We start from the raw sequence: 56,557 nt of genomic DNA, 5'->3' as shown, positions 1-56,557 counted from the left end.
TTCCCGCCGATGCCCCCGATACCAGCACCGCCCGCACAGCCGAAGCCTTCCGCATGCCGGGCTATTTCAAGCCGTTTCATTTCCTGAAATCGCTCGAATACGTCTCGACCGATGCCTATCAGGATCAGGTGTTCCAGCGTTACCTTCAGGATGTGTTCCAGCAGATGGACGAGAAGGGCGAAACGCCTGACGTGTGGTGATCGAAAATTCCAGCCAAATGCACGCATCATGATATGAATATTATTGAGTGCGTCAGGTTAACACGTTACGCTTTTTGCATGCGTTGGATTCGACACATTACGACCTGCTTTGCCGTCTTGGCTGTCACAGCGACACCGAGTTTCGCCAACGAGATCGGGGATGCCGACAAGGGCGAGGCCGTGTTTCGCGAATGCTCAAGTTGCCATTCCGTGGGACAAGGGGCGAAAAACCGGGTCGGGCCGCATCTGAACAGTCTTTTCGGCCGTCGCGCGGCCGCGATTGAGGGGTTCAACTACTCCAACGGGCTGACGCGCATGGGCAAAGACGGGCTGGTCTGGGACTTTGATCTGCTGGATCGCTATGTCGAAAACCCCAAAGCCTTCGCGTCGGACACGCGGATGGCGTATAAGGGGTTGAAAGACGCGCAGCAACGCGCTGATTTGCTTGCATTTTTGCGCAGGTATTCCGATGATCCAAGCAACATTCCGGAAGCCGCGCCGACGGCTGCGGGCACCGATCATTCGGTCGACGCCGCCATCCTCGCCATTCAGGGCGACCCGGAATATGGCGAATACCTGTCGTCGGAATGTGTGTCGTGCCATCAGCTGGATGGTGATTATGACGGTATTCCGGGCATTATCGGCTGGCCGGTCGAAGATTTCGTGGTCGCCATGCACGCCTACAAGGACAAGTTCCGGCCCCATCCCGTGATGCAGATGATGGCAGGCCGACTGTCCAATGAAGAGATTGCCGCCCTGGCCGCCTATTTCGAGGCCGCAGGATCATAGCGATCACAGCAGGGCAATAATGGGGCTGGCCGGGACGGGTCGGTCAAACGCGAACGGTGCGCGCGGACCTCGCACCAAACCGGGAGGAATTCGTATGAAACTGAACAGACGTCTATTCATGGGTGGGGCTGCGGCGGGGGCGGCTGTCGCGACGTTGTCGGCACCAATGGCGCATGCCTCGACCAACGGCAAACCTAGGGTGGTTGTTATCGGCGGCGGGGCTGGCGGGGCAACCGCCGCGCGTTACATCGCCAAGGACAGCAACGGCGAGATCGATGTGACACTGGTTGAGCCGACGCGCAGCTATTACACCTGTTTCTTCTCGAACCTCTACATGGCGGGCTTCCGCGAGCTTGGGTCGATTGCGCACAGCTATGGCAAGCTGGCGTCCGAGTTCGGGGTCAACGTGGTGCATGACTGGGCGGTCGGGATTGACCGCGAGGCGCGCACGGTCACGCTGGCCGGTGGGGCGACGTTGCCCTATGACCGCCTGATCCTGTCGCCCGGCATTGATTTCGTCGATGGCGCGGTCGAGGGCTGGGACGTTACCCAGCAAAACAAGATGCCCCACGCCTATAAGGCCGGGTCGCAATCCGAGCTTTTGAAGGCACAGATCGAGGCGATGCCCGAAGGCGGCACGTTTGCAATGGTCGCCCCACCCAACCCGTTCCGCTGCCCGCCGGGGCCGTATGAGCGGATCTCGATGGTGGCGCATATTCTGAAGGAAAAGAACCCGACCGCGAAGATCATCATCGCCGACCCGAAAGAGAAGTTTTCGAAAATGGCTTTGTTTCAGGAAGGTTGGGGTCGGCACTATGACGGCATGATTGACTGGATCGGGCCGGATTTCGGGGGCGGCAACGTCTCGGTCAATCCGGACACGATGACGCTGACCATTGATGGCGAGGAAACCAAGGTCGATGTCTGCAACGTGATCCCCGCCATGAAGGCCGGGCGCATTTGCGAGATTGCAGGCATCACCGATGGCAATTGGGCACCCGTGAACCCGCACACCATGCAAAGCCGTGTGGATGAAAACATCCATGTGCTGGGCGACGCCAGCCATCAGGGCGACATGCCCAAGTCCGGCTTTGCCGCCAACAGTCAGGCCAAGGTGGCCGCGATGGCGGTGCGGTCCGCACTGACGGGGTCGAAGCTGTTCCCGGCCAAGTTCACCAACACCTGCTGGTCGCTGATCGACGCAGACGATGGCGTCAAGGTGGGGGCGAGCTATGAAGCCACGGACGAAAAGATCGCCAAGGTCGACGGGTTCATCAGCCAGACCGGCGAAGACAGCGCGCTGCGCAAAGCCACCTATGAGGAAAGCATCGGCTGGTATGCTGGTATTACCTCGGACATGTTCGGCTGACCCTGTTGATTACATTCAGCAGTAAGAATATGTTTTAACACAGCCGGGGGCGGTTGAACGGCCCCCGACGCAATCAATGGACAGGGCAGGGGCCTTGCCCGCAACGTCAAGGAGAGCCTCTTATGAAAAAATTGCTGACCCTCACCCTGTCCGCCGCCCTTTTGGCCGCACCGGCGATGGCCGACAACCACGCCATGCAGGAAACCGACCATGCCGTCACCTATGCGTTTGACGGGGATTTCGATGATGCGACATTCTCGGTCGAAACGGCCATTGTCGGCAAGGGGCTGGTCATCGACTATGTCAGCCATACCGGCGATATGCTGGAACGCACAAAGGGCGATGTCGGATCGGATGTGACCATCTTTGATGCGGCAGATATCTTTCTGTTCTGCTCGGCCCAAACAAGCCGCGAAGTGATGGAGACCGACCCGATGAACATCGCCTTTTGTCCCTATGGTATTTTTGTCACCGACAAAGAGGGCGAAGTCCGCATCGGCTATCGCAAGTATCCCGACGGCGACATGCAAAAGGTGCAGGCGCTGCTGGACGGGATCGTCAAGGATGCGATGGGCGAATAACGCACCCTTCGGCAAGACTTGAAAAACATGCCCCCGCGTGTCCCAATGACGCGCGGGGGCATGACGTTGCGGTAGGTTTGAATAAAACATTCAAAAAAACGAATGTAAGTCTTGCCTGCAAGCAGCACTGACCCTAAATTTAACATGCGAATAGAACAACTGGTGAGGCAGGACATGATCGAAACGGAATTCACACCGCTCGCATCCGCGCTGGGGGGCGCATTGATCGGGCTGGCATCGGTGCTTTTGATGTATGTGCGCGGCAATGTGCTGGGGGCTACGGGTATTCTGGCGGGGTTCTTGCAACCCAGCAGCTCGACCGACTGGTCCTGGCGCGCGACCATCCTTGCGGGGATGCTGACTGGTCCGCTGATCTTTCTGGCGGCAACAGGCGGCTTTCCGGCGATCGAGGTGCCGGTGTCTACCCTGTCGATGATCGTCGGCGGGTTGATCGTCGGCGTCGGCGTCACCTATGGCTCGGGCTGCACGTCGGGGCACGGCGTGTGCGGTATGGCGCGGTTTTCGCCGCGGTCAGTCGTCGCCACGCTGACCTTCATGGCAGGCACGGCGGTGATGGTCTTTCTGACCCGTCACGTTATCGGGTTGTGAAGGGGGCGTAAGATGAAACTTTTTCTGACATATCTGGCAGGCGTCGTCTTTGGGCTTGGGATTGCAATCTCGGGCATGGCAAATCCGGCCAAGGTGCTGAACTTCTTTGATGTGTTCGGGGCATGGGACCCCAGCCTTGCCTTTGTCATGGGGGCGGCCCTTCTGGTGACCGCACCGGGCTACATGCTGGTGTTCAAACGCCCCAAACCCGCCTTCGCCGAAAGCTTCAAACTGCCCGGCACCCGGTTGATCGACCGAAAACTGGTGCTGGGATCGTTCACCTTTGGTCTTGGCTGGGGGCTGGCGGGGTTCTGCCCCGGTGCCGCGTTGCCCGTGATTTCGACCGGGAACCCCTCGGTTTTGATCTTCACGGTTTCAATGGTTGCGGGTTTGTTTCTGGCCCGCTGGATGATCACAAACACCGCGCGCCGCCGCGATGCCGCGCAGGCAAACTAATCATTGGGCGCCGATCGCGCCCGCGCAGACTGGAAAGGACAGATCATGAGCGACTATCCCGTCAACACATCCCTCAAACCCGAGGTGAAAGCCTTTTTTGAGGAAGATTCCAATACCATTTCCTATGTGGTCAAAGACCCGGCGTCGAACGCCTGTGCGGTGATCGACAGCGTGATGGACATTGACTATGCCGCTGGCCGTATCACCCATGACCATGCCGACGTGATCATTGACTATATCAAGTCCGAAGGGCTGACGCTTGACTGGGTGATCGAAACCCATGTCCATGCCGACCACTTGTCCGCCGCGCCTTATATTCAAGAGCAATTGGGCGGCAAGATCGGTATCGGCAGCCAGATCACCGTTGTGCAGGAAGTGTTCGGCAAGGTCTTCAACGAAGGCACCGAGTTTCAGCGCGACGGCAGCCAGTTTGACCGGCTGTTTGAAGATGGCGACACCTACCAGATCGGCACGATGGACGCGTTCGTGATGCACACGCCCGGCCACACCCCCGCTTGCATGGTGCATGTGATCGGCAATGCAGCCTTCGTGGGCGATACGCTGTTCATGCCCGATGGTGGATCAGCGCGGGCCGACTTCCCCGGCGGGGACGCGGGCGAGCTTTATGACTCGATCCAGAAGGTGCTGGCACTGCCCGATGAAACGCGGCTATTCATGTGCCACGATTACGGCCCCAACGGGCGCGCCATTCAGTGGGAAACCACGGTGGCAGATGAGAAAGCGCACAACATCCATGTGGGTGGTGGCAAAACGAAAGAGGAATTCGTGAAATTCCGCACCGAACGTGATGCGCAACTGGACATGCCGCGGCTGATCATTCCGTCGCTTCAGGTTAACATGCGCGCAGGCGAGATGCCGCCAACAGATGAGGAAGGAAGAACCTTCCTGAAAGTGCCCGTGAACACGCTTTGAAAGGCAGTTTGATGCAGATGAAGAAACTGGATGACCAGGTCACGGTTGCCCCTCAGATCACCGTTGCGGATATTCCCGCGATCAAGGCGGCGGGCTTCACTGTTGTGATGTGCAACCGACCCGATGGCGAAGATCCGGGCCAGCCCGCCTGGTCCGAAATCGAGGCCGCAGCCAAGGCGGCGGGTCTGGACACCTCGTTCCTGCCGATGTCCAACCGCGAAGACGCCTTTGCCGTCAAAGACGCCTTCCAGCGCGTCTTGGCGCAAGCCTCAGGCCCGGTCTTTGCCTATTGCCGGTCGGGCACACGCTGCGAGATCCTTTGGATGACCGCACAGACCTAAACGGATGGCGGTCTGGTCTTTCTGACCCGCCGCGTCCGGAAAACTTGGAATACGCGAATGAGTGATACGTCGAAATCCGTGGCGCGCGCCGCCGCCCTCAGACGCTATGTGCCGATCCTCGACTGGGGTGCGCGCTATGATAACACGGCGCTGACCTCGGATCTGGTGGCGGCGGTGATTGTGACGATCATGCTGATCCCGCAATCGCTGGCCTATGCGCTGCTGGCGGGTTTGCCGGCCGAGATGGGGCTTTACGCCTCGATCCTGCCGCTGGTGGCCTATGCGATCTTCGGCACCTCACGCGCCTTGGCGGTGGGGCCGGTGGCGGTGGTCAGCCTGATGACGGCGGCCGCTGTGGGCAATCTTGGGTTGGACAACCCTGCCGAATACGCCGCTGCCGCGATCACGCTGGCCTTCCTGTCAGGCCTGATCCTTCTGGTCATGGGTGTGTTTCGTCTGGGCTTTCTGGCAAATTTCCTGAGCCATCCTGTGATCGCAGGCTTCATCACGGCCTCGGGGCTTTTGATTGCAACCAGCCAGTTGAAACATATCCTTGGCATCGAGGCGCACGGGCATTCCCTGTTTGAGCTTCTCGGCTCGCTTCTGTCGCATGTCAGCCAAACCAACCTCATTACATTGGCCATCGGGGCCGCGTCCGTCGCGTTTCTGTTTTGGGTGCGCAAAGGGTTGAAACCATTGCTGCTGTCGCTGGGCCTTGGCCCGCGACTGGCGGAAGTTCTGGCAAAGGCCGGACCTGTCGGTGCAGTGGCCGTGACGACGCTGATCAGTTGGGGGTTTGACCTGCAATCAAAGGGGGTGGCCATTGTGGGCGACGTGCCACAAGGCCTGCCGCCGCTGACATTCCCCAGCTTTGATGCCGACCTGTGGACCAGCTTGTTTGGCTCGGCGCTGCTGATCTCGATCATCGGGTTTGTCGAAAGCATCTCGGTCGCGCAGACGCTGGCTGCCAAGAAGCGTCAGCGCATCGTGCCGGATCAGGAACTCGTGGGGCTGGGGGCGTCGAACATCGCAGCGGCCATGTCGGGCGGCTATCCCGTGACAGGCGGGTTTGCGCGGTCGGTCGTCAATTTCGACGCAGGCGCGGAAACCCCGGCGGCAGGTGCGTTCACCGCGATCGGCATCGCCGGGGCTGCACTGTTCCTGACGCCGCTCCTGTTCTTCCTGCCCAAGGCCACGCTGGCCGCGACCATCATTGTCGCCGTGCTGAGCCTTGTGGATTTCCACATCCTGCGCGCCACATGGGCCTATCACCGCGCGGATTTCACCGCCGTTCTGGCAACCATCCTGCTGACCCTCAGCTTCGGGGTGGAAATCGGCGTGTCGGCAGGCGTGATCCTGTCCATCGTGCTGTATCTTTACAAAACCTCGCGGCCTCATATTGCCGAGGTCGGGCTGGTCCCCGGCACCCAGCATTTCCGTAACATCAACCGCCACAAAGTTCTGACCCACCCGGAACTGGTGACGCTGCGGCTGGACGAGAACCTCTATTTCGCCAACGCGCGGTTTATCGAGGATTACCTGCTGGCCCGCGTCGCGAAGGGCGGCATCAAGCATGTGGTGCTGATGTGTTCGGCAGTGAACGAGATCGACCTGTCCGCGCTGGAAACGCTGGAAGAGCTGAACCGGCAGTTGGGCGACGCTGGCATCACGCTCAGCCTGTCCGAGGTCAAAGGCCCGGTGATGGATCGTTTGAAACGCATAGATTTCCTCGAGCATTTGACCGGTTGCGTGTATCTGACCCAGTTTGCCGCCATGCAGGCGTTGGGGCCAGTGAACGGGGCTGTGCCGATCTGTGCAGGGCAGGATCGAACGGAGCAGGGCGACGCTGCGTAACATAGGGGCACCTTCCGGAGTTTATTGAACGCTTGTGCAATTCTTGCTATGTCGCAGCAGACCATAAGCGGAGGGCTTGCCATGCACATCACTGAAAACACCGTTGCCGTCGTCACCGGGGGCGCGTCCGGGTTGGGCGGCGCTGTGGCACAGGCATTGGCGGCTGCCGGGGCGAAAGTTGGCATCTTTGACCTGAACGAAGGCGCCGGGCAGGCGATGGCCGACAAGATTGGCGGCACCTTTGCGAAAGTGGACGTGTCCGACCCTGCGTCGGTCGCCGAAGGGTTCAAAACCCTGCGCGCGGCCCATGGTCAGGAGCATGTCTTGGTCAATTGTGCAGGTATCGCACCCGCCTCGAAAACGCAGTCCAAGGGCGAACCCCACGACCCTGCCATCTTTGCAAAGACCATCGGCGTGAACCTGATCGGCACCTTTAACTGCGCCAGCCAAGCGGCGGCGGGCATGTCGCAAACCGACCCGGTGACCGATGACGGCGAACGTGGCGTGATCGTCAACACAGCCTCAATCGCGGCGTTTGATGGGCAAGTTGGCCAGCTGGCTTATGCAGCGTCAAAAGGTGGCGTGGTGGGCATGACACTGCCCATGGCGCGCGACCTGATGCGCGACGGCATCCGCGTGATGACCATCGCGCCGGGCATCTTCAAAACCCCGATGGTCGCGGGACTGCCGCAAGAGGTGCAGGACAGCCTTGGCGCACAAGTCCCGTTCCCGTCCCGCCTTGGCGATCCGGCAGAATACGCCGCCACCGTGCGCCATATCGTCGAGAACTCCATGCTGAACGGTGAGGTCATCCGGCTGGACGGTGCGATCCGCATGGCGCCGCGTTAAGAATGCCGCCGCTGCGCCCCGGCGTCTAACCGCTGGCATTGTGCCGGGCATTCCCCTATGTAGCCCGCGATGAGCTACAACGTCGACATACGCAAAGCCGCGCGCCTGTCTGTCGCACCGATGATGGATTGGACCGACCGGCATTGCCGGGTGCTACACCGGCTGATGTCGCGTGAGGCGTTGCTCTATACCGAGATGGTGACCGCGCCCGCTTTGGTGCGGGGCGGGGCAACGTATCTTTTGGACCATGACGCGGCAGAGCATCCTTTGGCCGTGCAATTGGGGGGGGCTGACCCCAAAGAGCTCGCGGCAGCCACCAAGCTTTGCGTTGCTGCCGGATATGACGAGGTCAACCTGAACGTCGGATGTCCGTCAGATCGTGTGCAATCGGGAACTTTCGGCGCGGTGTTGATGCGCGATCCTCGGCGGGTTGCGGATTGTGTGTCGGCGATGAAGGATGCGGCGCAAGGCATTGAAGTGACAGTAAAATGCCGCATTGGCGTTGACGACCAACTGGCCGAAGAAACGCTGCCCGCCTTTTTGGACACCGTGTCCGCGGCAGGTGTGACCCGCTTCACGATCCATGCCCGCAAGGCGTGGTTGCAAGGGCTCAGCCCAAAAGAAAATCGTGATATTCCCCCGCTGGACTATCCGCTGGTGCATCGGATGAAAGCCGCGTTTCCACATCTGCATTTGTCGATCAATGGCGGCATCGCGTCGCTGGATGACGCTCAGGAGCAGTTGCAGGTCATGGATGGCGTCATGGTCGGGCGGGTGGCCTATCACGACCCGGCGAAGATCCTAATTGGGGCTGATCAGGCGATTTTTGGGGCCACGACAGAGCCCCCGACGGCTCACGATGTGGTCGAGGCGATGCTGCCCTATATCGAACGCCAATTGGCGAACGGCCTTCGGTTGCACACGATCACCCGCCATATGTTGGGGATCTTCAACGGCCGTCCGGGCGCGCGCAAATGGCGGCGCGTGCTGTCCGAAGGGGCCACCCGCAACGGCGCCGGGGTTGCGCTTGTGCGTGAAGCGATGTCACATGTGCCAGACCGTATTCCAGATCAAGATCCAGACCACATCCCAGCCGATTGAAAGACCCGATGCCTGACCTGATCAATCTACTGCCCATGGCGGCATTGCTTTTGGTGATCGGCGGTTTTGCCGGCGTCTTGGCTGGCTTGTTGGGGGTCGGAGGCGGGATCGTTCTGGTGCCTGCGTTTTACTATGCGTTCGCGGGGTTGGGGTATGGGTCGGATCAGCTGATGCAGATCTGTCTGGCGACCTCGTTGGCAACGATTGTCGTGACCTCCATCCGGTCGGTTCTGGCGCATAATCGCAAGGGCGCGGTTGACTGGGAAATCCTGAAGACATGGGCGCCGGGGATCGCGGTGGGGGCCGTTTTGGGGGTGCTGGTTGCCTCGGGTCTGCGATCGACGGTGCTGCAGGCGATCTTTGGTGTTCTGGGCCTCTGTATCGGGGCCTATTTGGGGCTGGGACGGGCCGAGTGGCGCCTTGCGCAGGACATGCCCAAGGGGCTGCGTCGCGCCATTCTGTCGCCGATGCTTGGCTTCCTGTCGGTGCTGATGGGGATTGGTGGGGGCAGCTTCGGCGTGCCGCTGATGACCTTGCACAGCCGTCCCATTCACCGCGCCGTGGCGACGGCGGCGGGCTTTGGTCTGTTGATCGCTGTGCCGTCGGTGCTGGGGTTCTTGTTGCTGCCCATAGCCCCCGAACATCGCCCGCCATTCACCATCGGCGCGGTCAATCTGCCCGCGTTTGGGCTGGTTATCGCCATGACCCTGATCACCACGCCTTATGGCGTGAAAATCGCGCATGCCATGGACCCAAAGCCGTTGAAGCGGGTGTTTGCGGTGTTCCTGACATTGGTCGCCCTGAACATGCTGCGAAAAGCGCTGCTTGGCTAAGCGCCGCCAGCCCGCCTGATCCACCTGAGCGCACGGCGCCAGACCGCCCGGTCGCGCGCGGCGCGCAGGCGCTCGATCTCGACCGCCTGATCGGCGATGATCCGTGCGATGTCATCCAGCGTGTCCTTGCGCCGGAACAAGGCAGGGCGGTTGGGCGGCTCAAGGGCCGCGAAGTCCAGACCGAACCTGTCTTTCAGACGCGCGCGTTCAGCCTCAACCAAGGGGGCGACACGGTCAATGTCGCGGCGCGGTGGCACGAAGGGCGTGCCTGAAATTGACGTCAGAAGGCGGGGCAGGGATTTGGCCCGCGCCGGATTCCAAAGCCCGTTTTTCTTAGCCGGAACACGCCGGTTGATCGCGCGTGCAATGGCAAATGCCTCGCAGGACAAGCTTTCATTTTCGCGCGTGGATTTCCTGAAATCAGCCGGCAGGGCAGCAAATCCCAGTGCGGCGGCGAAATCGTCGATCACATCGCCATTGATCAGGGTTTCACGGTCAAACTTGCGCAGGATCATGTTCGACGGTCCCACAAGGCTTTCTATCATTTCAAGCGTTTGACTGTCATGCAGACCGGTCTCGAGCCGCTTTGATCTGCGGCCCGGCAAACCGCCGTTTTTGACCCGTTCCTGATAGACACCCGCCCATCTGTGATAAGGGTGTCGGCAATAGCAGATGATCACAATCCGTCGCGCCTTGCGCCGCAACCGGTCGATGATTTCACGCAGCACAGGCTCGGGGGCGGCGAACAGGGGCTCAAAGGAGAAGATCAGCTGTTTGACGCCAAGCGCGCTCAGCCGCTTGGTTTCGCGACGGAACCATGTTTCGCAATCGGACCTGAAGGTCGCAATGGGCTGACCGTCGTCCGCGCCGGGCCCAAAGACGCGCTTGTTGGAGCCTGCCAGCCCCATCAGCTGGTAATGCAAGCGGTCGCTTGGATAACCCCATCCGGCACGCTCCAGCACATCGCGGTTGGCGTCGAAGCTGCCTTGAATGCTGGTTGTCCCCGTTTTGGGGCTGCCGACATGCAGGTAGATCGTGTCAAACATTCAACGGCTCCGGACGCGGGGCAGGCCATGGATCGGTGGGGCGCAGATGGACTGCGTTCGCCCTTATCTATCTGACATTGTGTTAGAAAGAAAGCCGTGCCCGATGACGTTCGTCAGCCTTGTGTCGCGCCGTCGCGGTCGATGAATGTCTGGGCGACGGCCGTGCTGAGCGGGCGTTTGGTTTTGCCATCCTGCTCAAGGCACACGATCACGCTTTCGCCACTGCACCGCAGGTCTCCGTCGACCCAGCAGCCATATTCCATCACGAAAGAACTTGAGCGGAAGCTGATGGTGCGCCCGGTGATGACATAGCTTTCGCCAAGATGCATCGGCTTGAAATAGCGCGCGCTGTTGGTGGCCAGAACCACTTGCGGATCGTCCTCGGACGCATAAGTGGTGATGCCGTAGGCCTGGAAATAGGGGATGCGCAGGCTTTCGAACCACCGCAGATAGGCCACGTTGTTGACGTGGTTCAAGGCGTCCAGTTCATGAAACCGAACCCGGTCTGCCAGTCCGAAATTCCAACCAGCCGGCACGCCGACACTTTGCAGGGTCGCCCCATCCAGCGGCGTGACGAGTTGAATATTCGCAAATGGGTCAGACATGGTCAGATCCTTCGGCAAGGGGCGAGTGGCGCGGGAAAATGGAGCGGGTGAAGGGAATCGAACCCTCGTCGTCAGCTTGGGAAGCTGCTGCTCTACCATTGAGCTACACCCGCGTTGGGGTTTGAATTAGGCCACCCGGATAGGGGCGTCAAGGGGGGCAAGCGCGCGGACGGTCACCGCCGCAGCAGGGTCCGCAGTTTGCGCAATCCGGCTTGCCAGCCGTCAGGTTTGCTCAGCGGCGACAACAGCGGACGGTGACGATCCTTTCGAAGCGCGCTGATCTCCAGGCTCATGTCGTTGATCAGGTGGGCCAGATCGCGAAAGGCGCTTTCGTCCCATGTTCGGGCGGCCTCTAGGTCGAACTTGGCGACCGAGATGGGTTCGGCGCGCTCTGGGAAGGTGATGCCAAGCGTGTCGCGAAAAAGAGCAAGCTCGTCTTCGATGTTGGGTCGTGCCGCTTCGATCGACGCTGTCAACGGGTGAAACGGGCGGCCGCGCACTTTGACAAAGCTCATCTGTGGCATCGGCGCGCGCGCCGGGTTGCGCTTTCCGTTCACCAGATAGGGAAGGTCCTGCGTTAACAGGTCCGACAGATACAGCGCCTCAAGCGATGGGCTGGGGTTGTTGTCTTGCAGGCCTGTGGCCAGCGGCGCCAAATCGGACAACCCAAGCACCGACAGGCAATCGCAAACCACGTCCCCGCCGACAAGTTGATCACGGTCAAACACCCGAAAGACGAACCGATCGCGCCCCAACCGGTCCACCAGCTTTGCCAGTTTGCGCGCGGGGCTGACATTGATCAAATCCGGCTGGGCTTGCAGTGCGGCAAAGGTCGTGCGCCCGGTCTTGATCCGCTGGCGATAGACGCTTTCAAACATCGCCCATGGGTGGCGCACGTAGCACAGGTAAGTGACCTCGGTGGCAAGGCCGCGAAGCTCTGCATCAAGGGCTGCGAAATCGATGGGGCGGCTGCGCGGCAGGGCTTCAGACGAAAAAATGGCCGTGTGGAGCTTCGCGCGACGGCACGCGGCAATCTGGTCATCGAACCACTGGCGTGACTGCGCGCGGGCGTCTTCGGGTGTGGCACCTTCGAAGCTATAATCCGTGCGGAGGCGTCCGCGTTTGTCGTGAAGGTGGGCCAGATCGAAATGGTTCGGCTTGTCGGGATAGAAGATACCGCGCTGGTGCAGCGCGTCACGCTGGGCCAGAAGGAAATTCTGGATCGAGGTCGTTCCGGTCTTCATGTAACCGATGTGAACGATGATCTTCTTCAGCATGGCCGCAGGCCCCGTTCGCACGCTTTTCTTCTTGCGACCTAGCAAATCAGGGGGGCGCAGACAAGCGACATGCCAGTGTGGCCGCGCGCTTAGTCGCGCCGTCTGCGCCGCCTGCGACCACCTGCGCCATCACCGTCCCCGCCACCGGTATTGAAATGCGGGTCGGGCAGGGCAACGATGCTGCGCAGGATCGGGAACGGCTCGACCGCGTTGGGCATCGCCGAGGCATTGACGAAATGCTCCTGAAAGCGCGGCTCGACGGCGGTTTCGATCTTTTGGATCTTGCGCACAGTGTCTTCGATCTCGGCGCGGGCTGCACGGTTCAGAAGGGCGATGCGCGCGCCAGTGCCCGCAGCGTTGCCGGCCGATGTCACCCTGTCCAGCGGGCAATCCGGGATCATGCCCAGCACCATCGCGTGCTTGGCTGAGATATGCGCCCCAAAGGCCCCCGCCAGCACGACCCGGTCCACCTTGTCCACCGCGCGCTTGTCCATCAGCAACCGCGCACCGGAATAGAGCGCCGCCTTGGCCATCTGGATGGCGCGAATATCGCCATTGGTCACGGCAATCGGGCCGTGATCTTCGTCGCCATCCCACAGCCGGAAAGAGTTCGTGCGCCCATCGGCGAAGCAGCGGTCGGTGCCTGTCTGGTCGGCCGACCCGATCAACCCGCCTGCGTCCACAAGGCCTGCCATGCGCATTTCAGCGATCACTTCGATGATGCCGGACCCGCATATGCCGGTGATGCCGGTGGTGGCGACGGCAGCGTCAAACCCATCGTCGGTGGACCACAGGTCAGACCCGATCACTTTGAAGCGCGGCTCTTTGGTGACGGGATCAATCTCGACCCGTTCGATGGCACCGGGGGCGGCGCGTTGGCCGGCGCTGATCTGCGCGCCTTCGAAGGCGGGGCCGGTGGGGGATGAACACGCCATCACGCCGGTTTTGTCGCCCAGCAGAATTTCGGCATTGGTGCCCACATCCACCACCAGCACAAGGTCGTCGGACTTGTCTGGCGCTTCCGACAGGGCCACGGCAGCCGCATCCGCCCCCACATGGCCCGCGATACAGGGCAGCAGATAAACCCGTGCGGAGTGGTGGATTGAAAGACTCAAATCATCGGCCCGCAGACGAAGGGCATTGGACGTCGCAAGCGCGAACGGGGCCTGGCCAAGTTCGAACGGATCAATCCCCAAAAGCAGGTGGTGCATGACCGGATTGCAGACCACGACCACATCCATGATCAGGCCCTTGTCGATCTCGGCGTCCGAGGCGATTTGGGTGAACAGCGCGTTCAGCCCCTCGCGCACCGCATCCGTCATTTCCTGCGCGCCCGAGGGGTTCATCATCGAATAGCTCACCCGGCTCATCAGGTCTTCGCCGAACCGGATTTGCGGGTTCATCAAACCGGATGAGGCGACAACTTCACCCGTCGCCAGATCGCACAAATGTGCGGCGATGGTGGTCGATCCAAGGTCTATTGCGACCCCATAGATTGCGCCGTCGAAATAGCCGGGCCACAGATGCATGATCCGGGGCGGGTTTTCATCATCGCCCAAGTGCACCGCGACGGTGACCTTCCAGTCGCCTTTGCGCAGGACCGGCTGCATGGATTGCAGGATATGCAGATCGGCCTTTACATCTTCCAGTTCCCATTGGTCGTGCAAGGCCTGCACCAGACGCTCCAGATCGCCGGACGGCTCGTGCATGTCGGGTTCTTCCACCGCGACGTAGAACAGCTTGACCAGCGGGTCGAGCGTGATGTCGCGCGCCTCGGCCCGTTTGCGCACCACTTGCTTGTGCACCTGGCTTTCGGGCGGCACGTCGATGACCACATCGCCCTGCACGGTGGCCTGACAGCCCAGACGGCGCCCCTTGGGCAGACCGCGCTTGTCGTCATAGCGAGCCTCGACTGCGTTCCACTCAGACAAGGCCCCATCTGACACGGTGACGCCGTGCTTGGGGAATTCGCCATAGCTTGGGGTGATCTGGCACTTGGAACAGATCCCACGTCCGCCGCAGACGCTGTCCAGATCCACGCCAAGCTGGCGGGCCGCCGTCAGGATGGGGGTGCCTTCGGGAAACCTGCCGCGTTTGCCCGAAGGGGTGAAAATGACCAAAGGATCTTGTGACATGCGCGCGTCTTTCCCAATCGAATTTCTGCCAATCTAAGGAGATGGCGCGCAGGTGCAATGCCTGGCTGCGGCATGTGCGCGACGGAAACGCCATTTTTTCAAAAGCGCGCCGGTTTTCGTGCAAATCCCGTAGTTTGCGGCCCAGTTTCTGAGGTGCGGGTCGCAAGGAACGCGCCCCCGCAGCGCCCGCTAGGTTTCGCGCGCGCTGAGCCAGCTTAGAATTTCCGCTCGGTTTCCGTCCAGGAAGGGCGCTGGCCCTGCTTGGGTCATATCAGACAGATCCGACATCTTGATCGGGTTGCCTGCCGCCTTGAAGGGTTTGCCCCCGTCTGGCGCGGGCAGGTCCACCACCATGTTGCGCGCACGCAGTTGTGGGTCTTGCATCGCTTCGGCCACATCCAGAATGGGGGCACAGGGAACGCCGGCGGCCAACAGCTTTTCCAGCCAGTAGTCGCGGGTCTCGCCAAGGGTCACGGTTTCGATGCGGCGTTTCAACAGCTTCACATTTTCGCACCGGTCCAGGTTCGTCGCAAACTCGGCGCGTTTGGCGAGCTTTGGCTTGCCCAGAACGTCGCAGAAGCGGGCGAACAAAGTGTCGTTGCCACACGCGATGACCAACAGCCCATCTTTCGTGTGGAAGGTCTCGAACGGGGCAATCGATGGGTGGCGCGCACCCGAAGGCCCGGGCGCGACCCCGGTTTCACTGGTGATCGCGATGGCATGTTCCAAAATAGCCAGTTGGCTGTCCAGCATCGCCACGTCGACTTTCTGTCCGCGCCCCGTTTTGATGCGCTGATACAATGCCGCCAGAAGGCCATGCCCCAAGAACATCCCCGCGACGATATCGCCGACCGAGGCCCCGACCCGCACGGGCTCCCGGTCGCGTTCACCGGTGATTGACATAACTCCGCCACGGGCTTGCACGACCATGTCATAGGCGGGTCTTTGGGCGTCTGGCCCCGTATGGCCAAACCCCGAAACGGCGCCGTAGATCAGGTGCGGAAACCGTTCGTGAAGGCTGTCCCAGCCATAGCCAAGCCGGTCCATGACGCCGGGGCGAAAATTCTCCATCACGACGTCCACCTGCGCCAAGAGGCGCTCTAGGATCGCCCGGTCGGCTGGGTCTTTCAGGTTCAGGGCAATTGATTGCTTGTTGCGGTTGATCGTCGCGAAATAAGCGCTTTCCGTGCCGCGAAAGGGGGGAAAATGGCGCGTGTCATCGCCGCTGCCCGGCTGTTCGACCTTGATGACCTTCGCGCCCAGATCCGACAGGACCATCGAGCAATAAGGCCCGGCCAGCACATGGGTCAGATCAAGAATGGTGATATCTTCCAAAGGGGCGCTCATCGGCCTGTCCTTTCCTGTTTACGCAAAGGTCAACTAGCGAGCGTCGCGGACCGTGGCCTTGAGGCAGATCAAGTCACCGCAATCCGCTGTCGACATCCTTGGAGATGAAAAAAGCCCACCGGAAAGGTGGGCTTTCTCGTTCTGTCTGCGGCAAAAACCTACCCCCGGCGACGCCGTCCGCCGCGACGACCACCAGCTGCGCCTGCGGCGCCTGCATTGACTGAGTTGAACTTGATCCACTCGGCCCCGCCGTCATCGTTGTTGGTCAGGAAGTTGGCGGCGCGGATTGCCTCCATTTCCTTGCCGGCCTTCGGTAGGGTCGAACCAAGACCAAACAGCTGGCAGAAGGTTTCATCATCCATGTCGGCCGGGATCACGATGCCTTTGGCTTCCACTTCGGCTTTCTTTTCCGCCAGCTTTGTGGGGCCGACGGGCAGGGCGACCGGGTTCATGATCGCAGACGTCATGCCCGCACCCATCGCCATGGGCAGAAACGCGTTGTTGATGCCGTGGCGGTTGGGCAGGCCGAACGATATGTTGGACGCGCCACAGGTGGTGTTCACGCCAAGTTCTTCACGCAGGCGACGCACAAGGGCAAAGACCTGCAAGCCAGCCGTGCCCATTGCGCCAACCGGCATTACCAGCGGGTCGACCACGATATCATGCGCCGGGATGCCAAAATCGGCGGCGCGTTCGACGATTTTCTTGGCCACCGCAAAGCGCACGTCCGGGTCTTCCGAAATGCCCGTGTCGTCGTTCGAGATCGCCACAACCGGCACGTTGTATTTCTTGACCATCGGCAGAACCATTTCCAGCCGTTCTTCTTCACCGGTGACCGAGTTCAGCAGCGGGCGACCATTGGCGGCTTTTAAGCCTGCTTCAAGCGCGCCGGGGACCGAACTGTCGATGCAGAGCGGGCAATCGGTGACGGCCTGCACGGTTTCCACCAGCTGGCGCATCAGGTCCGGTTCGACAAAGTTGTTGTCCGCATAGCGCGGGTCTTCGGCCATCTTGTTGGAAAATACCGCGCCCGAGTTGATGTCCAGCACCGTCGCTCCCGCCGCGACCTGCGCCAACGCGTCGCTTTGCACGCGGCTGAAATCGCCCGCTTCCAGTTCGGCGTTCAGAACCTTGCGCCCGGTCGGGTTGATCCGTTCGCCGATGACACAGAAGGGTTGGTCAAAGCCGATGATGGCGGTTTTTGATTGAGACTCAACGATGGTACGGGTCATTCTTTATCCTTTGGTCACGTTGACTGGGGCGGTGTTTTCGCCGCCATTTTCGATGGCCCAGTTGGCATTGGTCTTGATCCCGCCCAGCGGGAAGAAATGCACCTGAGTGATGTTGAAGTCGGGATTGGCCGCCTTGTGGTTGGCCAATTCGTTCAGAACCTCTGTCGGTTCATAGGGCAGTAGCAGTTTGGTCACATCCATCGCGCGCTTTTGCAGCACTTTCAGCGACGGGCCGACACCGCAGGCAATCGCGAACTTGATCAGCGTTTGCAGTTTGGCGGGACCGGCGATGCCGATATGGATGGGCAGGTCAACGCCGGCCTCTTTAAGCCCGTCCGCCCATTTGATAATCGGCTTAGCTTCAAAGGCGAACTGCGTGGCCAAGGCCATCTTGGCGTCGGTTCGTTCCGAGAATTTCTGTTTCCAAAGAACGGCTTCCATGACGTTCTTGCGTGATCCGTCCGGGTCGATATCGCGGTTGCCTTCCGGGTGACCGGCGACGTTCAGCTGGGTGAAGCCTGCCTTGTCGAACAGACCGGTTTCAAGCAACTGCATTGAGCTGTCGAAATCACCATGCGGCTTTTCCACGCCACCGGCCAGCAGCAGCGCTTGTTTCACATTCGCTTCGCCCTGATAGCGGGCGATCCAGTCGGCCAGCGTGGCCTCATCCTTGATGATGCGCGCGGGGAAGTGCGGCATGACCTCGAAGCCTTCGGCGTTGATGCGTTTGGCGGTGGCGACCATCTCGTCAATCGGGGTGCCGTCGATATGGGCGATATAGACGCGGGTGTCCTCGGGCAGCAGGTCGCGGAAATCCTCGACCTTCTCGGCGGTGCGGGGCATCACCTCGATCGAATAGCCCTTCAGGAAGTCCTGAAGGGCGGGGGACGTGGGCGTGGCCTGACCTTCGGTCGGCTTTCTGCGGAAGTTCAACAGCGCCATGGCTGCCTCCTTTATGCGGGACAGGCTTACGCCCATCCGTCGTTGCCAATCAGCGCGATCAGGCGCTCTTTGTCATATTCTGCGTCGATCCGGGCGGCTTCTGCCGCCGCGATCTCTTGCGGGTCTCCGTCCACGGAATAGGGATCGGCCTTGCGCCATTCCGCCAGATAGGCGTCGCTGTCTTTCGCGTTCACCTTCATGGCGGCCCGGTCGATGGCCTGTTCGAACCGCTCAGGCAGCGGGGCTTTCGACCCACGACGCCCTTTGCCGACGATGATCTGGGCGGGAATGTCCCTCCAGTAAACGATGGTCACGTCCGGCATGCGATTCTTCCTCCTCCGCTTCACTTTTTCTACGCGTGGGCAGGGGGTTTCCTGCGTCGTTTTTCGACACCACGCGCACCACAAGCGACTTCCATGATGCTGATTGGCATCTGTGGGATACGCGATTGCCCATCGACGGGCCATGGGGGTGAAGCTGAATACTTCTCAAGATGATTATGCGCGACGGCGGATAGTGCGTCCATGTTGCAGGGAAGGGATTGTCAGACACGGCGCGTATCCCTATCTTAAAGACAACTTGAAATGGAGGGCGTGACCTATGACGCCCAAGCGTCCCAATGGTGCGGGCGCGTTCCCAATAGCGGTCGATACCCCCGCGCCGTCACCCGTGGACCCGGCAAGCCTGTATGCGGCGCTGGACCTCGGAACAAACAGTTGTCGTATGCTGGTTGCCCAACCGAAGGGAAGCCAGTTTCACGTCGTGGACAGCTTTTCCAAATCGGTGCAACTGGGCAAGGGGCTGGAAGCCTCGGGTCGGCTGAGCCGGTCGTCGATGTCGCGCACCGTGCAGGCGCTTCGTATTTGCCGCAAAAAGCTGATCAAGCACGATGTCCAGCGAATGCGCCTTGTGGCGACAGAAGCCTGTCGCCGTGCGTCGAACGGCAAGAGCTTCATGGCCTATATCCGGCGTGAAACCGGCTTGGACCTGGAGATCATCAAGCCCGAAGAAGAAGCGCGGCTGGCCGTCGTGTCCTGCGCGCCGCTTGTGTCCACAAAAACCGAACAGCTTTTGGTCGTCGATATTGGCGGCGGTTCGACCGAGCTTGTGTGGCTTGATCTATCCAAGGTGCCGCCGTTGGAGCGCCCGCGATCCATCATGCGGATGGGGCGCGGCTTTATCGGTGGGGTCAGCGATTTTCCCGCCGCCAGCGTGGTGGATTGGATTTCGGTGCCTTTGGGCGTCGCCACCCTGCGTGAGATGTTTGATGACGTAGAGGATGACGCGGGCCGCTATGCGCTGATGTCCGTGCATTTCGAAGAGCAACTGGCAGGCTTCAGCCCGTTCCACCATGAACCGCCCCGCGAAGGGTTCCAGATCATCGGCACATCCGGCACCGTGACGACCGTGGCGGCGACCCATCTGGGCCTGCGCCGCTATGACCGGACCAAAGTGGATGGGCTGCGCATGACCTCGGACCAGATCGAACGGGTGATCCAAGGCTATCTGGCGCTTGGCCCGCAGGGGCGGCGGATGAATTCGCATATCGGGCGCGATCGGCAATCGCTGATCATGTCTGGCGCTGCGATCTTACAAGCATTATTGCGCGTCTGGCCGACGGATCGGCTCAGCGTGGCGGATCGCGGCCTGCGCGAGGGCATCCTTTATTCGCAGATGTCTGCGGACGGTGTTTTGGAAGGCGGACCATTCTGATGACAGAAACAGGTGGCAAAAAAGGCGGCCGGGCGCGCAAAAGCTCGGGCCGGGGGCTTCGGGATTTGACCGTGAAGGTGAAAACCGCGCGGGGTCGGACCAACAGTTCGACCCGCTGGCTGCAACGGCAGCTAAACGACCCTTATGTGACGCGGGCCAAGGCCGAGGGTTATCGCGGGCGCGCCGCCTTCAAGATCATGGATCTGGACGACAAGTATCGCTTTCTGGTGAACGGTGCACGCGTGGTCGATCTGGGCTGCGCCCCCGGTGGCTGGGCGCAAGTCGCCGTGCCGCGCATCAACGCGCTTGGTGAGAAAAGCGGCAAGAAGGTCGGCACCTTTCTGGGCATCGATTTGCAAGAGGTTGAACCGCTGGCCGGAGCCACATTCCACCAGCTCGACTTCATGGAAGACGACGCCGATGTGACCGTGAAAGAGCTTTTGGGTGGCAAGGCGGATGTGGTCATGTCCGACATGGCGGCTTCCAGTTCCGGCCACAAGCAGACCGACCATTTGCGCATTATCTCGTTGTGCGAAGCGGCGGCGTATTTCGCGTTCGATGTGCTGGAACAAGGCGGCACCTTCGTTGCCAAGGTCTTGGCAGGCGGCGCGGAAGGTGAGTTGCAGAAACTTCTGAAGCTGAAGTTTGAAAAGGTGGTGAATGTGAAGCCACCTTCAAGCCGGTCGGACAGTTCCGAGAAATTCGTGGTCGCAACCGGCTTCAAGGGCTAGGCGACCACGGGGCAGGGTGCCGCCTTTCGGATGGCCCTTTGCGGCCCATCCTGCGACACTGCGCGAAATTCCACGAATGCGCGCGATTCCCGGCGGGCCACGCCCCCCGACACCGCGCTTTGCAGAAAGGCAACGGCATGAGAGCGCAACCCAAAGCAAGCCATTTCATCGGCGGCGAATATGTCGAGGACACGGACGGCACGCAGATCGACGTGGTTTTTCCCGCAACAGGCGAGGTGATCGCCAAGCTTCATTCGGCGACCCCCGCGATCATAGACAAGGCGCTTGATGCGGCGAAGTCGGCGCAGGCCGATTGGGCGGCGATGACCGGGACGGAACGGGGTCGTATCCTGCGCCGCGCCGCTGACATCATGCGCGAACGCAACCATGATCTATCGGTTCTGGAAACACTCGACACCGGCAAACCCTATCAGGAAACCAGCGTGGCCGACGCGACATCGGGCGCGGATGCGTTGGAGTATTTCGGCGGGCTAGCCGGCAGCCTGACGGGCGAGCATATTCCGATGGCAAATGGCGATTTCGTCTATACGCGGCGCGAGGCGCTTGGCGTTTGTGTCGGCATTGGCGCGTGGAATTATCCCACCCAGATCGCGTGCTGGAAGGCCGCACCGGCTCTGGCCTGCGGCAACACCTCTGTTTTCAAACCGTCCGAGATGACGCCGCTCTCGGCGCTCAAAGTGGCCGAGATCCTGATGGAGGCCGGCGCACCTGCGGGCATTTTCAATGTCGTGCAAGGCTATGGTGAAGTTGGCGGCGCCCTGGTGACTGACCCGCGCGTGGCCAAGGTGTCGCTGACCGGGTCCGTGCCGACGGGCAAGAAGGTCTATGCCGCCGCCGCCGCCGAAATGAAACACGTCACGATGGAGCTTGGCGGCAAGTCCCCGATGATCGTCTTTGATGATGCGAATGTGGAAAACGCGGTGTCGGGGGCCATTCTGGGCAACTTCTATTCCTCCGGGCAGGTCTGTTCCAACGGCACGCGGGTGTTCGTTCAGAAAGGCATCAAAGAGGCTTTCTTGAAACGTCTGGCTGAACGGCTGGACGGGGCGGTCATTGGCGACCCACTTGACCCCAACACCAGTTTCGGCCCGATGGTCAGCCAGGGGCAGCTGAACATCGTCATGACCTATGTCGAAAAGGGCAAAGAGGAAGGCGCGCGGCTGGTCTATGGTGGCGAACGGATCAGCGGCGATGGCTTTTACATGAAGCCCACCGTCTTCGCCGACGTGACCGACGACATGACCATCGCACGTGAAGAGATTTTCGGCCCCGTCATGTCCGTGCTCGATTTCGACACCGAAGATGAGGTCATGGCGCGCGCCAATGACACCGAATTCGGTCTGGCCGCCGGTGTCTTCACCAACGACCTGACCCGCGCGCACCGTGTTGTGGCGGGGTTCGAGGCGGGCACCTGCTACATCAACACCTACAACGACGCCCCGGTTGAGGCACCGTTTGGCGGCACCAAAGCCTCGGGCGTTGGACGCGAGAACGCAAAAGCCGCGATTGAACATTATTCGGAGTTGAAAACCGTCTATGTCCGGTTGAGCGATCTGGAAGCGCCGTTCTGATCACGACAGTTGGGCCAAGTCTGACAGGGCAGAGCTGCCGCGCTTAAGTCGCCCCGTCAAATCGCGCCCGGTCATGCGGTGCGTGCAGGTCCTGCTCCGGCCCAACAGGCACCACGCCACTGGGATTGATCGTCGCGTGGCTTGCGTAATAATGGGCTTTGATATGCTCCATATTGACGGTCTCAGCGATGCGCGGCTGCTGATACAGATCGCGCAGATAGGCCGATAGATTGGGGTAATCGGCAATCCTTCGGATGTTGCATTTGAAGTGCCCGACATAGACCGGATCAAAGCGAAGCAAGGTGGTAAACAACCGCCAATCCGCTTCGGTGGGGGCGGACCCGGTCAGATACCGCTGCCGATCCAATCGGGCTTCGAGCCAGTCAAGTGTTTCGAAAAGTGGGGCGATGGCCTCTTCATAGGCCTCTTGCGTGGTGGCGAAACCGGCCTTGTAGACGCCGTTGTTCACGGTGGAGTAGATGCGGTCGTTCAGGGCGTCAATCTCGGGGCGCAAGGCGACGGGGTAGAAGTCGCCCGGCTGTGCGCCCACCGCATCAAAGGCGGTATTGAACATGCGGATGATCTCGGAGCTTTCGTTGGACACGATGGTGCCTGTCTGCCTGTCCCACAAAACCGGCACCGTCACGCGCCCGGAATAGTCAGGCTGAGCGGTCGTGTAAATCTGGTGCATATAGCGCGCATTGTTCACCGTGTCGGGAATGGTGCCGTCGCAGGTGTCGAAGGTCCATCCATGCTCTGCCATCAGCCAGTGAACCACAGACACCGAGATCATGTCCTCAAGCCCCTTCAAGGCGCGAAAGATCAGTGTTCGGTGCGCCCAGGGGCACGCCAGCGACACATAAAGATGATAGCGGTCCGGTTGCGCCGTGAACCCGCTGCGGCCACTGGGCCCGGCGGATCCATCCGGCGTGATCCAATTGCGGAACTGTGGGGCTTTTCGTTTGAACCGACCGCCGGTTTGTGACGTGTCATACCACTGGTCGACCCATTTTCCGTCTTGCAATAGCCCCATGCTCAATCCCTTTCCGCAGATATCGCTACAGGATACCTATCTGATCCCATAACGAAAGCTCGGATTGCCAAGGGTTTGGAATGACACAAGCTAGACCGCCCCAGCGCGGCGCGCCCAGTCGCTGCAAGCGCCCCCGCCTGTCAGCCCAGACGGCCCGGATTGCCATGTTTTCCAAGGGAAAAGTGGCGGAGAGACAGGGATTCGAACCCTGGGAACCCGTGAAGGCTCAACGGTTTTCGAGACCGTTTTTGAACGTGTGGCGGGTATTGAGAGACTAGTAAAAAAAGGGTCTATGACGCCAAAAAATGCGCGAAATCGGCATCGAAAGCGGGCAGGGGTGTCACAGAAAAGTGTCACAGTTGCTCCGTTGGTGCCAGTCCTGGAGTTCAGTATAGCCTGACGGTCCGTAGACCACTCAAAGGGAAGCAGTCGACAAAAGCCTTGTGCCCACCAGCCTACGCAATGCCTGAGCACAACTTACAGCCGGTGCTGTCACATCAATCGTCGACAGCGTCAGAGTATTTGGGCTGTCCTGCTCAGCAATAGAATAACCACGGTTTTCAGGTTCGTCCCCGAGACCGGTATGGTGCGGATAAAGCAGCATGGTCTGCTGGCAACCATAGAGTTGGCTGTATGCCATCAACTGATAGACGTCGCCTTGGCTTACGCCCTGCTTGGGATCGTCGATCCTGGGCGTCATCCGTTTCCACTTTGTGTCGATGATCATTGCGATCTCGCTGCTGCGCCGGATGATGATGTCCGGCTTTGTTCTGAATCGTCCTACGTCCCCGTCATAGAGGCACGATCGGTGACCACCCTGCGTTGACACGCGCAATTCTGTGCCCGCCAGCGCGTTTTTCAGTAGCCGCGCGACATACTCTTCGAAAAGCAAGTTCATCTCGAACAAGAGGGCGTGGCCTCCCGTTCGCCCGCTGCTGGTTTTCTGATAGCGTCCACCCAGCAAAAGCCTGGCGAGCGACAGTAGGTCGCCCCACCGCTGGTTGGTCCGATCAAGAGTGATCCCGTCCCAATTCAACTCGGCCAACGTCAGGTTCGAAATGCCTGCATAAGCAAAGGCCAGTTCCCTCAGGATGCGCTGGTTGTCGCTGGCTCGTGCCAGCCGCGACAGGTGCGTAACGGTGGCCTTCATTACCTGGTTCAGCGGGATGTCAGCCGACAATTCATCGAAGTCGCAGGCAAGACGCTCCGGATGCGTCGCAAGAACCGAGAACTGCCGCGTCGTGTTCAGCCGCCCCCGCAGGGCCGGGAGGTCGTCGGACCGAGCCAGATATTGGCGAGGCATGCCATTGCGAACCGTGTTCAGCAAACGAGTGGAGAACAGGCGGATAAGGATTTCGAGTAAACTATCACTTTGCAGACCGAGTCGCGCGATACCCGCCTCGTCAATGCGCAGGTTGAGAGCAACCCCGAGCATGTGCACAAGACGATGGCGCAAGACAGTGTCGCTTGCCGCATCGTTCTCTCCCGGGGCGTCGATCTTCGGCAGGATCTCCAGCTGTGCGTCAGGCGTCGCCAGAACGCCCACAATCCCACGCGCGCGTAACGATTTGCGTCCATGCTCCAGCACGCCGTCGCCACCGCGGCCAGCAAAACTTGACGCCGCAGCGGCGACGGCAAGGCCGGACGCAGCCCCCGCAGGGATCTGATCCGGCCCATCGCCGTAAGGAAGGCGTTGCCATTCAAGGATGGTGCGGCGGATCACGCGCTTAGCAGTTTATCATAGGAGAACGGCCCTGAACGGACGGACCAGCGAAACCGCACTGCGTCTTCATCGTCTTCCATACCCGGAGGGGCCTTCAGGCGCGTGCGTTTCAGGAAACCACCGTTGATCTCACCATCTGCTGAGTCTGCATCGCCCAGAACCGCTGCAACCTTGGCCCAATCCTCGAAGAAATATTCTGCCAACAGCGGGATGATCCGGTCGCGCATGACCGCGTCAACAGCCGCCTTGGTTTTGCATTGGATGAAATAAGCATGGCCGATCTGGTGTTCGCGGTCGTAAAGGTATTCGATCCGGTCGTTGAGGGCTTGCAACAAGCGAGTAAGGTCAATGCCGCATTGCTGTGCCGCATCGGCAAGAAAAACCGGCTCCGGCATTAGCTCACGGAACTCGAACCTCCGCCGTAATGCCGTATCCAATAGCGCGATAGACCGGTCGGCGGTGTTCATGGTGCCAAGGATGTGCAGGTTGGACGGCACGCCGAAATCATCGCCAGAATAGGGCAGGCGCACTTTGATCTGGTTTGGTTGACCAAGGCGTTTGTCGGGTTCCAGGAGTGTGATGAGCTCGCCGAAAACTTTGGAGATATTCGCCCGGTTGATCTCGTCGATGATCAGAACGAATTGCTCAGGATCGCTGTCACCATTTTCCAATTGACTGTTTGCATAGCGCTCAAGTGCCGGGATGTTGAGAAAGTCGCGCTTCAATCTGTAGATTGTCGGTTGAATAAAATTGGCTTTATAGATCTCTTCGGCCGCAACTCCTGCATCATCGATCCATAGCCAGCGCACCGCGCGACGATGCCCATAATCGCCTTCTTCCCGTCCATGCCGTTCATACTCGCCGGTGACTTCTCCAATGGCTCGAAACAGCTTGTTGCCCTTGGACACAATGATGATGTCGCCGACCTTCAACTTGTTGCGAAAGGCGTCTGTCAATTTGACTTGCCCGGACTGCCGCGTCACAGGCCCTTCGTGTTCGCCGAATTGCCGACAAGCAGCCAAGATCTCATTCGGGTCAGAGAATTTTGGGTCCGACCAATCGATGTCCTCAAACCCGAATATCGCATAGCCGCCTTCGATTGCATCATCGAAAAGATGTGCGCCATCGGGGTTGGCAGCCTCACCAAGGGACATCTTGAATACTTGGCGCCCTTGCAGAGTGATCCTGTGGTCGTCCCGGGTGCCCCCCTTACTCGCCTCTGCGCGACGGACAATTCGGCGGAAGATGCCTGGCACCGTTTCCAGTCGGAACCCTGTCCCGTTGCTGTCGTCGCCCGCCTCGTCAGTCATCGGTTGTCGCCCTTCGACAAAATCCTCGTATGACATCGATTGGTGGAAAGTGACGAATTCGATCCGCTTTTCTGCGCAGAGGCGTGCGTAAGCCGCCATGACCTGAGCGCGGCCTTCCTGAACGATTTCTCCGCAAAGCTTCAAGGCTTCCCCGGCCGTCGCATAGGTCTTGCCGGTGCCTGGTGGTCCGTAAAGGATCAGGTTCGTCGGGGCGGGGGAATGGTGCGCGGCCGGCTCCGGATTACTCACTTCTTTAGGCATTGCATTGAACTCCGATCCACCTTCCATCGCGATCCATAAAAACCCCTGAACGTCGAGCCAGTTTTGGGGTTCCCAACCCCAGTCGTCTCGCATTACGGCAAGCATCTCTTCAAAGCCGGACTTCAGCCGTGCATAGTCTCGCATTGCGTCGAACTTGGATTCGACGAAAAGTGGTGCGCCGGTGAGCGCTTTCCATGCACCATTGATCGCCGTGATCTTGAACGGCGCAACTTCACTGGGTCGCGCCATAGCGGCGGCTGATGTAAGGACATTGATCCGCTCGCCGAAGGTCAGGGTGGTTGCGCCTCGTGCACGCAACTGCTCGAGCTCGCGGAAAGCCTCAGCAAGGGCGAGATCGATGGGTTCTTCCGAACGGACCAGCCTCCCGACCGCAGAGTAAAGATCGGCAAGCAGGTCATTGTCGATTTTTCTGACTGAGTCCTCCGTCTGCCACCGCACTAAAGGTCCGTCAGGTGCTGCGTTTTTCAAGATTTCGTATACTTGTTGACCGAATTCTATTTCCTCGGTGCTTTGACGCCTTGCTTGCTGAACCTTTTTGGAAGCAGCGACCTTGTAGTCGCCTTCACGCTTCGCCCAGCCGCCGCCGGGATCCGAAAACTTTCGAAAGTCTGGGCATTCTTTGAGGAAAACGGTTCGCATTTGTTCAAGAACTGCGCGGTTAATCATGGCGTCGTTCAAATGAAACCGGAAAACCGTGGCGGAACTTTGATTTGCTCCGATTCGCTCTGGCTCCGTCACCTCTGCAATTTCCTGAAAGATCGGGCCAGAAATAGCCTGACAGATGTTCGGCCAGGCTTGATAGAGGCCCAGAGCTTCATTCACGTCGCGCACGAGGATGTCGACAGCGACGTCGCCGCGTTCGCGTGCAGTCTCGATGTAGTGTTCCAGAACATATAGCCTGATCCGGTCGGCATCGCGCGCCTGCCCAGGAGGATCGCCGGCCAGATAGCGGCCATATTGCGCCAACCAGCTCCGCCAACTTGAGAGACGGCCAAGCGGCTTTTCGGATTTTGGAAAGAGAATTCGAAAGTCCTCACCGCCGGACTTTGCATCTTCTCGGATCCGGTTAAGGCGGTCGCGTATTTGATCAAAGCCACCGTCTTTCCAGGCTTGATCGAGATCCTGCCAATCAAATCCCAATGCGCCTAATTGTCGTTCGATTGTCTTGACCGCGTAAATGCGAGTGTCGAGGCCCTTTTCGGTATTCGCACCGCCCTCGGATAACCACTTTCTGAATTTGTCTTCCTGCAAAGTAACCTCAATAATGTTCAGTTGTTAATAACTCAAAGTAGCCTAAGCGTCGCCGATATCACCCATCTGCTCATTGAAGGTTACCAAGTGGCTCACCATTTTGTCGACAATTCTGCGGGCAATACTCTTGCGCTTTAGAATGCTCGGGGGTGTCTTCACTATGCTCATGACATCATCGGACAAGGGCTCCTTATCGGAGAACTGGTAGGCCTCAATGAGTGCGCTGAATGCCTCCGCATCCAGGTCTTCCTCTCGACAGATCCTTTCAAAAGCCTCGGATCGCTTGCGCTCCCAGTAGTCATTAAAGGTATCTCTGGTTTCATCAACAGATCGCATCTGCGGCATGTAGGACTCTATGAATTCCTCGATGAGGTCGCGTTTGCTGCGCAGTCTTGCCTCGGAACCAAGAATGTCCAGCACCGCTTTTTTCTTGGCGGCATTTTCGTCTGCGTCTTCCTCATCGCCTTTCGACCCGTTTTTCGTTTACATGCCAGCCAGCATCTCTCAGCAAAGCGGCGATCCGACGATAACCGTATCGGCCATTTTGCCGGGTCAGCTCGATCATGTCCGCCACCAACCTGTCTTCATCCGGGCGACCGGTGGGCAATTTGCGCTGCGTGGATCGGTGTTGTCTCAGAACGCGACAAGCGCGGCATTCCGAGACATTCAGCTCAGCACGAACACGATCAATGCAAGCACGGCGACGAGCGGGGCTTAGAAGTTTCCCTTTGCAGCCTCCGCCAAGATAAGCTTGTCCAGCGTTAGATCAGAAACAGCCTTGCGTAATCGCTCATTCTCTTTCTGCAGGCGCTTCAGTTCCTTCAATTGGTCCGTGCCCATTCCACCGTACTTCTTCTTCCAGCGGTAATACGTTTGTTCAGTCACACCAATCTGCCGGATCGCATCCAGACGTGGCACCCCTTGCCCCGTCAGAACCTCAACCTGCCGTAGCTTCGTGACAGTCTCTTCCGGCTTTGGTCGCTTGTTGGCCATGTGTTTGCTCCGTTTTCCTAAACATAGCGGAGGACCATTTCAGTGGGGGAGGATCAAATAAGGCAGGATTTCTTGTTCATCTTAACGATTAGGAGATCGAGATGACGAGGAAGCCTGCCACATCGAAAGACGCTGCCGACAAGGTGGTCAAGAATAGCCGCCGCAAAACGCGGCAAACCTATTCATCGGAAGAGAAGATCCGCATTGTCGTGGCGGGGTTGCGTGGCAAGGAAAGCATTGCTGTCCTTTGCCGCCGTGAGTGGAGCCTAAGCACAAACCTTCCAATGGGCCCCTATGTGCTGGATCCATCGGTAAATCGACAACTCTGCGGGCTTGTATGGATGCTCACTCGTTTGGATTCGAATGGCGAGTTCGAGGATATCGAGGCGGTCATTGCTCAGATGGAAGCAGAGATTGATCCGGACGTCCTCACTACTCCCGTGCGGCCGTCGAAAACGTTAATGATCAAATGAATCTCGTTGCGTTGTGCTTCAGGATAGACTTGCAATTTTTCCTGCATCCGGCCCAACAAAGCCAAAACCGCATCCAGCTGCCTGCCAAGAAGAGAGAGTGTTTCGTCCCAAACTTATATTGGCTTGTTGTTGGGATCCTTCATCGCGGGAATGAATCCCCGCTTGATCAATAGTGGAGGACTTGATTTCTCGACTGTCCGCAACGAAAAAAACCTGATAATGAGCCAACAATCCTTCACGGCCCTATGTTAAACGAGGCTGGCAAATCCATAAGATGAAAAAATCAAGACCCGCAATTAAGCTGTATCTCACTCATATATTATACACCTTGATCTGGGTTCTGTTATTTCCATTTGCTCTTGGATATTTGTTCCTGCGCGGCCGCAAGGACCGGGAATATAGAGAGCATCTGGCCGAGCGTTTTGGTTCATATCAGGATCTCGGCATGTCCTCATCAGTTTGGATTCATGCCGTATCTATGGGCGAGACCATTGCTGTAGCACCCCTAGTCCGGGCGCTGCTTGCACAGGGGGAAAGGGTGATCATTACCCACTTCACTCCTGCAGGGCGGCGCACGTCCCAGTCACTGTTTGCAGAAGATATGGCAACGGGACGGTTGAAAGCTGTTTATGTACCCTTCGAGTTCGATTGGGTGTTCTCACGGTTTTTTAAAGCTTTTGCCCCGAAATACGGGCTTATCGTCGAGGCCGACATCTGGCCACGCATGATTTCAGCAAGCCGCAGGCGGAGGGTGCCTCTTTTTCTATGCAATGGCCTGTTTTCAAGCCGGAGCGTTGAATTGGACCGAAAGCTTTTTGGCATACGTTCCGGCGTCATGCGTGAGCTTTCTGGCATGATGGTGAAATCGAGCCTTCACAAGGATCGCTTTCATGCAGTGGGCATCAAGAACATCGCCGTCACCGGCGAGCTTCGTTTTGACCAACCCGTGCCAAAACATCATCTGGCAGCAGCCAATGAGCTTAAGGCGTCGGCCGGATTTGCCAATCGCAAAGTCATTGCACTGACCAGCGCGGTCGCGGAAGAAGAGGATCTTCACTTCAGCTATATGAAACATATGCTGGAGCGCGTTGAGGATACTGAAACCAAACCTCTTTTCATCTATGTCCCGCGCGAACCCGAGCGTTTTTCTGGACTGACCCAAAGTTTGAATAGCTATGGCCTGCGGGCCTGTGCGCGCAGCGATTGGCTGGATGCAGACCTTTCAGAGAAAGAAAATCTGACGCTTGACGATATCGAAGTGATTGTCGGCAACTCACTTGGTGAAATGTTCTTCTATCTTGCCCTATCAGATATGGTTGTGGTTGGCAGAAGCTTCCATCCGCGCGGATCCCACAATGTGATTGAGCCGCTGCTGCTGGGCAAACCAGTGGTCGTGGGCCCCTATACCTGGAACATCGAATATCCATCGGTGGAAGCGATCGAAGCTGGTGTTCTGACGCAATGCGAAACAATAGAAGAGTTGGAGACCTTCACCCTCGATTTTCTTGCCGACCGTTGGGATGCGCTGAAGTTCACCAACGCCACACGCGATTTCTTGCAGACGCATGCCGGAGCGACTGAAAAATGCATCGCGGCCCTACCAATCCTGTTGAATAATGTGGCACCGGAGGGAACATCATGATTTGCATCTGGGATTTTGACGGAGTCGTATGCAACTCGCTGTATGAGTGTGCAACCGTCAGTCATTTTGCCATGCAATTGCTTGAGGGGACCCTTCCAGCGCTTTCTCGGCATGTTGTGGAAACAACGCTGGAAAGTGGAGAAGTCGACGCGCTGACCGAAGCATTGCGACCGTACCGTCCCTATGTCGTGGACGGGAAGGATTACCTCTATCAGATCGAATATTTCGTGCGCTCAAATCGCCACTTTTCTTCGTCCAAGGCGTATTGGGAAGCCTTTGATGTCTTGGTGGATGAAGATAAATCCCGCAAGTTCAACACCACATTTTATGGCACGCGCCGCGACCTGCAATACCTGCTCGAAAATCGCTATGTTACGTTGTTTACCGCCTATAACGAAGCGGTCGAGGCGATGCGGGATTCCACAGAATTGTTCGACACCTATATTTGCACAGCCCGGGACAAGGCCGCTGTGATTTCTTTCCTGAAAATGGCCAACCTTCCATTTGACGAGCAGAAAATTTACTCTCGTGATTTCAACGGATTGTATGACAATGTCGGGCTTGGAAAGTCGCAACAGATTGGTCGCATCCTGAAAGCCAATGGTGGCTTGCAGCAGAAGTTCGTCTTGATCGAGGATCAAGCGAAAGCCCCGCTGGAGCTATATGAAACTTGCACGGCAATGACCGTGTTGCATGCAGCCTATGGGTATGGCGACGCAGAGCAATGGGCGAAACTGCCTGAGGACCGGCATCAAACAATACTGGAACCTAAGCATCTGGGCGAAAGCCTTCGCCAATTTAAGTAAAATCAGCCGTTCAACATGCCCCGGAAACAGGTCATGATGCGATTGAAAAAAGACAGGAGAAAACGATGATTGTTGGACTTTTGACTGGACGCGGGGGAAGTGTCTCCATCCCCGACAAAAATGTCATCGAAGTCTTGGGACGCCCCTTGATGAGTTACGCGGCCTTGATGGCAAATCAATCGAAATTGATTGACGAAGTCTACCTGTCCACCGATGGCGAGAAGCTGAAAGACGTTGGGCGTGAGATGGGATTGAAGATCATCGACCGCCCCGAAGAACTTGCGCTGCCAACCTCTCAGCACAAAGATGCCCTCGCGCATGCACTGTCCGTGCTTGAAGCGGAAGGGAAAAAGCCCGAGATTCTGGTCGTGTTTCTTTGCAACGTCGGCACGCATCGCCCGGGTCTGGTGGATCATTGCATCCAGCAACTTATCGACAACCCCGAACTCGATTCCGTGGTCACGGTCGAAGAACGAAATGAATATCACCCCCTGCGCACCAAGAAGGCTGGCCCGGATGGAAATCTGGTGCCGTTTTTGGAAACCGAAGGCCCAATCTCGACAAACCGGCAAGATCTCGAACCGGCGCTGTTTATCGACCACACGTTTTGGGTGCTCAGGGTTTCATCCTGTTTCGGTCCCGAAGCACAAGGTCAGCAACCTTGGGACTTCATGGGGCAACGGATCAAGGGCGTTCCAAATTCCGGCAGCATCGACATCCACACGCACGAAGATATTGCCTATACCGAGGCATGGTTGCGCAAATATGGCTGGACGTCAGATGAAACCCCGTCCGGTGATGATATCTGACGCTTAAGTATTGGAGTGTATGCCGTGTTCATTCGGCAGCACTTGCACACATCCGCCGTTTACATCGTTAGTGCCAAAAGAAGGCAATACTGCGAACTTTTGCCAAAACTTTGCAGTCTGCTGCCATTCATACATAGTGCAGCATCCGTAACTATGGGCTTATTTCGTTGAAAAACTCGTCCTTGATCGGGGTCTGGCTTGCTGATTCAATTCCTGTAGTTGAGGGGAGGTTTGGCGATGTTGGGACCGCAACAAGAAGCACAAGCGGCGCTGTTTTACGAGTTCTCACTGGAGGATCACGTCCCCCAAGATCAACTGCTGCGATCCATCGATCGGTTCGTCGACCTGAGCAGCATCCGCGCCCATCTTGCGGGTTTTTACAGTCACACCAGCCGTCCGTCTGCCGATCCCGAACTGCAGATCCGCATGCTCCTGGTCGGCTACTGTTTCGGTATCCGGTCCGTGCGACGCCTCTGCGAGGAGGTGCATTTGAACCTCGCGTATCGCTGGTTTTGCCGGCTCGACCTAGCTGATCGGGTTCCGGATCACTCGACCTTCTCGAAGAACCGGCATAACAGGGCCGAGATAGCGTCTCTGATCGAAGTGGACATCGCAGCGACGGAAGCTTGGCTGTTGCGTCGGATTGAGAACAAATTGAATGAAGCACGGCAACGGGCAGCGGGCGTCACACATTACATCTAGTGGTCAGCGGACAATTCAAAGGTCCGGTCCAGCCATGCCGAGCGGGATGACCGCGTATTTCCGCGGGATCACGGCTTTCCGGATGGTTTGCCGGGTGAAGCGCACAACTGCCGATGCTACGCAGAACCGGCCATCATCAACGGTCAAATTATTCTGACAGGCCGTCCGGTGTCGCCGGACCTGACGGATCGCATATCGGATGCACAAGGCAGAGGTCTCGCCAGTGCCGGTGGGGACGCATTGGTTGGCACAGTCACTGGCCTCTATGATGTGCTCCTTTTTTCCTATCTCGGATACCGGCGTCTGTTTGGTGTCAGCACAGAAGAGGAAGAACAGGAGCGGCTGACCGCGCGCCAGAATATCCTTGATGCGCTGGAGCGATTGGCGGAACTGGACCGTGAAACGGCCGAGCAGACCGCCGAGGAGGCGGTCGCCTAGTTCGAGGCGCAGCACGCTGAGCTTCGTTTGCTTGACATTGAACACCGCCTGGGCCTGACCAGTGAAGAGGCCTTGCTGCGCGCCTACGAAGACGCGGCCTACCTTGATGCGTCGGTTCTTCTTGGTGGGACCGCCTTCACGGCGGGGGCCGCAAAGCTCGGGATCAACCTGACCCGCTTGCGGCCGACAGCAGCTTTAAACGCCCTGCGTGCGGGTCGCACTCGGTTGGATGATATGATCGGCAACACATATGACCCAGGCAAACTACGACAGGTCACCGCAGAAAAATCCGAGTGGTCTGAACGCCTGAAGCGCAACTTTGAGCACGTCCTAATCTCGCGGCAGTTAAATGCTCTAGTTTATGAAGAGAAGGTCGATATTGAGTTTGCGAGTGACGATGAGCTCTATGCCTACCTTCAGCGGCTGTTCGCTTATCTTTTTGAGGATGGTCCGGTGCCGGAATGGAATTGATGGCATCGGGCCGCGAGGAGAGCATGGCTATAGCCTAAACGAATGTCCGCTTTGCGGGCTGCCACTGCAGGATCCAGCATTGGCCTTGAAGTCCGGAATGGGCCGGGATTTACTGTCTCGCAGAGTTGTCCAGGCTTCATTCCCAATCCAATGCCACCAAACACACAAGAGTCATCCTGGGGGATGGTTTGGGGGATCTTGATTTAGTTGAGCTAAAATTCTATTTAATAACAGATACTTACAAAGGTAAGTGGCGGAGAGACAGGGATTCGAACCCTGGGTAGGCTTGCACCCACAACGGTTTTCGAGACCGCCCCGTTCGACCACTCCGGCACCTCTCCGCGGGGGTCTTGAGGGGGGATAATTCGACCGCGCAACTAGTGCAACCCATTTTTTTGCTCATTTCCCCGCCGACTGTCACTTTCGTGACCGGGCAGGGCTTGGCAGTCCGGGGTGTCAAGTCTAGTCTGCGGATGCATCAAAGTTCCGAAAGGACGACTAAGCCTATGAGACTTAACAGATTAGCCCCTTTCTTTGCCGTTCTATTTACACTGGTCTGGACCGTATCGGGGGCGCAGGCGGCTGAGGACGGGAAGATCAGGGAATTCCTGAAGGTCACAGGGTTTGATGTGGCCATCGCCTCGATCCAGTTGGGCGCAATGGCGGGCCCGGCCCTGACTGGCGAAGACCCAGAGGTGTTCGGCAAGCAATGGACCATGCTGGCCGAAGAGATCTTCGATCCAGACGAGATGATTGACGACGCGGTCGAAATGCTGGCAGCCGTCATGCCCGATCCTTTGCTGGACCACGGGGTGGATTTTTACGGCAGCGATCTGGGGCAGCGTGTCGTCGCGGTGGAAAATGAAAGCCACATGGCCGATGACGAGAAAAAATACGCCGAGGGAGAGACGCTGGCCGGCAAACTGATTGATGAGGGCAGCATCCGTGTCGACTTGTTTCGCGCGATGAGTGACGCCATCGGGTCGACCGAGACCGCAATCCGCTCGATCGTGGAGATACAGGTGCGCTATCTGATGGCGGCGGTCGCGGCCGGGGCGAGTGATTTCGACATCAGCGAAGAGGATCTGCGCCTGATGCTGATGGAACAAGCCGGGCAGATGCGCGAAGGGATCGAAGTGAACACCCTGATTTCAAACGCTTATGCCTATCGCGACCTGACGGACAGCGAACTGATCGATTATCTGTCGGCACTGCAAGACCCGCAAATGGGGCAGGTCTATGAGATCCTGAACGCGGTCCAATACCAGATCATGGCTGATCGGTATGAGGCACTTGCAAGCCGGCTGGCTGACCTGAGCCCGGAGCAGGAATTGTGATCTGTTGGCTGCGCCTCTTTGTGGTGAAGGTCGCAGCGGTTGCATTTGCCATCGGACTTGGGCTGACCCATCCCGGCGTGGCGGGTCCCCAAAGTGCGACGCCCACGCATGGTGGCGCGCAGACCGTGCCGCAGGACTTTGAACGACTTTGGAGCCTTCTGCATCTGGACGACCTTGTTGTCATCATGCGCGAAGAAGGCTTCACCCTTGCGCTGGCCTCTGACGTTGACTTGTTGGGGCGGCCCGGCGGGCAGGCGTGGACGCAGCGGCTTGAACAAATCTACGAGATGGACCGCTTGCAGCGTGACCTGCAGCGCGAGATGCTGGCGGCCCTGAACCCCACCCATCTGGATGCGTTGTGCGACTTCTATTCCGCGCAGTCGGTGCAGAACGTCGTCGTGTTGGAGGTGTCGGTCCGGCGCGCCTTTTTGGATGCTGATGTAGAAGACCGGGCGCGCAGCGCATGGCTGAACGGTCTGGCACTGACCGCCCATGAGGACGCGATCCTTCACTTCGTCGAGGTCAACGACCTGATCGAACGCAACGTGGTTGGGGCGCTCAATTCAAACTATGCGTTTCTCAGGGCCATGACGGACGCCCATCCGGTTGCCGCTGAACGGATGACAGATCAGCAGATCCTGGCCGAAGTCTGGGCCGAAGAGGTGGAAATTCGCCAAGACACATCGGAATGGCTGTTTGCCTTTCTGACCACCGCCTACGACCCCGTGTCCGAAGAGGTTCTGGATGCCTATGTCGCGTTTTCGGAAACCGATGCGGGGCAGGCGCTGAACCATGCGATCTTTGCGGCGTTTGATAAGATGTATCTGCGGATATCCGCGGATCTGGGGCGCGCGGTTGGCGAATTCAGCAGCCAGCAAGAGCTATAGACCCGCGCGCTTGCCCATACTTTGATCAAGGGTCCGTCGCAGAGGCCGGTCAGTCCTCCGGCACGCCCTCCAGACCTTTCAACCCCTCGATCATGTCCTTCAGATGGGGCGCATAACGACGCCATTTTCCAACTGACGAGCTGTAAAGCGGTTGGCGCACTTGCGCCAGCGACAGGGTTTTGACCTCGCGGTCCGTCTGGTGGAAATTCAGGCAGGCGTCTTCCCAGTCAAGGTCGCAAAAGGCAAGCAGTTTGCGCACCTCCTGTTCGGGGTTGGCGACCAGCGCTTCGTATTCGATTTCGTAGATCCGATCCGGTGCCATCTTGCGCCATAGGGCAAGGTATTCGGTATACAGCCGGTAGGTGTCGACAAGATCAGTCTGCGAATAGGTATACAGATGCAGCCCCGCCACGAAGCGGTTCTTGAGCATCGACCACAGGTTGTCGCGCGGATCGCGGCGCAGCGCGACAATCTTGGCATTGGGCAACGCCAGCCACGCCAAGGGGGCAATCTGATAGGTCGAAATGGTTTTGTCCGTGATCCGGTCCGCGTCCGGAAGCCGTGTGTCGATGGCCGCCTGATAGGCGCGCCCCAATTGGTCAAGCTGCGCGGGGGTCATGTCGGCAATGGTGCCACCGGTCTTGTCTGTGGTTGCCACGGCTTCGAATGCCATCGGGTGGAAGATCCCCAACTCGTCACCGCCCGTGACGGTCGAGTGGCTGGCCAAGATCTGTTCGACCAAGGTCGTGCCGGACCGGGGCAGGCCGGTGATGAAGATCGTCTGGTTGTCCTGAAAACCGACCGTTCCGATCCGGTCGCGATCAAACCCCTTCAAAAACGCATGGAACCGGTCGAAGTCGCGTTGGGCCTTCTCTGCGTCATGCGGGTAATGCTGGCGCATGATCTGGTTGGATCGATCCAGATAGGTCCATGCGGCGTCATAGTCCTTGGCGTCCTCCATGACTTTGACCAGCCCGTAGCCAAGGTCCATGCGACTGTCATCGGGCAGGTCGGGGCGGTCCCAGAGGTTCTGCATCTCAGCCACGACAGGGTCTTCCAGAGGCAGTCTCTTGCCTTGCGTCAGCATCCTGTAGATCGCGCCCGACCGCACCCCACGTGCAAGCGCGTCACGCAGCAAGCGATCCGCTTCGTCAAACGCGCCGCTTTGGTGCAGCATGTTGGCTGCAATGGTGACAACGCGCAGGCTGTCGGGGTCTTTTTTCAAGGCCGCGTCGATCATCGCGCGCGCGCTGTCGTCGTCGCCCAACAGCTTGCGCGCAACCGCGCCAAGCGCAAGTGTCTCGCCGGTAGCCGGTGCCAGGGTTTCGAGGTGATCAAGATTGGCCTGCGCCTGTGCGGCCTCTTCCAGCGACAGCGCGGCCTGCGCCCGGATCAACAACGCAAGGCGATTGTCTGGGTCTTGCTTCAGCAAGAGGTCAAGGCAGTCCTTTGCATGACGCGGCGCGTTGATATCGTTGTAGAGCTTGCCCAGATTGCCCAGCACAATCGGGTTATGCGGGATCAGTCGACGCGCGTGCAGCAGGTGGGTCTTGGCTTCGGCGCGGCGGTTCTGGGCCAGCAAAAGTTGACCTAGCTGCGCGGCGGCTTCGCCGTAATCCGGGTCGATGGAAAGCGCGGTCTTGAAGGCGGCCTCGGCGTCTTGCAACTGGCCCAGTTGCGCCAATGCAGCGCCATGAATGGTGGACAGGATCTCGCTCTTGCCGCGGCTGGCGATCAGCGCGCGGGCTTCGGCCTCGACCTCGGCGATGCGACCGGCATTCACACCCGAGACCAGCGCCTCGATCTCTGAGGGCGAGACTTTGCTGGACTGGCGCGTGCTGCTGGTTTGATTGGCGGCGAAAGCCTGCGCGATGGCCTTGCGCTCTGCCGCAGGCAGCTTGGCGGATTTCAACAGCTTGCGGGCCTCGCCACGTGCGCGCGAGCTTCCAAGTGCTGTGACGGCCGCAGCATAGGCGCGCCAGACAGTCAGTTCGCCCGGGGCCAGTTGAACGGCCTGCGCCAACAGATCTGTCGCCTCTTGGTTCTGGCCCAGCTTCAGGTGGATTTGTCCCATATGGAAGGGGATCTCAGCCCGCTTGGGGGCAAGTTTGCGCAGCTTGGCCAAAACATCCAGCGCGTCATGTGGTTTGCCGGACCGTGCCAGCCCGATGGCCCGGTTGAACATGGCAGGGATCTGGTTGGTGTTCAGGGGCAGCATGACGGGTTCCTCGGGGTCTTTACGTCGCGTGATTTGGCGCATGTCCTGTGTGGACAAGCACCTACTTGGCCTAATATGTCCCGCTCAAGCCTGCAAGGGGGTGTGCACCGCGCGCGGTCACCTCTCAATTCGCGACGTAACGCCTGCACGATCCCCCGGTTCGATGCCCCGTTCGACCCTTGGCGAAACTGCCGGAAAAGTCCGGAAACCGTCTTGACTTATGGGCGAAATCACCCGATAAGCCGCCACTCTTACCGGGAATTTCCCGTGTGGGAGCTTTAACTTTGCCCATCGGGGCGCGCCGTTCGAGGCAAGTGAAGGGATCATCCCTTCGTCAAACACCGGTTTTTCCGGGGCCACAGGACGCGGAATATGAAGGAAGATCAAATGTTTGCGGTTTTGAAAACCGGCGGCAAGCAGTATAAGGTCCAAGCTGGGGACGTTCTGCGTGTCGAAAAGCTGGCAGCTGATGCTGGCGAAACAGTCCAGTTCAATGAGATTCTGATGGTTGGTGCAACCGTCGGCACCCCCACCGTTGCCGGTGCTGGCGTGCAGGCTGAAATCATCGACCAGATCAAAGGCGAAAAAGTCATTCACTTCGTGAAGCGTCGCCGTAAGCACAGCTCGAAGCGCACCAAGGGTCACCGTCAGCAACTGACGCTCTTGCGCGTGACGGACATCCTTGAAAAGGGTGCCGACAAATCGGGCGTGAAAGCTGCCATCGGTGCAGGTTCGGTTTCGGGTGGCGCAGCTGTTGCGGCTGCTCCGGCCAAGAAAGCCGCTCCGAAGAAAGCCGCACCTGCGAAAGCCGCAAAAGCGGAAGCCGCCGCAGCAGACGATCTGACCGCAATCACTGGTGTCGGCCCGGCCGCCGCCAAGAAGCTGGCCGACGCTGGCATCACCACCTTCGCCCAACTTGCGGCCGTTGACGTTGACAGCTTTGAAGCCGTCAAGGTTAAGCCCGAGTGGGTTGAGCAGGCCAAGACACTGGCCTAATCTGAGCTAAGGAGAGATAGCATGGCACATAAAAAAGCAGGCGGTTCATCCCGTAACGGCCGCGACTCAGCCGGTCGTCGTCTTGGCGTCAAGATTTTCGGTGGTCAGTCGGTCATCCCAGGCAACATCATCGTGCGTCAGCGCGGCACCAAAATGTGGCCGGGCGCCAATGTGGGCATGGGCAAGGATCACACGATCTTCGCGACTGCCGAAGGGCATGTCCAGTTCCACAAGGGCCTGAAGGGCCGCACCTTTATTTCGGTTCTCCCGGTCGCGGAGGCCGCTGAGTAAGCCGAACCTGACAAGGTTGTGAAAAACCAGGGGCCGGCTGTGATAGCCGGCCCCTTTTCTTTTTGTATCAAGTGACTATCTGCCCTTCACGAGGATTTCACATTTTGGTCGTAAACCCCGCCATATCGTTAGGTATGAGGGGCCCATGGGCTGATGAAGGTCAGTGCATCTTGCGCTTTTCAGAGGAGGGAAAGCCGTGAAGCATGAACAGATTCTGACACAACCCCGCATTCAGGCGGATCGTTTCGTCCTGCGCCCGGTGCGCCGGTCTGATACGGGTATGATCTCGCTCTATGCGGGTGACGAACGGGTCGCGCGCGGGTCGCGATCGATCCCACATCCCTTGCCGGACGGCGTCACCGAAGCCTTTGTCGAACGCGCCCTGGATCCTGCCCGCACGGAAGACGTCTGGGTCATGGACGGCGCGCAGGGCGATCAACGCGAGGTGTTGGGTGTGATCAGCCTGAACCACTTGGATCGCGGCCAGTCGCAGCTTGGCTATTGGGTCGCGCCAGCGTTCTGGAACGCGGGGATCGCGTCCGAAGCCGTGCAGGCGCTTGTGGCGGCCAACCCGCAAGATAACAGCTCGATCTTTGCCGAGGTGTTTCAGGACAGCCCGGCCTCGGCGCGGGTGCTGACCCATGCAGGGTTTGAATATATTGGCGACGCCGAAAGCCATTCGGTGGCACGCAACACCAATGTGCCTACCTGGACCTACATCAGGAAGATGGTGTAACGCATTGCCATGTCACGTGAAATCAATATCAGAACGGAGCGGTTCTCGCTCCGTCCTCTAAGGCTTGCGGACGGAGAAGCGGTGGTGCGCCTGCTCGATGATTACGAGGTGGCGCGCTGGCTGACGGTTGTTCCCCATCCTTACACGTTGACAGATTTCAACGGGTTCCTCGCGCATCTTGCCGACACCTCGCCGCTGGGTGGATTGGCAATTGAAGAGGCGGGTCAGGTGCTGGGTGTGGTCGGTCTGGACCCGACGCTTGGCTATTGGCTGGGTCGTGCCCACCAAGGGCGCGGGGTGATGGGCGAAGCTGCGTTGGCGCTGGTCAACTGGGCCTTTCAGCAGCAGGATATCGACCAAATCGGGTCCGGGTATTTCGAAGGAAACGTGGCGTCCAAGTCTGTGCTGCACAGGCTAGGATTTCGTGACACGGGTGTCGTCGAAGATGTTAATTGCGTCTCGCAAGGTATTGAAGTCAAACTTGTTAAGGCTGAATTGACCCGTGACATGTGGGCGGCATCTCGATGATGACGCGGCTTGTCACCGACCGGTTGATGATGCGTCGCGCGCAATCCACCGACCTTGAGGGTTTCCACGCCGTCGTCTCTGATTTCGAGGTGGTGCGGATGACGTCAAGTTGGCCGTGGCCCGCCGATCGCGCCTACACCAAAACACGGTGCGTTCCGATCAACGCGGCGCATGGCATGGCGGGGCCGGTGCTTTGCAAAGGCGAAATCGTCGGGATCATGGGCGCGCTGTCGATGTATGATGACGGGCCTGAACTTGGCTATATGTTTGCGCGCGCCCATTGGGGCCAAGGGTTTGCGACCGAAATGGCGCGTGCGCTGCTGGACCATGTCTGGGCGCAATATGACTGGGACGTGATTAAAGCCTCGGCATATGACGACAATCCCGCATCGGTGCGGGTTCTTGATAAGCTGGGCTTTCACGAGGTCGAGCCAACGATAGGCACATGCAAAGCGCGCGGCGGTGATTTTCCGCTTCGTTGCTTCCAATTGCCACGACCGCCACTTACGCGGGTTTGATAACGCCCCAAACGGCCCTCAACTCTTGAGCCTCGGCTCATTTCCCTCTATCGCCAGTGTCACAACAAGAAAAGGCGCATGCCCCATGAAGTTTCTCGATCTCGCAAAGGTCTATATCCGCTCGGGCTCCGGCGGCGGCGGCTGCGTGTCGTTTCGGCGCGAGAAATACATCGAATATGGTGGCCCTGATGGGGGTGATGGTGGACGCGGCGGCGATGTGATCGTCGAAGTGGTCGATGGTCTGAACACGCTGATCGATTTCCGCTATCAACAGCACTTCTTCGCGGGCAACGGACGCCCCGGCATGGGCAAACAACGCACCGGCCCGGATGGTGACGACATCGTGTTGCGCGTGCCCGTCGGGACCGAGATCTTGGACGAAGACCAAGAAACCGTGATCGCCGACATGACCGAAGTCGGGCAGCGCTTCGTGCTGGCCAAGGGGGGCAATGGCGGCTTTGGCAACCTGCATTTCACCAGCTCGACCAACCGCGCACCACGCCGCGCCAATCCGGGGCAAGAAGGGGTCGAGCGCACCATCTGGCTGCGCCTGAAGTTGATCGCGGATGTGGGCCTGTTGGGTCTGCCCAACGCGGGCAAATCGACCTTTCTGGCGGCCACATCGAACGCGCGACCGAAGATTGCGGATTATCCATTTACGACGCTGCACCCTAATCTGGGTGTGGTTGGCGTGGACAACGCCGAATTTGTCGTCGCGGATATTCCGGGTCTGATCGAAGGGGCAAGCGAGGGGCGAGGCCTAGGCGATCTGTTCCTTGGGCACGTCGAACGTTGCTCGGTTCTATTGCATCTTGTGGATGGCACGTCCGAGGATGTTGTCGAAGATTGGCAGACCATCCTCACCGAGATCGAAGCCTATGGCGACATTTTGGGCGGCAAGCCGCGCGTGACAGTCCTGAACAAGATTGACGCGCTGGACGATGAAGAACGGGAAGAAAAACGCAAAGCACTTGAGGCCGTTGCCGGGCCTGTCATGCTGATGTCCGGCGTCGCCCAGCAAGGCACCGTCGAGGTTCTGCGCGCGCTTCGCAAAGAGATCTCCGAGGACCGCATCCGCCAGAAACCCGTAGAGGAGGAAGAGACGTGGCGGCCCTGACAGACGCCAAACGAATCGTCGTCAAGATCGGCTCGGCGCTTTTGGTCGACGCCAAAACGGGCGCGTTGAAGTCTGATTGGTTGCAGTCTCTGGCCACTGATGTGGCGGCGCTGAAGGCGCGCGGGGCGGATGTTGTGCTGGTCTCGTCCGGGTCCATCGCATTGGGGCGCGGCGTGCTGGGCTTGCCGGCTGGCACCTTGTCTCTGGAGCAATCACAAGCGGCTGCCGCAGTCGGGCAAATCCGGCTGGCGCGCGCCTATGAAGAGGCTTTGGCCCCCTTGGGCGCGACCACCGCACAGGTGCTTGTGACGCTGGAAGACAGCGCGGATCGCCGTCGTTACCTGAACACCCGCGCGACGTTGGAGACGCTGTTGTCACTGGGCGTTGTGCCCATCGTGAACGAAAACGACACGGTCGCGACGGATGAAATCCGCTTTGGCGACAATGACCGCCTGGCCGCTCAGGTGGCCGTCACGGTCGGCGCGGACCACCTGGTGCTTCTGTCCGATGTGGACGGATTTTATTCCGGCAACCCAAAGGATGATCCCTCGGCCACGCGTTATGACGTGATTGACACCATCACGTCCGAGATTGAGGCGATGGCGGGTGATGCCGGAACGGGACTGTCCAAAGGCGGCATGAAAACCAAGGTGATGGCGGCGAAAACCGCGACGGGCGCGGGGTGCGATATGACGATCACGCTGGGGTCACGTATGTCCCCGCTGACCGCTTTAGCTGGGGGGGCGGCGTCCACCTTGTTCACCGCCCGCACGGACCCGAAAGCGGCGCGCAAACACTGGATTGCTTCGATGAAATCACGCGGGGCGGTGGTGGTTGATACGGGTGCCGTGGCGGCGCTCAAGTCCGGGAAATCGCTGTTGCCCGCAGGTGTGGCCCAAGTGCGCGGAAGCTTCCAACGCGGGGACCCGGTCGAAATTCACAGCACCGATGGCACCCATCTGGGCGCGGGGCTCAGCCGCTATACCGCCGAAGAAGCGCGCGCCATTCAGGGCAAGCGATCCGACCAGATCGAGGCCATTCTGGGCTATCCGGGCCGTGCAGCCCTGATCCATCGCGACGACATGGCGCTGTAGCGGCCAAAAGCATGAATATTGGAGACAGACCAATGAGCGAAGACATCAAGGCCATGATGACAAAGATCGGACGCCGCGCGCGTGATGCGGCCAAGGTGCTTGCCTTCGCGCCTGCCGAGGCCAAAGAAAAAGCACTGCTGGCGGCGGCGGATGCCTGTTGGGACCGGCGGGCCGAGATCATCGCGGCCAATGAAAAAGACATGGCCTTTGGCCGCGACAAAGGACTGTCGCCTGCGATGATGGACCGTCTGATGTTGGACGAGGATCGCATCAAAGGGATGTGTGACGGCCTTCGCGCCGTGGCGGGGCAGGCCGATCCGGTGGGCGAAGTTCTGGAAGAATGGGATCGTCCCTCGGGCCTGCACATCAAGCGTGTGCGCACACCGTTGGGCGTCATTGGCGTGATCTATGAAAGCCGCCCGAACGTGACGGCGGATGCGGGGGCGCTTTGCTTGAAAGCGGGCAATGCCGTGATCCTGCGCGGCGGGTCGGAAAGCTTCCATTCTGCGGGTCTGATCCACGCGTGTTTGCAGGACGGGCTGCGGGCCGCCGATCTTCCCGAAGATGCTATCCAGCGTGTGCCGACCCGTGACCGGGCGGCAGTCAGCCAGATGCTGACCATGACCGATTATATCGACGTGATCGTGCCGCGCGGTGGCAAAGGTCTTGTTGGCTTGGTGCAGCGCGAGGCGCGTGTGCCGGTGTTTGCTCATCTGGAAGGCATCGTGCATGTCTATATCGACAAGGACGCCGACCCCGACAAAACCGCGCGTGTGGTGATGAATGCCAAGACACGACGGACTGGGATTTGTGGCGCGGCAGAGTGTTTGCTGATCCACAAGGACGCGGTTGCGCTTGGTCAAAAGGTGCTGGACGATTTGATGGCGGCCGGGGTCGAGGTTCACGCGGGCGAGGGGCTGACCGGCACGCTTGCCGCCACCGAGGATGACTGGGGCAAGGAGTTTTTGGACAGCATCATCGCCGCGCGGGTGGTTGATGACGTAGACGGCGCGATTAGCCACATCAACCGCTATTCATCCTCGCACACCGACGCGATCCTGACCGAGAACGATGCGACCGCCGAACGGTTCTTTACCCGGCTCGACAGCGCAATCTTGATGCGCAATGCCTCGACCCAGTTTGCCGATGGGGGCGAGTTCGGCATGGGGGCCGAGATCGGGATCGCCACCGGCAAGATGCATGCGCGCGGGCCGGTGGGGGCGGCGCAGCTCACCTCGTTCAAGTATCTGGTCGAAGGCGACGGGACGACCCGCGCGTGATTGTGTTCAAAACTCGACGTTGATCGAATGATCCGACAGCGTCACCCCGGCGGCTCGGTTCTGGCGCGCCAGTTCCGGTGCGATCAGGGCAAAATGCACCTGGGCCGGGGGCACATCCGCGTCGCCCTGTGGGGTGCTTAACAAGGCCCAAAGGTCCGGGTCCAGCTTCAGTTTGTCGGCCACGCCCCGGATCGTCCAATGATCCCCGTCACGCCGGACGCTGATCCGCCCCCCCCAGGGCATCGCGCTTTCAAAGCATTGCAGGATCAGGAAGGCCAGTTTGACACAGGCGCGGGGTTGGCTGCCTTCCGGTGTCCAGTCCACCTCGATCTTGCGGCCATCGACACCGGGGGCGAGGATGCTGCGAATTTCGCCGTCCGCGATCAACTGATCATCTGGAGCCGCCCCGAAGGCCACGCGGAAATATCGGATGCGCAGGTTGGCATTGGTCACGCTTTCCGCAATCAGCGCCATTTCCGGGCTGTCAGCCATTCCGGAAAGCTGCAAAAGCTCAACACCATTGCCGATCGCCCCCAAAGGGCTGATAAGGTCGTGGCAGATGCGGGAACCGATAAGCGCCGTCAGGTCGCGGTTATGCTGTGTCATGGGGTCGCCTTGAATAGGAGGACAGGATGGGAATGGGATCATTGCTGGAGCCGGGCATGCTGGTGCGTCACCCCGAGAAACCCGATTGGGGTCTGGGACAGGTGCAGTCCAATATCGGGGGCAAGATCACGGTGAATTTCGAACATGCCGGAAAACAGGTTATCCTGTCGGATCTGGTGGATCTCATGCCTGTGTTTGAACCTCCGAAAGCAACGTGAAGTAAATTAACCTACTCAAACACAACCCTAGATGGTATTCGGCCCAGTTGCAAACCCGGACCTGTCGCCATAGAAGCCCAGCAAGGTTAGCAAAACGTTAAAACCGATGCCCCAGCCTGATTTTGTCCTTCGCCTGGCCCAAGACGAGGCCGATCTGATCGCGGCGCAGCGCCTGCGATATGACGTTTTTGTGGACGAACTTGGCGGTAGCGGCGATTTGGTGGATCACGATGCGCGCCTGGAACGCGATGCGTTTGATCCCTATTTCGATCATCTGATCCTGTTTGATCGCGCTCGACCTGGGACGCCTGCTGTAGGGGTTTATCGTCTGTTGCGCGGCGCACGCCTGTCTGACACACCCGGCGCGTTGAACCGATTTTATTCTGAGGACGAATATGATCTGAGCGTTCTAAAGAACTCTGGTCGCAACCTTCTGGAACTGGGCCGATCCTGCCTGCACCCCGACTATCGCGGTGGCAGCGCCATGGTGGTGTTGTGGGGCGGGTTGGCAGACTACGTGGCGGAGCACAAGATCGAGGTGCTTTTCGGCGTTGCCTCGTTTCACGGCACCGATATCGACCTGCTCAAGGCCCCGCTGTCACTGCTGCATCACCGACATCTGGCGCCGGAAGGCCTGCGCGTGAGGGCACAGCCCGCGCAGTTTCAAACCATGAACCTGATGGCAGAGGACCAGATCGACCGGCCCGCCGCCATGCGCGCGGTGCCGTCATTGATCAAAGCATATCTTAGGCTGGGTGGTTTCGTGGGCGAGGGCGCGTATATTGACCATGATTTCAACACCACGGATGTATGCCTGATCATGGACACCGAACAGATGAGCGCGAAGCACACGGCATTCTACACCGGAAAGCCCCGCCCATGACCGCCCTGTGGCATGGCGAGCCAGAGCCGCACAGCTTCCATCCGACCGGCATGGATTGGGTGCGCATTGTCGCGCGCGGCGTTCCCTTGGCGCTGCTTGTTTTTGGCGGGCTTGTGGTGCTGTTGCTCGTCCGGCTGATAGAGCGTCCCTTTTTCGGCATCAAACGCCCGGTCACGCCCCATATCACGCAATTCGTTTGCCGGATGGCGTTCGTGACCCTTGGCATCCCGTTCAAACCCATCGGAACGCCGATGCGCGAAAAGGGGGCCGTCGTGGCCAATCATGCGGGGTGGTTGGACATTTTCACGCTGAATGCCAAGAAACGCGTCTATTTCGTTTCGAAATCCGAGGTGGCGAACTGGCCGGGGATCGGCTGGCTGGCGCGCGCGACGGGCACAGTTTTCATCAACCGCGACCGGCGCGAGGCGACCCGCCAGATCGAGGTCTTTCGCGAACGTTTATCGGCGGGTCACAAGTTGCTGTTCTTTCCCGAAGGAACATCCAGCGACTCACGCCGCGTTTTGCCGTTTAAATCAACGCTTTTTGCGGCATTCTTCACGCCAGAGTTGCGTGATTTCATGTGGGTGCAGCCCGTGACTGTGCGCTATATCGCGCCCGACACGGAAGATCCGCGCTTTTATGGCTGGTGGGGCGATATGGATTTCGCGCCGCATCTGGTGCAAACCCTTGCCGCGCGCAAACAGGGCCGGGTCGAGCTGGTCTATCACACACCGGTCAAAGTGTCGGACTTTGCCAGCCGCAAGGACCTGGCCGCCTATTGCGAGACTGTGGTGCGGGGTGGGCTGGGCGATTTGAACGTCGAGGCGTCTTAACGGGTCATCGCCCCCAGCAAGCGGGCCAGCGTTGCCGAAGGATCATCGGTGCGCCAGATCTCTTCCCCGATGGCGAAGAAATCGGTGAACGGGGTCAAGGTGCGAATGATGTCTTCGGTCAGTGCACCTTCGGCCACCACCGGCACCTCGATCATTTTTGACCACCAGTCGAACAAATCAGCCTCGGCTTGGGTGCCGTCGCCTAGCCCTGTCGATCCCGCCGGACCAAAACTGACGTAATCCGCGCCCGCTTCGCCCGCTGTCATGCCGTCATGGCGCGAGGCGTTGCAAAACGCACCGACAATGGCGTCATTGCCCAGATCATCGCGGGTCTTGCGCACCCGACGCGCGCCGTCGCCTAGATGCACACCGTCCAAGCCCAGACGTTCAACCATCAAAGCGTGCTCGGCGATCACAATCGGCACGTCGCGGGCATGGGCAACCTCGCGGCACGTGTCGGCGGCGCGCATGATGCGGTCTTCGTCCTTTGTTGCCAGCGACAGGCGCAGGCAGGCCGTGTCGTGAGCATCCAGCACGCGGGCCAACTGGTCGGGAAACAGCGACAGTTCTAATTCGGGCGGTGTCACCAGATAAAGCTGGGGAAGTTCCATGTCGGTATCGGCCATCTTGCGGTCCTTTTCGTCTGGTGCTTGCAGCTTCATAGACGGCTCTTGCGCCAATGCAAGTGATTCAGACCAGCGCGCCACGCATGCTTGCTCTGGGCCGAATGCCAGCGTATCACGCGGCCAACCAAAAGGAAGGATCGGCGGTGGCGGATCAAATGACGGACAATCTGGGACCTCAGCCTGAAATCGTGCTGGTGCGCCCGCAGATGGGGGAAAACATCGGGGCGGCCGCGCGCGCGATGCTGAATTTCGGGCTGGAACGGATGCGGATCATCGCGCCCCGCGATGGCTGGCCGAACCCATCGGCGGTGGCCATGGCGTCTGGGGCAGGGCGGGTGCTGGACGCCGCCGGGGTCTATGACACGCTCGCGGACGGGATCGGCGATTGCGATTACGTCTATGCCACCACGGCGCGCTCGCGTGATCTGGCAAAACCGATCCTCAGCCCCGAACGTGCGATGGCCGAGGCACGCGCAATGCGGGCGGCGGGCAAGAAAGTCGCGATCCTGTTTGGGCCAGAGCGGACAGGGCTTGAGAATGACGAGGTCGCGCGGGCCAACGCGACAATCTCGGTCCCGGTGAACCCGGAATTTGCGTCACTGAACCTTGCGCAATGTGTGCTGCTGACGGCTTACGAGTGGCGACGACAGACCACCGAGGTTCAGCATGAGGTGATGGAGTGGGCCGGGTCCGAGCGCGCGCAGGCGATCGAGGTCGAAAAACTGGCCGAGCATTACGAGGCGCGGCTGGACGAGGCTGGGTTCTTTTACCCGCCGACCAAAGCCCCCGTGATGAAAACTGCGCTGCGCAATATGTGGAGCCGCATGCCGATGACACGCGCGGATGTGCAGATTTTCCACGGTATTTTGCGCCAGCTTCTGCGCGGCAAACAGGACTGATCAGCCCTTTCGAGTGGCTGCCACAACCCAGATGACGGCCAGACCCAGCGATCCAACCGCGTTCAGGTTGGCCATGGTGACGCCAAACATCTCCCACGGGATTTCATCGCAGCGGATCAGCGGGGCGTCGTTGATTTGCGCCAGAAGATCGTCGACCGACAGGTCCGCGACACCGCCGCCGGTGCAGGAACTCGGACCGTCCCACAGTTTGCGTTCAACGCCGGAATGGAAAAAGCCGATTGCGGATGTCGTTGCAGCCGCCAATGCGCCCAGCCATGCCAGCACTTTCTGACGCAAACCCAACGCGACACCGCCAATCAGGACGGCGGCGGCATGGGGCCAGCGTTGCCACAGGCACATCTCGCAAGGCGCATAGCCCAGCGCCTGAAAGACAAATGCGCCAGCCAGCATCAGCGCAGACGACGCAGCGGCAATGGCGATCCATTGGTTTGCGGTGAGGCGGTCAAGATAGCTCATAGGTATTTCACCATGTAAAAGCCGCCGAGCAGGATCACGACGAACAGGATGAACATCAGGCCAAGGCGACGTTCGATAAAGTCGCGGATCGGCGCGCCGAACTTCCACAACAGGGTGGCAACGACGAAGAAACGAAGGCCACGCGCGATCACGCTGGCCACCATGAAGACACCAAAGTTTAGCCCCGTGGACCCCGACAGGATGGTGATGACCTTATAGGGGAAGGGGGTCACGCCGGCAATCAGCACCGCCCAGGCACCCCACTTGTTATAGGTGTCAGCGAAATGGCCGAACTCGTCGGTCTTGCCGTAGAACTCCAACACAGGTTGGCCGACGCTTTCGAACAGGCCCCAACCGATGAAATAGCCAAAAGCCCCGCCGATGACAGACGCGACCAGCGCGACCGTGGCGATAACGAAGGCGCGCGACGGGCGGGCAATGATCATCGGGATCATCAAGACATCCGGCGGGATCGGAAAGACCGAGCTTTCCACAAACGCCACCAACGCCAACGCCCAAAGCGCGTGGCGGGTGTCAGCCAACCCCATGGTCCAATCGTAAAGACGCCTGATCATCTGCGTGCCTCTTGTTTTTGCCTCACGAACCATGCGGGCCCTGCCGCGTCAAGAGTGAGCTGCAAGATCATGGCTTGATGCGTGGGGGTTGGCCGTTAAACTGCACAGGTCTGGATGACACGGGATGGCCCCGTGCAAATTACGAGTGCTGGAGAACAAGATGAAGTGGCAGGGACGGCGGGGAAGTCGCAATATCGAGGACCGTCGGCGCGCTGGTGGCAAGGCGCAGGTGGGTGGTCTTGGGCTGTTGGCCGTGTTGGCAATCGGGTATTTCCTTGGGGTCGATGTGACACCGTTCTTGCAAGATGGAGGTGCCATCGGCGGCGGTGGCGGCGGGGGTGAAATCACCGAAGCCGACAAGCAGGCGGGTGAATTTGTCTCTGTCACTCTGGCGGATACCGAAGATGTCTGGGACGATCTTTTCCGAACGCAAGTGGGGCAGGCCTACAACCCGGTGACGCTTGTCTTGTATAAAGGCGTGACACAAAGCCCTTGCGGAGGCGCCTCGGGGGCGACCGGCCCGTTCTATTGCCCCGGCGATAACAAAGTGTATCTGGACACCAGCTTTTTCACCACATTGTCACGCCAGCTTGGCGCGCGTGGCGATTTTGCAGCAGCCTATGTGGTGGCCCACGAGGTCGCGCACCATGTGCAGGACGAACTTGGCATTTTGGGGCAGGCAAATGCGATCCGCGCGCAGGTCAGTGACGCCGAGGCGAACGCCATTTCGGTCCGGATCGAGCTGCAAGCCGACTGCTACTCCGGCATCTGGGCGCGCGAAGTGCAAGCGCGCTTTGGCACGTTGGAGCGCGGCGATATTGCCGAAGCGATGAATGCCGCGCGGCAGATTGGCGACGACACCTTGCAGCGCAATGCCGGACGGGTGCCAATGCCGCATACCTTCACCCATGGCACATCCGCCCAACGTCAGGCGTGGTTTGTACGAGGATATGAAACGGGCGACATGCGCAGCTGTGACACGTTCTCGGCCGAAGCGCTCTAACGGTGCCTGATTCTCGGCTTCTGGCTCGAAAGACTGTCGCAGCAGACGCTGCAGATACAGGTCTCAGTCGATTGCTTAACGTGGTAAGTAGATCAAATAGATGAACAATTTCAAGGTTGTTGTTTTTGCAATGAAGTTTGACTACCACTTGCACAGCAGCAGGGCCTAACAAAACCGACCAGGCGGTCTAAAAAGCTTGCGTGAAACGGCAGAGCCTGCTCTTATCAGTCCACGCACCGGGCGGAGGAGCCACCGGTGACGAAACGGTCAAAGATCGCGACTTTGGGAGGAAGCGAAATGAAATACACGATGAAAACTGCTTTTGCGGGCGCTGTTGCCTTGGGGCTGACAGCCGGGGCCAGCTTTGCGCAAGAGGTCACGCTGCGGTGCCAACACTTCTTGCCACCCAAAGGCTCGACCCCGCTGTATTTCATGACCCCTTGGGCTGAAAAAATCGAAAAAGAAAGCGAAGGGCGCATCAAGGTCGAACTGTATCCGGCGATGCAACTGGGCGGCAAACCACAGGCGCTGTATGACCAGATCCGCGATGGCGTGATCGACTGTGGCTGGGCGCTGCCGGCCTATACGCCGGGTCGCTTCCCTGAAGCTGAAGCGTTCGAACTGCCCTTCATGACAGGCCGCAATGCCGAAGCCTCTTCGAAAGCCGCGTGGGAGTTTACCCAGAAATACATGCAGGAACGGATGGCAGATGTTCACCTTCTGGCGGTCCATGTGCACGGCCCCGGTGTGATCCACAAGAAGGGCGAGCCCGTGATGGCTCTGGCAGACCTTGACGGATTGAAACTGCGCGGACCGTCCCGTCAGGCCAACGCCCTGTTTGAAACACTGGGCGCGACACCGGTCGGTATGCCCTTGCCGACCTTCCCCGAAGCCCTGTCGAAAGGCGTGGTCGAAGGCGGCGTCATCCCGTGGGAAATCGTGCCGCCGCTGAAGGTGCATGAACTGGCCGACAGCCACACCGAAATCTCGGGCGACCGGTCGCTTTACAACACGTTCTTCATCTGGGCGATGAACAATGACACCTACAACAATTTGCCCGATGACCTGAAAGCCGTTATCGACGCCAATTCGGGGCTAGAAACCTCGGGCTGGGCGGGTGCGTCGTTCGACAAGGGCGATGTAATCGGACGCGAGATCGTGGCTGGCACCGATAACAAGATCCACGAGCTTGATCCGGCGTTGGTCGATGAAATCAAGGTGATCGGCGAGGCGCAGACCGCGGCTTGGGCGGCTGATATGACCTCGAAGGGTCTTGACGGTGAAGGTATGGTTGCCGACGCCAAGGCGCTGGTTGCGAAATACGCCGACAACTGATCGGGTTGCGATGATCGCTTCGGGCAGCCCCGGCTGACCCGAAGCGATTTTGCGCCCGTTTGCCTGACGCACTCAGGCGTGCGGGTCGGGCTTCACACTCACATTTACCAAATTGGCAGGGGACACGCGGTGGCAGTCGCAAAATCAGCACAAGTCCGCATCGGTCGACTGATGGAGGTCAGCAGCCGTTGGATGGCGTATTCAGGCGGGGCCATTCTGGTTGGGATCGCGTTGACCACGGTCCTTTCGATTGTCGGTCGATCACTGTCCGGCTTCGGGTTAAGCCCGATCAAAGGCGACTATGAAATCGTCGAAATGGGGTGCGCGGTGGCCGTGTTTGCCTTCATGCCGTGGTGCCAGCTGAAACGTGGCCATGTGACGGTGGACATCTTTATTTCCAAACTGTCGGACCGCATGCAGGCCGTTCTGGGTCTGATCGGGGATGTGTTTCTGACCGGCGCGGCGTTCATCATCCTGTGGCGGCTGTGGCTGGGATTTGGCGAAAAATTCCCGTTCGGCTCGGACGGGTTGCGCAGCGTGTTTGGCATGGGGTCCAAACCTTTCTTTCCTGAAAGCACCTATGAGCTTGAGATCCCGCTGTGGATCCCGTTCGGCTTGTGCGTGATTGGCGCTGCTTTCTTTCTGATCGTGGCAGCCTTTACGGTCTGGCGGTCCTTCAACTGGGTTCTTGATGGCAAGGAGCAACGGGTATGACCGGCATTGAACTGGCGCTGGTCGCCTTTGCCCTGATGTTGCTGGCCATCTTCCTGCGCCTGCCCATTGGGTTGGCGATGGGGCTGACCGGATTTTTCGGCATCTGGTATATGATGGGCAAACCCGCAGTCACGTTGAGCCAGCTTAAGACGCTGTCTTATGACACGTTCTCCAGCTATTCGCTGTCGATTGTGCCGCTGTTTTTGCTGATGGGGCAGTTTGCCACCAAGTCAGGTATGTCTGGGGCCTTGTTCGAGGCCGCGTCCGACTGGTTGGGGCACCGCAAGGGTGGTGTCGCGATGGCCGCCGTCGGCGCTTGCGCGGGCTTTGGCGCGGTCTGTGGATCGTCGCTGGCGACGGCCTCGACCATGGGGCAAGTGGCCTTGCCGGAAATGCGCAAACGCGGCTATTCCGACGCTTTGTCCACCGGTGTTCTGGCCGCGGGTGGGACGCTGGGCATCCTGATCCCGCCTTCGGTCATTTTGGTGATCTATGCGATCCTGACCGAACAAAACATTGTGAAAATGTTCATCGCAGCCCTTATCCCCGGCATTCTGGCCGCCCTCGGCTATATGCTGACCGTGGCGGTCATGGTGCGCATCAATCCCGACAGCGCGACGACTGCCGAACGGGTGTCTTATGCGCACCGGTTCAGGACGCTTCTGTCCATCTGGCCGGTGGTGGTCATTTTCGGGCTGGTGATGGGCGGCATCGCGGGGGACTGGAACTGGTCCAAAGTTGGCGTTCAGGCGTTGTTTACCCCGACCGAAGGCGCCGCAGTGGGCGCTGTCGCAACCGGCCTTTATGGCATCATGACGGGCGGGCTGAACTGGAAAGGCTTTCTGGACAGCATCCTGTCGACCGCGCAGTCCACGGCGATGATCTTCTTCATCGTGCTGGGCGCGCAGATTTTCAACTCGTTCCTGGCTTTCACACAAGCGCCGCAAATGCTGGCCGAGTGGGTCACCGCACAGGGCTATGCGCCGCTGATGGTGCTGGCTTTGATGCTGGTCGCCTATCTGATCTTCGGCTGTGTCATGGACAGCCTGTCGATGATCCTGCTGACCATTCCGATCTTCTATCCGATCATCGAGGTGCTCGATTTCGGCCTGACCCCGGAAGAGGCAGGCATCTGGTTTGGCATCCTCGCCCTGATCGTGGTCGAGGTCGGATTGATCACGCCACCGGTGGGTATGAACCTCTTCATCATCAACTCGATGGCGCGCGATATTCCGATGTCGGCGACCTATCGTGGTGTGGCGCCGTTCGTGCTGTCAGACCTGATCCGCGTCGTGGTTCTGGTCGCCTTTCCGGGCATCACGCTTTGGCTGGTCGGGGTCATGTTCTAGAACATGCAAATTCGTGCGGGGCGGGGCAAAAACTTCGTTGACCTTGCCCCGGCGCTTGGGTAATTCCAACCCAGTGCCCAAGTGGCGGAATGGTAGACGCAGGGGATTCAAAATCCCCCGCCTTCACGGGCGTGAGAGTTCGAGTCTCTCCTTGGGCACCATCCGATATCCGATCAGACCGATGCCGCAACAGGCACGTGTCCGCGCGGAGCGACGCAGGAGCCTGCCATGACGGATCACCCACCCAGCAAACGCGCCGCCGATCTGCTGCACCTTCGGGGGCAGGGGCTGTCAAAAGGGGAACCGGTGGCGTTGCCGCTTGTCTCAAGCTCGATGTTCCACCTGCCGGGTGACCCGGATGGCGCGGCCAGCTACGGGCGCGTGGACAACCCGACATGGGAGGCGCTTGAGCATGCCTTGTCCGTTCTGGAAGACGCGCCTTGCGTGGCATTTCCATCCGGTATGGCGGCGATTTCCGCGGCGTTGTTTGCGACGCTGAAAACCCGCCAGACTTTGTTGATCCCGTCGGATGGCTATTACGTCACGCGCAGCCTGTCAGAGCGGTTTTTGTCCCAACTTGGCGTGACCGTGATCCAGCGTCCGACCTGTGACTTTGCCACGGGCGGTTTCAACGGCATTGATGTCGTGTTCATCGAAAGCCCGTCAAACCCCGGCCTTGATCTGTGCGATATCGCCGCCATCACGGCAGAGGTGCGTGCCATGGGCGGGGTGACAGTCGTGGACAACACGACAATGACGCCGTTTGGACAGCGCCCGCTGGATCTGGGCGCGGACATGGTCGTGGCGTCAGACACGAAGGCGCCCGGCGGGCATTCCGACATGCTGATGGGCCACGTCGCCACGCGTGACGAGGCCTTGCGCGCCGCGGTGCTGGACTGGCGCAAGATGTCGGGCAGCATTCCTGCCCCGCATGCGGCTTGGCTGTTGCATCGCGGGCTGGAAACGCTTGAGGTCCGTTTTGAACGGATGTGTCAGACTGCCCTTGCCGTGGCGCAGGATATGTCATCCCACAAAGCCGTGCGCGCCTTGCGCTTTCCGGGTCTTGCCTCGGACCCGTCCCATGACCTGGCACGCCGCCAGATGCGTCGGTTTGGGTTTCTGATCGGGGTCACGCTGGCCGACAAGGCAACAGCAGAACGGTTTATCGCGCAGTGTGCCTATCTGCGGCCGGCGACATCGTTCGGTGGGGTGCACAGCTCGGCCGAACGGCGTGCACGCTGGGGCGACGATGTGGCCGAAGGTTTTGTGCGGATATCGGTCGGGTGCGAGCCGCAAGAGCCATTGCGCGCCGAGATCATGACCGCGCTGGACCGGCTTTAGGGGGCAAAGCCGCGTCTGAAACAGAATCGTCACACTCCTGCCACAGACCTGCCACGCCCATTCACTGAAATGCGCAAGAGTGGCTCTCTTTTAGGGTGAAAAGCAGTAAGGGCGTGCCCAGCGGCTTGCTGTAAATACCACTGACGATAGAAAATTCACCAATTTTGATAGTTTTTCTTCATAATTTCGGCATGAATTGGCTATAGAGATGGTCTGACCAGAGACCCA

At 59.2% G+C, this 56,557-nt stretch carries 55 protein-coding genes, 3 tRNA genes and 4 pseudogenes (1 of these 62 running past the window's edge); 42 read left to right on the top strand and 20 right to left on the bottom strand.

Annotation, left to right across the window (positions count from 1 at the left end):
* The 12 genes from Q0864_RS14255 to Q0864_RS14200 all read left to right on the top strand — a co-directional run.
* A protein-coding gene (locus Q0864_RS14255; RefSeq protein ID WP_298571055.1) for a thioredoxin family protein crosses the window boundary here: on the top strand, positions 1–200 show its final stretch. Its footprint begins 388 nt before the window's first position; 200 of the gene's 588 nt are visible here — the last part of the coding sequence; its start codon lies off the left edge, out of view; it ends in the stop codon at positions 198–200.
* Positions 201–278: 78 nt separating this feature from the next.
* Positions 279–989: a c-type cytochrome gene (locus Q0864_RS14250; RefSeq protein WP_298571053.1), complete on the top strand. Its 711-nt coding sequence runs from the start codon at positions 279–281 to the stop codon at positions 987–989.
* Positions 990–1,083: 94 nt separating this feature from the next.
* Entirely contained in the window at positions 1,084–2,358 is a 1,275-nt protein-coding gene (locus Q0864_RS14245) for an NAD(P)/FAD-dependent oxidoreductase (protein WP_298571051.1), read from the top strand.
* A 176-nt stretch (positions 2,359–2,534) separates the two neighbouring features.
* Positions 2,535–2,939: a DUF302 domain-containing protein gene (locus Q0864_RS14240; protein ID WP_298571212.1), complete on the top strand. Its 405-nt coding sequence runs from the start codon at positions 2,535–2,537 to the stop codon at positions 2,937–2,939.
* A gap of 174 nt (positions 2,940–3,113) precedes the next feature.
* On the top strand, positions 3,114–3,548 hold the full coding sequence (locus Q0864_RS14235; protein ID WP_298571049.1) for a YeeE/YedE thiosulfate transporter family protein: 435 nt from the start codon (positions 3,114–3,116) through the stop codon (positions 3,546–3,548).
* Between the two features lie 12 nt (positions 3,549–3,560).
* The gene (locus Q0864_RS14230) at positions 3,561–4,004 is read left to right on the top strand and encodes a YeeE/YedE family protein (protein WP_247035610.1); all 444 of its coding nucleotides are present in this window, start codon (positions 3,561–3,563) and stop codon (positions 4,002–4,004) included.
* 45 nt (positions 4,005–4,049) lie between these two features.
* Entirely contained in the window at positions 4,050–4,937 is an 888-nt protein-coding gene (locus Q0864_RS14225; protein WP_298571045.1) for an MBL fold metallo-hydrolase, read from the top strand.
* A gap of 11 nt (positions 4,938–4,948) precedes the next feature.
* Positions 4,949–5,278 carry a TIGR01244 family sulfur transferase gene (locus Q0864_RS14220; protein WP_298571043.1) on the top strand — a complete coding sequence of 110 codons (330 nt, stop codon included), beginning with the start codon at positions 4,949–4,951 and terminating at the stop codon, positions 5,276–5,278.
* 57 nt (positions 5,279–5,335) lie between these two features.
* On the top strand, positions 5,336–7,132 hold the full coding sequence (sulP, locus tag Q0864_RS14215) for a sulfate permease (RefSeq protein ID WP_298571041.1): 1,797 nt from the start codon (positions 5,336–5,338) through the stop codon (positions 7,130–7,132).
* Positions 7,133–7,213: 81 nt separating this feature from the next.
* Complete coding sequence (locus tag Q0864_RS14210) at positions 7,214–7,981, top strand: SDR family NAD(P)-dependent oxidoreductase (protein ID WP_298571039.1); 768 nt, start codon at positions 7,214–7,216, stop codon at positions 7,979–7,981.
* Between the two features lie 69 nt (positions 7,982–8,050).
* Positions 8,051–9,082, top strand: a complete 1,032-nt coding sequence (gene dusA / locus Q0864_RS14205) for a tRNA dihydrouridine(20/20a) synthase DusA (protein ID WP_298571037.1) — start codon at positions 8,051–8,053, stop codon at positions 9,080–9,082.
* Positions 9,083–9,090: 8 nt separating this feature from the next.
* Entirely contained in the window at positions 9,091–9,915 is an 825-nt protein-coding gene (locus tag Q0864_RS14200) for a sulfite exporter TauE/SafE family protein (protein WP_298571035.1), read from the top strand.
* On the opposite strand, the gene Q0864_RS14195 is transcribed toward Q0864_RS14200, so the two are convergent.
* The 9 genes from Q0864_RS14195 to Q0864_RS14155 form a co-directional block, all read right to left on the bottom strand.
* The gene (locus Q0864_RS14195; RefSeq protein WP_298571033.1) at positions 9,912–10,961 is read right to left on the bottom strand and encodes a hypothetical protein; all 1,050 of its coding nucleotides are present in this window, start codon (positions 10,959–10,961) and stop codon (positions 9,912–9,914) included. The genes Q0864_RS14200 and Q0864_RS14195 overlap by 4 nt on opposite strands.
* A 113-nt stretch (positions 10,962–11,074) precedes the next feature.
* A complete protein-coding gene (locus Q0864_RS14190) occupies positions 11,075–11,566 on the bottom strand; it encodes a thioesterase family protein (RefSeq protein WP_298571031.1) in 492 nt (163 codons plus the stop codon).
* A gap of 39 nt (positions 11,567–11,605) precedes the next feature.
* Positions 11,606–11,679 (bottom strand) — tRNA-Gly (locus Q0864_RS14185).
* Between the two features lie 60 nt (positions 11,680–11,739).
* Positions 11,740–12,843 carry a hypothetical protein gene (locus Q0864_RS14180; protein WP_298571029.1) on the bottom strand — a complete coding sequence of 368 codons (1,104 nt, stop codon included), beginning with the start codon at positions 12,841–12,843 and terminating at the stop codon, positions 11,740–11,742.
* Positions 12,844–12,932: 89 nt separating this feature from the next.
* Positions 12,933–14,978 carry an ASKHA domain-containing protein gene (locus tag Q0864_RS14175; protein WP_298571026.1) on the bottom strand — a complete coding sequence of 682 codons (2,046 nt, stop codon included), beginning with the start codon at positions 14,976–14,978 and terminating at the stop codon, positions 12,933–12,935.
* Positions 14,979–15,167: 189 nt separating this feature from the next.
* Positions 15,168–16,325 carry a CoA transferase gene (locus tag Q0864_RS14170; RefSeq protein WP_298571024.1) on the bottom strand — a complete coding sequence of 386 codons (1,158 nt, stop codon included), beginning with the start codon at positions 16,323–16,325 and terminating at the stop codon, positions 15,168–15,170.
* A 158-nt stretch (positions 16,326–16,483) separates the two neighbouring features.
* A complete protein-coding gene (locus Q0864_RS14165) occupies positions 16,484–17,557 on the bottom strand; it encodes a methyltetrahydrofolate cobalamin methyltransferase (RefSeq protein WP_298571022.1) in 1,074 nt (357 codons plus the stop codon).
* 3 nt (positions 17,558–17,560) lie between these two features.
* A complete protein-coding gene (locus tag Q0864_RS14160) occupies positions 17,561–18,499 on the bottom strand; it encodes a methylenetetrahydrofolate reductase (RefSeq protein ID WP_298571021.1) in 939 nt (312 codons plus the stop codon).
* A 26-nt stretch (positions 18,500–18,525) separates the two neighbouring features.
* Positions 18,526–18,822, bottom strand: coding sequence for a virulence factor (locus Q0864_RS14155; RefSeq protein WP_298571020.1), 297 nt, complete (start codon positions 18,820–18,822; stop codon positions 18,526–18,528).
* Positions 18,823–19,099: 277 nt separating this feature from the next.
* Between Q0864_RS14155 and Q0864_RS14150 the strand changes: the two genes are divergently transcribed.
* From Q0864_RS14150 to betB, 3 genes are all read left to right on the top strand, one after another.
* Positions 19,100–20,212: a Ppx/GppA phosphatase family protein gene (locus Q0864_RS14150; RefSeq protein ID WP_298571018.1), complete on the top strand. Its 1,113-nt coding sequence runs from the start codon at positions 19,100–19,102 to the stop codon at positions 20,210–20,212.
* The gene (locus Q0864_RS14145) at positions 20,212–20,943 is read left to right on the top strand and encodes an RlmE family RNA methyltransferase (RefSeq protein WP_298571017.1); all 732 of its coding nucleotides are present in this window, start codon (positions 20,212–20,214) and stop codon (positions 20,941–20,943) included. Before Q0864_RS14150 ends, Q0864_RS14145 begins: the two co-directional genes overlap by 1 nt.
* 137 nt (positions 20,944–21,080) lie before the next feature.
* Positions 21,081–22,535 carry a betaine-aldehyde dehydrogenase gene (gene betB / locus Q0864_RS14140; RefSeq protein ID WP_298571015.1) on the top strand — a complete coding sequence of 485 codons (1,455 nt, stop codon included), beginning with the start codon at positions 21,081–21,083 and terminating at the stop codon, positions 22,533–22,535.
* A 43-nt stretch (positions 22,536–22,578) separates the two neighbouring features.
* On the opposite strand, the gene Q0864_RS14135 is transcribed toward betB, so the two are convergent.
* From Q0864_RS14135 to Q0864_RS14115, 5 genes and pseudogenes are all read right to left on the bottom strand, one after another.
* Positions 22,579–23,568: a glutathione S-transferase family protein gene (locus Q0864_RS14135; protein WP_298571014.1), complete on the bottom strand. Its 990-nt coding sequence runs from the start codon at positions 23,566–23,568 to the stop codon at positions 22,579–22,581.
* A 415-nt stretch (positions 23,569–23,983) separates the two neighbouring features.
* A complete protein-coding gene (locus tag Q0864_RS14130; protein ID WP_298571012.1) occupies positions 23,984–25,291 on the bottom strand; it encodes a restriction endonuclease in 1,308 nt (435 codons plus the stop codon).
* A complete protein-coding gene (locus tag Q0864_RS14125; RefSeq protein ID WP_298571010.1) occupies positions 25,288–28,134 on the bottom strand; it encodes an AAA family ATPase in 2,847 nt (948 codons plus the stop codon). Before Q0864_RS14125 ends, Q0864_RS14130 begins: the two co-directional genes overlap by 4 nt.
* Before the next feature lie 42 nt (positions 28,135–28,176).
* A pseudogene (locus Q0864_RS14120) lies at positions 28,177–28,575 on the bottom strand (type I restriction endonuclease subunit R); the annotation flags it as partial.
* A 22-nt stretch (positions 28,576–28,597) separates the two neighbouring features.
* Positions 28,598–29,127: pseudogene (locus tag Q0864_RS14115) on the bottom strand (transposase); the annotation flags it as partial.
* 101 nt (positions 29,128–29,228) lie between these two features.
* Between Q0864_RS14115 and Q0864_RS14110 the strand changes: the two are divergent.
* The 7 genes and pseudogenes from Q0864_RS14110 to Q0864_RS14080 form a co-directional block, all read left to right on the top strand.
* Positions 29,229–29,387 (top strand): annotated as a pseudogene (locus tag Q0864_RS14110) (IS3 family transposase); the annotation flags it as partial.
* 487 nt (positions 29,388–29,874) lie between these two features.
* Complete coding sequence (locus tag Q0864_RS14105) at positions 29,875–31,242, top strand: glycosyltransferase N-terminal domain-containing protein (protein WP_298571008.1); 1,368 nt, start codon at positions 29,875–29,877, stop codon at positions 31,240–31,242.
* Complete coding sequence (locus tag Q0864_RS14100; protein ID WP_298571006.1) at positions 31,239–32,048, top strand: hypothetical protein; 810 nt, start codon at positions 31,239–31,241, stop codon at positions 32,046–32,048. Before Q0864_RS14105 ends, Q0864_RS14100 begins: the two co-directional genes overlap by 4 nt.
* 65 nt (positions 32,049–32,113) lie before the next feature.
* Complete coding sequence (locus tag Q0864_RS14095; RefSeq protein WP_298571005.1) at positions 32,114–32,857, top strand: hypothetical protein; 744 nt, start codon at positions 32,114–32,116, stop codon at positions 32,855–32,857.
* 237 nt (positions 32,858–33,094) lie between these two features.
* Positions 33,095–33,430, top strand: a pseudogene (locus Q0864_RS14090) (transposase); the annotation flags it as partial.
* A 297-nt stretch (positions 33,431–33,727) separates the two neighbouring features.
* A complete protein-coding gene (locus Q0864_RS14085; RefSeq protein WP_298571004.1) occupies positions 33,728–33,997 on the top strand; it encodes a hypothetical protein in 270 nt (89 codons plus the stop codon).
* 27 nt (positions 33,998–34,024) lie between these two features.
* On the top strand, positions 34,025–34,468 hold the full coding sequence (locus tag Q0864_RS14080; RefSeq protein WP_298571002.1) for a hypothetical protein: 444 nt from the start codon (positions 34,025–34,027) through the stop codon (positions 34,466–34,468).
* Between the two features lie 251 nt (positions 34,469–34,719).
* Here Q0864_RS14080 and Q0864_RS14075 read toward each other — a convergent pair.
* A tRNA-Ser gene (locus tag Q0864_RS14075) sits at positions 34,720–34,809 on the bottom strand.
* 165 nt (positions 34,810–34,974) lie between these two features.
* Here Q0864_RS14075 and Q0864_RS14070 point away from each other — a divergent pair.
* Positions 34,975–35,805, top strand: coding sequence for a DUF2059 domain-containing protein (locus Q0864_RS14070; protein WP_298571000.1), 831 nt, complete (start codon positions 34,975–34,977; stop codon positions 35,803–35,805).
* Positions 35,802–36,692, top strand: coding sequence for a hypothetical protein (locus Q0864_RS14065; protein ID WP_298570998.1), 891 nt, complete (start codon positions 35,802–35,804; stop codon positions 36,690–36,692). Before Q0864_RS14070 ends, Q0864_RS14065 begins: the two co-directional genes overlap by 4 nt.
* Before the next feature lie 49 nt (positions 36,693–36,741).
* On the opposite strand, the gene Q0864_RS14060 is transcribed toward Q0864_RS14065, so the two are convergent.
* Positions 36,742–38,910, bottom strand: coding sequence for a tetratricopeptide repeat-containing sulfotransferase family protein (locus Q0864_RS14060; protein WP_298570996.1), 2,169 nt, complete (start codon positions 38,908–38,910; stop codon positions 36,742–36,744).
* Between the two features lie 387 nt (positions 38,911–39,297).
* On the opposite strand from Q0864_RS14060, the gene Q0864_RS14055 reads away from it, so the two are divergent.
* The 8 genes from Q0864_RS14055 to Q0864_RS14020 all read left to right on the top strand — a co-directional run bounded on the left by Q0864_RS14055 (position 39,298) and on the right by Q0864_RS14020 (position 45,470).
* Positions 39,298–39,906 carry a 50S ribosomal protein L21 gene (locus tag Q0864_RS14055; protein WP_298571211.1) on the top strand — a complete coding sequence of 203 codons (609 nt, stop codon included), beginning with the start codon at positions 39,298–39,300 and terminating at the stop codon, positions 39,904–39,906.
* A gap of 21 nt (positions 39,907–39,927) precedes the next feature.
* Entirely contained in the window at positions 39,928–40,197 is a 270-nt protein-coding gene (gene rpmA, locus Q0864_RS14050; protein ID WP_298570995.1) for a 50S ribosomal protein L27, read from the top strand.
* Positions 40,198–40,393: 196 nt separating this feature from the next.
* Entirely contained in the window at positions 40,394–40,933 is a 540-nt protein-coding gene (locus Q0864_RS14045; protein WP_298570994.1) for a GNAT family N-acetyltransferase, read from the top strand.
* A gap of 9 nt (positions 40,934–40,942) precedes the next feature.
* Positions 40,943–41,461 carry a GNAT family N-acetyltransferase gene (locus tag Q0864_RS14040; protein WP_298570992.1) on the top strand — a complete coding sequence of 173 codons (519 nt, stop codon included), beginning with the start codon at positions 40,943–40,945 and terminating at the stop codon, positions 41,459–41,461.
* Positions 41,458–41,979 carry a GNAT family N-acetyltransferase gene (locus tag Q0864_RS14035; protein WP_298570990.1) on the top strand — a complete coding sequence of 174 codons (522 nt, stop codon included), beginning with the start codon at positions 41,458–41,460 and terminating at the stop codon, positions 41,977–41,979. Before Q0864_RS14040 ends, Q0864_RS14035 begins: the two co-directional genes overlap by 4 nt.
* A gap of 85 nt (positions 41,980–42,064) precedes the next feature.
* Positions 42,065–43,096, top strand: a complete 1,032-nt coding sequence (obgE, locus tag Q0864_RS14030; RefSeq protein ID WP_248365013.1) for a GTPase ObgE — start codon at positions 42,065–42,067, stop codon at positions 43,094–43,096.
* Positions 43,084–44,190 (top strand): glutamate 5-kinase, encoded by a 1,107-nt coding sequence (gene proB, locus Q0864_RS14025; RefSeq protein ID WP_248365012.1) that lies wholly within the window; start codon positions 43,084–43,086, stop codon positions 44,188–44,190. Before obgE ends, proB begins: the two co-directional genes overlap by 13 nt.
* Positions 44,191–44,222: 32 nt before the next feature.
* Positions 44,223–45,470, top strand: coding sequence for a glutamate-5-semialdehyde dehydrogenase (locus Q0864_RS14020; protein WP_298570986.1), 1,248 nt, complete (start codon positions 44,223–44,225; stop codon positions 45,468–45,470).
* A 6-nt stretch (positions 45,471–45,476) separates the two neighbouring features.
* Here Q0864_RS14020 and Q0864_RS14015 read toward each other — a convergent pair whose 3' ends face one another.
* Positions 45,477–46,076: a histidine phosphotransferase family protein gene (locus Q0864_RS14015; protein ID WP_298570984.1), complete on the bottom strand. Its 600-nt coding sequence runs from the start codon at positions 46,074–46,076 to the stop codon at positions 45,477–45,479.
* Between the two features lie 32 nt (positions 46,077–46,108).
* On the opposite strand from Q0864_RS14015, the gene Q0864_RS14010 reads away from it, so the two are divergent.
* The 3 genes from Q0864_RS14010 (at position 46,109) to Q0864_RS14000 (ending at position 48,010) form a co-directional block, all read left to right on the top strand.
* A complete protein-coding gene (locus tag Q0864_RS14010; protein WP_298571210.1) occupies positions 46,109–46,294 on the top strand; it encodes a DUF3553 domain-containing protein in 186 nt (61 codons plus the stop codon).
* Positions 46,295–46,400: 106 nt separating this feature from the next.
* Positions 46,401–47,177: a GNAT family N-acyltransferase gene (locus Q0864_RS14005; protein ID WP_248365007.1), complete on the top strand. Its 777-nt coding sequence runs from the start codon at positions 46,401–46,403 to the stop codon at positions 47,175–47,177.
* Positions 47,174–48,010, top strand: coding sequence for a lysophospholipid acyltransferase family protein (locus tag Q0864_RS14000; RefSeq protein ID WP_298570981.1), 837 nt, complete (start codon positions 47,174–47,176; stop codon positions 48,008–48,010). The genes Q0864_RS14005 and Q0864_RS14000 overlap by 4 nt, the downstream gene beginning before the upstream one ends.
* Here Q0864_RS14000 and Q0864_RS13995 read toward each other — a convergent pair.
* Positions 48,007–48,636, bottom strand: coding sequence for a thiamine phosphate synthase (locus Q0864_RS13995; RefSeq protein ID WP_248365690.1), 630 nt, complete (start codon positions 48,634–48,636; stop codon positions 48,007–48,009). The two genes, Q0864_RS14000 and Q0864_RS13995, sit on opposite strands and share 4 nt — an antisense overlap.
* Positions 48,637–48,791: 155 nt before the next feature.
* On the opposite strand from Q0864_RS13995, the gene Q0864_RS13990 reads away from it, so the two are divergent.
* A complete protein-coding gene (locus Q0864_RS13990) occupies positions 48,792–49,535 on the top strand; it encodes an RNA methyltransferase (RefSeq protein WP_298571209.1) in 744 nt (247 codons plus the stop codon).
* On the opposite strand, the gene Q0864_RS13985 is transcribed toward Q0864_RS13990, so the two are convergent.
* Positions 49,536–50,012 (bottom strand): disulfide bond formation protein B, encoded by a 477-nt coding sequence (locus Q0864_RS13985; RefSeq protein WP_298570979.1) that lies wholly within the window; start codon positions 50,010–50,012, stop codon positions 49,536–49,538.
* Complete coding sequence (locus tag Q0864_RS13980; protein ID WP_298570977.1) at positions 50,009–50,587, bottom strand: YqaA family protein; 579 nt, start codon at positions 50,585–50,587, stop codon at positions 50,009–50,011. Before Q0864_RS13980 ends, Q0864_RS13985 begins: the two co-directional genes overlap by 4 nt.
* A 160-nt stretch (positions 50,588–50,747) precedes the next feature.
* Between Q0864_RS13980 and Q0864_RS13975 the strand changes: the two genes are divergently transcribed.
* The 6 genes from Q0864_RS13975 to Q0864_RS13950 all read left to right on the top strand — a co-directional run bounded on the left by Q0864_RS13975 (position 50,748) and on the right by Q0864_RS13950 (position 56,329).
* Entirely contained in the window at positions 50,748–51,590 is an 843-nt protein-coding gene (locus Q0864_RS13975) for a neutral zinc metallopeptidase (RefSeq protein ID WP_298570976.1), read from the top strand.
* A 297-nt stretch (positions 51,591–51,887) separates the two neighbouring features.
* Positions 51,888–52,925 (top strand): TRAP transporter substrate-binding protein, encoded by a 1,038-nt coding sequence (locus tag Q0864_RS13970; protein WP_298570974.1) that lies wholly within the window; start codon positions 51,888–51,890, stop codon positions 52,923–52,925.
* Between the two features lie 129 nt (positions 52,926–53,054).
* Entirely contained in the window at positions 53,055–53,639 is a 585-nt protein-coding gene (locus tag Q0864_RS13965) for a TRAP transporter small permease (RefSeq protein WP_248364999.1), read from the top strand.
* Positions 53,636–54,988, top strand: coding sequence for a TRAP transporter large permease (locus Q0864_RS13960; protein ID WP_248364998.1), 1,353 nt, complete (start codon positions 53,636–53,638; stop codon positions 54,986–54,988). The genes Q0864_RS13965 and Q0864_RS13960 overlap by 4 nt, the downstream gene beginning before the upstream one ends.
* 75 nt (positions 54,989–55,063) lie before the next feature.
* Positions 55,064–55,149: transfer RNA gene (locus Q0864_RS13955), tRNA-Leu, on the top strand.
* 67 nt (positions 55,150–55,216) lie between these two features.
* On the top strand, positions 55,217–56,329 hold the full coding sequence (locus tag Q0864_RS13950) for a cystathionine gamma-lyase (protein WP_298570970.1): 1,113 nt from the start codon (positions 55,217–55,219) through the stop codon (positions 56,327–56,329).
* Positions 56,330–56,557: the final 228 nt, after the last annotated feature.

It is taken from the genome of uncultured Aliiroseovarius sp. (assembly GCF_947497285.1).
Lineage (GTDB): Bacteria > Pseudomonadota > Alphaproteobacteria > Rhodobacterales > Rhodobacteraceae > Aliiroseovarius.
Note: the sequence above shows the minus strand (reverse complement) of the source record. Positions and strands in the feature narration are given on the sequence as shown.

What these genes read in the sequence shown, in the direction of transcription:
- Q0864_RS14105 (WP_298571008.1), top strand. Translation starts at nt 29,875, where the DNA reads ATGAAAAAATCAAGACCCGCAATTAAGCTGTATCTCACTCATATATTA.
- Q0864_RS14175 (WP_298571026.1), bottom strand. Translation starts at nt 14,978, where the DNA reads ATGTCACAAGATCCTTTGGTCATTTTCACCCCTTCGGGCAAACGCGGC.
- Q0864_RS14100 (WP_298571006.1), top strand. Translation starts at nt 31,239, where the DNA reads ATGATTTGCATCTGGGATTTTGACGGAGTCGTATGCAACTCGCTGTAT.
- rpmA (WP_298570995.1), top strand. Translation starts at nt 39,928, where the DNA reads ATGGCACATAAAAAAGCAGGCGGTTCATCCCGTAACGGCCGCGACTCA.
- Q0864_RS14060 (WP_298570996.1), bottom strand. Translation starts at nt 38,910, where the DNA reads ATGCTGCCCCTGAACACCAACCAGATCCCTGCCATGTTCAACCGGGCC.
- Q0864_RS13950 (WP_298570970.1), top strand. Translation starts at nt 55,217, where the DNA reads ATGACGGATCACCCACCCAGCAAACGCGCCGCCGATCTGCTGCACCTT.
- Q0864_RS14155 (WP_298571020.1), bottom strand. Translation starts at nt 18,822, where the DNA reads ATGCCGGACGTGACCATCGTTTACTGGAGGGACATTCCCGCCCAGATC.
- Q0864_RS14245 (WP_298571051.1), top strand. Translation starts at nt 1,084, where the DNA reads ATGAAACTGAACAGACGTCTATTCATGGGTGGGGCTGCGGCGGGGGCG.
- Q0864_RS14225 (WP_298571045.1), top strand. Translation starts at nt 4,050, where the DNA reads ATGAGCGACTATCCCGTCAACACATCCCTCAAACCCGAGGTGAAAGCC.
- Q0864_RS14150 (WP_298571018.1), top strand. Translation starts at nt 19,100, where the DNA reads ATGACGCCCAAGCGTCCCAATGGTGCGGGCGCGTTCCCAATAGCGGTC.
- Q0864_RS14235 (WP_298571049.1), top strand. Translation starts at nt 3,114, where the DNA reads ATGATCGAAACGGAATTCACACCGCTCGCATCCGCGCTGGGGGGCGCA.
- Q0864_RS14220 (WP_298571043.1), top strand. Translation starts at nt 4,949, where the DNA reads ATGCAGATGAAGAAACTGGATGACCAGGTCACGGTTGCCCCTCAGATC.
- Q0864_RS13995 (WP_248365690.1), bottom strand. Translation starts at nt 48,636, where the DNA reads ATGGCCGATACCGACATGGAACTTCCCCAGCTTTATCTGGTGACACCG.
- dusA (WP_298571037.1), top strand. Translation starts at nt 8,051, where the DNA reads ATGAGCTACAACGTCGACATACGCAAAGCCGCGCGCCTGTCTGTCGCA.
- Q0864_RS14070 (WP_298571000.1), top strand. Translation starts at nt 34,975, where the DNA reads ATGAGACTTAACAGATTAGCCCCTTTCTTTGCCGTTCTATTTACACTG.
- Q0864_RS13990 (WP_298571209.1), top strand. Translation starts at nt 48,792, where the DNA reads ATGACGGACAATCTGGGACCTCAGCCTGAAATCGTGCTGGTGCGCCCG.
- Q0864_RS13975 (WP_298570976.1), top strand. Translation starts at nt 50,748, where the DNA reads ATGAAGTGGCAGGGACGGCGGGGAAGTCGCAATATCGAGGACCGTCGG.
- Q0864_RS13970 (WP_298570974.1), top strand. Translation starts at nt 51,888, where the DNA reads ATGAAATACACGATGAAAACTGCTTTTGCGGGCGCTGTTGCCTTGGGG.
- Q0864_RS14005 (WP_248365007.1), top strand. Translation starts at nt 46,401, where the DNA reads ATGCCCCAGCCTGATTTTGTCCTTCGCCTGGCCCAAGACGAGGCCGAT.
- Q0864_RS14240 (WP_298571212.1), top strand. Translation starts at nt 2,535, where the DNA reads ATGGCCGACAACCACGCCATGCAGGAAACCGACCATGCCGTCACCTAT.
- Q0864_RS14160 (WP_298571021.1), bottom strand. Translation starts at nt 18,499, where the DNA reads ATGGCGCTGTTGAACTTCCGCAGAAAGCCGACCGAAGGTCAGGCCACG.
- obgE (WP_248365013.1), top strand. Translation starts at nt 42,065, where the DNA reads ATGAAGTTTCTCGATCTCGCAAAGGTCTATATCCGCTCGGGCTCCGGC.
- Q0864_RS13960 (WP_248364998.1), top strand. Translation starts at nt 53,636, where the DNA reads ATGACCGGCATTGAACTGGCGCTGGTCGCCTTTGCCCTGATGTTGCTG.
- Q0864_RS14180 (WP_298571029.1), bottom strand. Translation starts at nt 12,843, where the DNA reads ATGCTGAAGAAGATCATCGTTCACATCGGTTACATGAAGACCGGAACG.
- Q0864_RS14040 (WP_298570992.1), top strand. Translation starts at nt 40,943, where the DNA reads ATGTCACGTGAAATCAATATCAGAACGGAGCGGTTCTCGCTCCGTCCT.
- Q0864_RS14190 (WP_298571031.1), bottom strand. Translation starts at nt 11,566, where the DNA reads ATGTCTGACCCATTTGCGAATATTCAACTCGTCACGCCGCTGGATGGG.
- sulP (WP_298571041.1), top strand. Translation starts at nt 5,336, where the DNA reads ATGAGTGATACGTCGAAATCCGTGGCGCGCGCCGCCGCCCTCAGACGC.
- Q0864_RS14210 (WP_298571039.1), top strand. Translation starts at nt 7,214, where the DNA reads ATGCACATCACTGAAAACACCGTTGCCGTCGTCACCGGGGGCGCGTCC.
- Q0864_RS13985 (WP_298570979.1), bottom strand. Translation starts at nt 50,012, where the DNA reads ATGAGCTATCTTGACCGCCTCACCGCAAACCAATGGATCGCCATTGCC.
- betB (WP_298571015.1), top strand. Translation starts at nt 21,081, where the DNA reads ATGAGAGCGCAACCCAAAGCAAGCCATTTCATCGGCGGCGAATATGTC.
- Q0864_RS14230 (WP_247035610.1), top strand. Translation starts at nt 3,561, where the DNA reads ATGAAACTTTTTCTGACATATCTGGCAGGCGTCGTCTTTGGGCTTGGG.
- Q0864_RS14000 (WP_298570981.1), top strand. Translation starts at nt 47,174, where the DNA reads ATGACCGCCCTGTGGCATGGCGAGCCAGAGCCGCACAGCTTCCATCCG.
- Q0864_RS14250 (WP_298571053.1), top strand. Translation starts at nt 279, where the DNA reads ATGCGTTGGATTCGACACATTACGACCTGCTTTGCCGTCTTGGCTGTC.
- Q0864_RS14165 (WP_298571022.1), bottom strand. Translation starts at nt 17,557, where the DNA reads ATGACCCGTACCATCGTTGAGTCTCAATCAAAAACCGCCATCATCGGC.
- Q0864_RS14170 (WP_298571024.1), bottom strand. Translation starts at nt 16,325, where the DNA reads ATGAGCGCCCCTTTGGAAGATATCACCATTCTTGATCTGACCCATGTG.
- Q0864_RS13980 (WP_298570977.1), bottom strand. Translation starts at nt 50,587, where the DNA reads ATGATCAGGCGTCTTTACGATTGGACCATGGGGTTGGCTGACACCCGC.
- Q0864_RS14145 (WP_298571017.1), top strand. Translation starts at nt 20,212, where the DNA reads ATGACAGAAACAGGTGGCAAAAAAGGCGGCCGGGCGCGCAAAAGCTCG.
- Q0864_RS14020 (WP_298570986.1), top strand. Translation starts at nt 44,223, where the DNA reads ATGAGCGAAGACATCAAGGCCATGATGACAAAGATCGGACGCCGCGCG.
- Q0864_RS14055 (WP_298571211.1), top strand. Translation starts at nt 39,298, where the DNA reads ATGTTTGCGGTTTTGAAAACCGGCGGCAAGCAGTATAAGGTCCAAGCT.
- Q0864_RS14200 (WP_298571035.1), top strand. Translation starts at nt 9,091, where the DNA reads ATGCCTGACCTGATCAATCTACTGCCCATGGCGGCATTGCTTTTGGTG.
- Q0864_RS14010 (WP_298571210.1), top strand. Translation starts at nt 46,109, where the DNA reads ATGGGATCATTGCTGGAGCCGGGCATGCTGGTGCGTCACCCCGAGAAA.
- Q0864_RS14035 (WP_298570990.1), top strand. Translation starts at nt 41,458, where the DNA reads ATGATGACGCGGCTTGTCACCGACCGGTTGATGATGCGTCGCGCGCAA.
- Q0864_RS14015 (WP_298570984.1), bottom strand. Translation starts at nt 46,076, where the DNA reads ATGACACAGCATAACCGCGACCTGACGGCGCTTATCGGTTCCCGCATC.
- Q0864_RS14135 (WP_298571014.1), bottom strand. Translation starts at nt 23,568, where the DNA reads ATGGGGCTATTGCAAGACGGAAAATGGGTCGACCAGTGGTATGACACG.
- Q0864_RS14095 (WP_298571005.1), top strand. Translation starts at nt 32,114, where the DNA reads ATGATTGTTGGACTTTTGACTGGACGCGGGGGAAGTGTCTCCATCCCC.
- Q0864_RS14195 (WP_298571033.1), bottom strand. Translation starts at nt 10,961, where the DNA reads ATGTTTGACACGATCTACCTGCATGTCGGCAGCCCCAAAACGGGGACA.